At 64.1% G+C, this 56,563-nt stretch carries 53 protein-coding genes and 1 pseudogene (1 of these 54 cut by a window edge); 25 read left to right on the top strand and 29 right to left on the bottom strand.

The window, feature by feature from the left end:
* Positions 1–182 (bottom strand): transposase (locus AC1DT7_RS10465; RefSeq protein ID WP_478035884.1); only part of this gene is annotated, 182 nt, incomplete at its 3' end.
* A 290-nt stretch (positions 183–472) separates the two neighbouring features.
* Between AC1DT7_RS10465 and AC1DT7_RS10470 the strand changes: the two genes are divergently transcribed.
* From AC1DT7_RS10470 to AC1DT7_RS10500, 7 genes are all read left to right on the top strand, one after another.
* Complete coding sequence (locus AC1DT7_RS10470; protein WP_478035885.1) at positions 473–3,163, top strand: hypothetical protein; 2,691 nt, start codon at positions 473–475, stop codon at positions 3,161–3,163.
* A 472-nt stretch (positions 3,164–3,635) separates the two neighbouring features.
* A complete protein-coding gene (locus tag AC1DT7_RS10475) occupies positions 3,636–3,911 on the top strand; it encodes a hypothetical protein (RefSeq protein WP_478035886.1) in 276 nt (91 codons plus the stop codon).
* Positions 3,911–4,333 (top strand): hypothetical protein, encoded by a 423-nt coding sequence (locus AC1DT7_RS10480; protein ID WP_478035887.1) that lies wholly within the window; start codon positions 3,911–3,913, stop codon positions 4,331–4,333. The genes AC1DT7_RS10475 and AC1DT7_RS10480 overlap by 1 nt, the downstream gene beginning before the upstream one ends.
* Positions 4,330–4,686: a hypothetical protein gene (locus tag AC1DT7_RS10485; RefSeq protein ID WP_478035888.1), complete on the top strand. Its 357-nt coding sequence runs from the start codon at positions 4,330–4,332 to the stop codon at positions 4,684–4,686. The genes AC1DT7_RS10480 and AC1DT7_RS10485 overlap by 4 nt, the downstream gene beginning before the upstream one ends.
* On the top strand, positions 4,676–4,909 hold the full coding sequence (locus AC1DT7_RS10490) for a hypothetical protein (protein ID WP_478035889.1): 234 nt from the start codon (positions 4,676–4,678) through the stop codon (positions 4,907–4,909). Before AC1DT7_RS10485 ends, AC1DT7_RS10490 begins: the two co-directional genes overlap by 11 nt.
* 106 nt (positions 4,910–5,015) lie before the next feature.
* Entirely contained in the window at positions 5,016–6,110 is a 1,095-nt protein-coding gene (locus AC1DT7_RS10495) for an acyltransferase family protein (protein WP_478035890.1), read from the top strand.
* 260 nt (positions 6,111–6,370) lie between these two features.
* On the top strand, positions 6,371–6,658 hold the full coding sequence (locus tag AC1DT7_RS10500; protein WP_478035891.1) for a hypothetical protein: 288 nt from the start codon (positions 6,371–6,373) through the stop codon (positions 6,656–6,658).
* A 128-nt stretch (positions 6,659–6,786) separates the two neighbouring features.
* Here the strand turns inward: AC1DT7_RS10500 and AC1DT7_RS10505 are convergent, their stop codons facing one another.
* From AC1DT7_RS10505 to AC1DT7_RS10520, 4 genes are all read right to left on the bottom strand, one after another.
* The gene (locus AC1DT7_RS10505) at positions 6,787–7,284 is read right to left on the bottom strand and encodes a JAB domain-containing protein (RefSeq protein ID WP_478035892.1); all 498 of its coding nucleotides are present in this window, start codon (positions 7,282–7,284) and stop codon (positions 6,787–6,789) included.
* Between the two features lie 62 nt (positions 7,285–7,346).
* Entirely contained in the window at positions 7,347–7,802 is a 456-nt protein-coding gene (locus AC1DT7_RS10510; protein WP_478035893.1) for a hypothetical protein, read from the bottom strand.
* Between the two features lie 43 nt (positions 7,803–7,845).
* Positions 7,846–8,202, bottom strand: coding sequence for a hypothetical protein (locus tag AC1DT7_RS10515; protein WP_478035894.1), 357 nt, complete (start codon positions 8,200–8,202; stop codon positions 7,846–7,848).
* A 50-nt stretch (positions 8,203–8,252) separates the two neighbouring features.
* The gene (locus AC1DT7_RS10520; RefSeq protein WP_478035895.1) at positions 8,253–8,795 is read right to left on the bottom strand and encodes a response regulator transcription factor; all 543 of its coding nucleotides are present in this window, start codon (positions 8,793–8,795) and stop codon (positions 8,253–8,255) included.
* Between the two features lie 194 nt (positions 8,796–8,989).
* On the opposite strand from AC1DT7_RS10520, the gene AC1DT7_RS10525 reads away from it, so the two are divergent.
* The 4 genes from AC1DT7_RS10525 (at position 8,990) to AC1DT7_RS10540 (ending at position 12,243) form a co-directional block, all read left to right on the top strand.
* Positions 8,990–10,141 (top strand): aldose epimerase family protein, encoded by a 1,152-nt coding sequence (locus AC1DT7_RS10525; RefSeq protein WP_478035896.1) that lies wholly within the window; start codon positions 8,990–8,992, stop codon positions 10,139–10,141.
* A 50-nt stretch (positions 10,142–10,191) separates the two neighbouring features.
* Entirely contained in the window at positions 10,192–11,064 is an 873-nt protein-coding gene (locus AC1DT7_RS10530) for an NAD(P)-dependent oxidoreductase (protein WP_478035897.1), read from the top strand.
* Between the two features lie 120 nt (positions 11,065–11,184).
* Positions 11,185–11,331, top strand: a complete 147-nt coding sequence (locus AC1DT7_RS10535; RefSeq protein ID WP_478035898.1) for a hypothetical protein — start codon at positions 11,185–11,187, stop codon at positions 11,329–11,331.
* 54 nt (positions 11,332–11,385) lie between these two features.
* Positions 11,386–12,243, top strand: coding sequence for a pirin family protein (locus AC1DT7_RS10540; protein ID WP_478035899.1), 858 nt, complete (start codon positions 11,386–11,388; stop codon positions 12,241–12,243).
* A gap of 252 nt (positions 12,244–12,495) precedes the next feature.
* Here AC1DT7_RS10540 and AC1DT7_RS10545 read toward each other — a convergent pair whose 3' ends face one another.
* On the bottom strand, positions 12,496–12,669 hold the full coding sequence (locus AC1DT7_RS10545) for a Trm112 family protein (RefSeq protein ID WP_478035900.1): 174 nt from the start codon (positions 12,667–12,669) through the stop codon (positions 12,496–12,498).
* Positions 12,670–12,925: 256 nt separating this feature from the next.
* On the opposite strand from AC1DT7_RS10545, the gene AC1DT7_RS10550 reads away from it, so the two are divergent.
* Positions 12,926–14,866 carry a CocE/NonD family hydrolase gene (locus AC1DT7_RS10550; protein ID WP_478035901.1) on the top strand — a complete coding sequence of 647 codons (1,941 nt, stop codon included), beginning with the start codon at positions 12,926–12,928 and terminating at the stop codon, positions 14,864–14,866.
* 106 nt (positions 14,867–14,972) lie between these two features.
* On the opposite strand, the gene AC1DT7_RS10555 is transcribed toward AC1DT7_RS10550, so the two are convergent.
* Together AC1DT7_RS10555 and AC1DT7_RS10560 are read right to left on the bottom strand one after the other, a co-directional pair.
* Positions 14,973–17,960 (bottom strand): TonB-dependent receptor plug domain-containing protein, encoded by a 2,988-nt coding sequence (locus tag AC1DT7_RS10555; protein ID WP_478035902.1) that lies wholly within the window; start codon positions 17,958–17,960, stop codon positions 14,973–14,975.
* 133 nt (positions 17,961–18,093) lie between these two features.
* Positions 18,094–21,162: a glycosyl hydrolase family 28-related protein gene (locus AC1DT7_RS10560; protein WP_478035903.1), complete on the bottom strand. Its 3,069-nt coding sequence runs from the start codon at positions 21,160–21,162 to the stop codon at positions 18,094–18,096.
* Between the two features lie 86 nt (positions 21,163–21,248).
* Here AC1DT7_RS10560 and AC1DT7_RS10565 point away from each other — a divergent pair, with 86 nt between their 5' ends.
* Positions 21,249–21,899, top strand: coding sequence for a gluconokinase (locus tag AC1DT7_RS10565; protein WP_478035904.1), 651 nt, complete (start codon positions 21,249–21,251; stop codon positions 21,897–21,899).
* A 2-nt stretch (positions 21,900–21,901) separates the two neighbouring features.
* On the opposite strand, the gene AC1DT7_RS10570 is transcribed toward AC1DT7_RS10565, so the two are convergent.
* Both AC1DT7_RS10570 and AC1DT7_RS10575 read right to left on the bottom strand, forming a co-directional pair.
* On the bottom strand, positions 21,902–22,609 hold the full coding sequence (locus tag AC1DT7_RS10570) for a FadR/GntR family transcriptional regulator (protein WP_478035905.1): 708 nt from the start codon (positions 22,607–22,609) through the stop codon (positions 21,902–21,904).
* Positions 22,606–23,949 carry a GntP family permease gene (locus AC1DT7_RS10575; RefSeq protein ID WP_478035906.1) on the bottom strand — a complete coding sequence of 448 codons (1,344 nt, stop codon included), beginning with the start codon at positions 23,947–23,949 and terminating at the stop codon, positions 22,606–22,608. Before AC1DT7_RS10575 ends, AC1DT7_RS10570 begins: the two co-directional genes overlap by 4 nt.
* A 333-nt stretch (positions 23,950–24,282) precedes the next feature.
* On the opposite strand from AC1DT7_RS10575, the gene AC1DT7_RS10580 reads away from it, so the two are divergent.
* The 3 genes from AC1DT7_RS10580 (at position 24,283) to AC1DT7_RS10590 (ending at position 27,173) form a co-directional block, all read left to right on the top strand.
* Positions 24,283–24,501 carry a response regulator transcription factor gene (locus tag AC1DT7_RS10580; protein ID WP_478036021.1) on the top strand — a complete coding sequence of 73 codons (219 nt, stop codon included), beginning with the start codon at positions 24,283–24,285 and terminating at the stop codon, positions 24,499–24,501.
* Between the two features lie 98 nt (positions 24,502–24,599).
* Positions 24,600–24,887: a hypothetical protein gene (locus AC1DT7_RS10585; protein ID WP_478035907.1), complete on the top strand. Its 288-nt coding sequence runs from the start codon at positions 24,600–24,602 to the stop codon at positions 24,885–24,887.
* Between the two features lie 381 nt (positions 24,888–25,268).
* Positions 25,269–27,173 carry a TIR domain-containing protein gene (locus AC1DT7_RS10590; RefSeq protein WP_478035908.1) on the top strand — a complete coding sequence of 635 codons (1,905 nt, stop codon included), beginning with the start codon at positions 25,269–25,271 and terminating at the stop codon, positions 27,171–27,173.
* An 889-nt stretch (positions 27,174–28,062) separates the two neighbouring features.
* Here the strand turns inward: AC1DT7_RS10590 and AC1DT7_RS10595 are convergent.
* From AC1DT7_RS10595 to AC1DT7_RS10625, 7 genes and pseudogenes are all read right to left on the bottom strand, one after another.
* Complete coding sequence (locus AC1DT7_RS10595) at positions 28,063–29,019, bottom strand: hypothetical protein (RefSeq protein WP_478035909.1); 957 nt, start codon at positions 29,017–29,019, stop codon at positions 28,063–28,065.
* The gene (locus AC1DT7_RS10600) at positions 29,016–29,372 is read right to left on the bottom strand and encodes a hypothetical protein (protein WP_478035910.1); all 357 of its coding nucleotides are present in this window, start codon (positions 29,370–29,372) and stop codon (positions 29,016–29,018) included. Before AC1DT7_RS10600 ends, AC1DT7_RS10595 begins: the two co-directional genes overlap by 4 nt.
* 260 nt (positions 29,373–29,632) lie before the next feature.
* Positions 29,633–30,074: pseudogene (locus AC1DT7_RS10605) on the bottom strand (transposase); the annotation flags it as partial.
* A gap of 136 nt (positions 30,075–30,210) precedes the next feature.
* Entirely contained in the window at positions 30,211–31,908 is a 1,698-nt protein-coding gene (locus tag AC1DT7_RS10610; RefSeq protein ID WP_478035911.1) for an HNH endonuclease, read from the bottom strand.
* A gap of 309 nt (positions 31,909–32,217) precedes the next feature.
* Entirely contained in the window at positions 32,218–33,210 is a 993-nt protein-coding gene (locus tag AC1DT7_RS10615; RefSeq protein ID WP_478035912.1) for a hypothetical protein, read from the bottom strand.
* Positions 33,211–33,834: 624 nt separating this feature from the next.
* The gene (locus AC1DT7_RS10620; protein ID WP_478035913.1) at positions 33,835–35,730 is read right to left on the bottom strand and encodes a CocE/NonD family hydrolase; all 1,896 of its coding nucleotides are present in this window, start codon (positions 35,728–35,730) and stop codon (positions 33,835–33,837) included.
* 112 nt (positions 35,731–35,842) lie between these two features.
* The gene (locus tag AC1DT7_RS10625; RefSeq protein WP_478035914.1) at positions 35,843–36,412 is read right to left on the bottom strand and encodes a septal ring lytic transglycosylase RlpA family protein; all 570 of its coding nucleotides are present in this window, start codon (positions 36,410–36,412) and stop codon (positions 35,843–35,845) included.
* Between the two features lie 170 nt (positions 36,413–36,582).
* Here AC1DT7_RS10625 and AC1DT7_RS10630 point away from each other — a divergent pair, with 170 nt between their 5' ends.
* Positions 36,583–37,647, top strand: coding sequence for a tetratricopeptide repeat protein (locus AC1DT7_RS10630; protein WP_478035915.1), 1,065 nt, complete (start codon positions 36,583–36,585; stop codon positions 37,645–37,647).
* Between the two features lie 2 nt (positions 37,648–37,649).
* On the opposite strand, the gene AC1DT7_RS10635 is transcribed toward AC1DT7_RS10630, so the two are convergent.
* From AC1DT7_RS10635 to rsgA, 3 genes are all read right to left on the bottom strand, one after another.
* Entirely contained in the window at positions 37,650–38,606 is a 957-nt protein-coding gene (locus AC1DT7_RS10635) for a surface-adhesin E family protein (protein WP_478035916.1), read from the bottom strand.
* A gap of 103 nt (positions 38,607–38,709) precedes the next feature.
* Positions 38,710–39,099, bottom strand: coding sequence for a ribose-phosphate pyrophosphokinase (locus AC1DT7_RS10640; protein ID WP_478036022.1), 390 nt, complete (start codon positions 39,097–39,099; stop codon positions 38,710–38,712).
* A gap of 194 nt (positions 39,100–39,293) precedes the next feature.
* Positions 39,294–40,328 (bottom strand): ribosome small subunit-dependent GTPase A, encoded by a 1,035-nt coding sequence (rsgA, locus tag AC1DT7_RS10645; RefSeq protein WP_478035917.1) that lies wholly within the window; start codon positions 40,326–40,328, stop codon positions 39,294–39,296.
* Between the two features lie 365 nt (positions 40,329–40,693).
* On the opposite strand from rsgA, the gene AC1DT7_RS10650 reads away from it, so the two are divergent.
* From AC1DT7_RS10650 to AC1DT7_RS10660, 3 genes are all read left to right on the top strand, one after another.
* Positions 40,694–40,960: a hypothetical protein gene (locus AC1DT7_RS10650; protein WP_478035918.1), complete on the top strand. Its 267-nt coding sequence runs from the start codon at positions 40,694–40,696 to the stop codon at positions 40,958–40,960.
* A gap of 141 nt (positions 40,961–41,101) precedes the next feature.
* Positions 41,102–41,728, top strand: a complete 627-nt coding sequence (locus AC1DT7_RS10655) for a Slp family lipoprotein (RefSeq protein WP_478035919.1) — start codon at positions 41,102–41,104, stop codon at positions 41,726–41,728.
* 49 nt (positions 41,729–41,777) lie between these two features.
* Complete coding sequence (locus tag AC1DT7_RS10660; RefSeq protein ID WP_478035920.1) at positions 41,778–42,065, top strand: hypothetical protein; 288 nt, start codon at positions 41,778–41,780, stop codon at positions 42,063–42,065.
* A 94-nt stretch (positions 42,066–42,159) separates the two neighbouring features.
* Here the strand turns inward: AC1DT7_RS10660 and AC1DT7_RS10665 are convergent, their stop codons facing one another.
* Both AC1DT7_RS10665 and AC1DT7_RS10670 read right to left on the bottom strand, forming a co-directional pair.
* Entirely contained in the window at positions 42,160–42,663 is a 504-nt protein-coding gene (locus tag AC1DT7_RS10665) for an SRPBCC domain-containing protein (protein ID WP_478035921.1), read from the bottom strand.
* Positions 42,650–42,994 carry an ArsR/SmtB family transcription factor gene (locus tag AC1DT7_RS10670; protein ID WP_478035922.1) on the bottom strand — a complete coding sequence of 115 codons (345 nt, stop codon included), beginning with the start codon at positions 42,992–42,994 and terminating at the stop codon, positions 42,650–42,652. Before AC1DT7_RS10670 ends, AC1DT7_RS10665 begins: the two co-directional genes overlap by 14 nt.
* A 211-nt stretch (positions 42,995–43,205) precedes the next feature.
* On the opposite strand from AC1DT7_RS10670, the gene AC1DT7_RS10675 reads away from it, so the two are divergent.
* Both AC1DT7_RS10675 and AC1DT7_RS10680 read left to right on the top strand, forming a co-directional pair.
* A complete protein-coding gene (locus tag AC1DT7_RS10675; RefSeq protein WP_478035923.1) occupies positions 43,206–43,766 on the top strand; it encodes a DUF1993 domain-containing protein in 561 nt (186 codons plus the stop codon).
* Positions 43,767–43,952: 186 nt separating this feature from the next.
* Positions 43,953–44,270 carry a hypothetical protein gene (locus tag AC1DT7_RS10680; protein WP_478035924.1) on the top strand — a complete coding sequence of 106 codons (318 nt, stop codon included), beginning with the start codon at positions 43,953–43,955 and terminating at the stop codon, positions 44,268–44,270.
* 57 nt (positions 44,271–44,327) lie between these two features.
* Here the strand turns inward: AC1DT7_RS10680 and AC1DT7_RS10685 are convergent, their stop codons facing one another.
* Positions 44,328–45,254 (bottom strand): LysR family transcriptional regulator, encoded by a 927-nt coding sequence (locus AC1DT7_RS10685; protein WP_478035925.1) that lies wholly within the window; start codon positions 45,252–45,254, stop codon positions 44,328–44,330.
* Positions 45,255–45,363: 109 nt separating this feature from the next.
* On the opposite strand from AC1DT7_RS10685, the gene AC1DT7_RS10690 reads away from it, so the two are divergent.
* Complete coding sequence (locus AC1DT7_RS10690) at positions 45,364–46,065, top strand: alpha/beta fold hydrolase (RefSeq protein ID WP_478035926.1); 702 nt, start codon at positions 45,364–45,366, stop codon at positions 46,063–46,065.
* A gap of 320 nt (positions 46,066–46,385) precedes the next feature.
* Here AC1DT7_RS10690 and AC1DT7_RS10695 read toward each other — a convergent pair whose 3' ends face one another.
* Positions 46,386–47,219: a LytTR family DNA-binding domain-containing protein gene (locus tag AC1DT7_RS10695; RefSeq protein ID WP_478035927.1), complete on the bottom strand. Its 834-nt coding sequence runs from the start codon at positions 47,217–47,219 to the stop codon at positions 46,386–46,388.
* A gap of 145 nt (positions 47,220–47,364) precedes the next feature.
* On the opposite strand from AC1DT7_RS10695, the gene AC1DT7_RS10700 reads away from it, so the two are divergent.
* Positions 47,365–49,296: a TonB-dependent receptor domain-containing protein gene (locus AC1DT7_RS10700; RefSeq protein ID WP_478035928.1), complete on the top strand. Its 1,932-nt coding sequence runs from the start codon at positions 47,365–47,367 to the stop codon at positions 49,294–49,296.
* Positions 49,297–49,383: 87 nt separating this feature from the next.
* On the opposite strand, the gene arsH is transcribed toward AC1DT7_RS10700, so the two are convergent.
* Genes arsH through AC1DT7_RS10725 form a run of 5 tightly spaced genes read right to left on the bottom strand, consistent with a single transcriptional unit; the run spans position 49,384 to position 52,596 of the window.
* On the bottom strand, positions 49,384–50,124 hold the full coding sequence (gene arsH / locus AC1DT7_RS10705) for an arsenical resistance protein ArsH (protein WP_478035929.1): 741 nt from the start codon (positions 50,122–50,124) through the stop codon (positions 49,384–49,386).
* Positions 50,121–51,146 carry an ACR3 family arsenite efflux transporter gene (arsB, locus tag AC1DT7_RS10710; RefSeq protein ID WP_478036023.1) on the bottom strand — a complete coding sequence of 342 codons (1,026 nt, stop codon included), beginning with the start codon at positions 51,144–51,146 and terminating at the stop codon, positions 50,121–50,123. The genes arsH and arsB overlap by 4 nt, the downstream gene beginning before the upstream one ends.
* A gap of 32 nt (positions 51,147–51,178) precedes the next feature.
* Positions 51,179–51,610: an arsenate reductase (glutaredoxin) gene (gene arsC, locus AC1DT7_RS10715; protein WP_478035930.1), complete on the bottom strand. Its 432-nt coding sequence runs from the start codon at positions 51,608–51,610 to the stop codon at positions 51,179–51,181.
* An 8-nt stretch (positions 51,611–51,618) separates the two neighbouring features.
* A complete protein-coding gene (locus AC1DT7_RS10720; RefSeq protein WP_478035931.1) occupies positions 51,619–51,951 on the bottom strand; it encodes an ArsR/SmtB family transcription factor in 333 nt (110 codons plus the stop codon).
* A 57-nt stretch (positions 51,952–52,008) separates the two neighbouring features.
* Complete coding sequence (locus tag AC1DT7_RS10725) at positions 52,009–52,596, bottom strand: SOS response-associated peptidase family protein (RefSeq protein WP_478035932.1); 588 nt, start codon at positions 52,594–52,596, stop codon at positions 52,009–52,011.
* Positions 52,597–52,835: 239 nt separating this feature from the next.
* Here AC1DT7_RS10725 and AC1DT7_RS10730 point away from each other — a divergent pair, with 239 nt between their 5' ends.
* Positions 52,836–56,563: the 5' portion of a HAMP domain-containing protein gene (locus AC1DT7_RS10730; RefSeq protein WP_478035933.1), read on the top strand. Its footprint extends 1,657 nt past the window's final position; 3,728 of the gene's 5,385 nt are visible here — the first part of the coding sequence; the start codon lies at positions 52,836–52,838; the stop codon falls past the right edge of the window.

The raw sequence follows: 56,563 nt of genomic DNA on the forward strand, positions 1-56,563 counted from the left end.
TCCTCGAGCGTGCGTAGCCGCTTGGTCTCCGACACCTCCAGCCCGCCGAACTTCGATTTCCAGTTGTAAAACGTCGCTGGGCTGATCCCGTGGCGCCGGCATACATCCGCCGTCGCCATCCCCGCTTCCTGCTCCTTCAATATCCCGATGATCTGCTCTTCGCTGAACCTGCTCCGCTTCATCCCGTCCGACTCCCTTCGCGTGTCGGACTCTACTTATCCGCGGTCACATTTCAGGGGAGCACGTCACCGGCGGCCGCCCGTTCTCGGAGGAAGAGCGGCGTGAAGCCCTCGGCCCCAACTGGAAGTCCCGCCTGCCGCAGTAGCGCCCGCCCAAATCCCGGCCCTCGCGCCCTGCGCCAGATGCCTGCCGCGAATCCATAGATATCTCCCGCAGATTGCTTTCGACCCGGCCGATCGATTCAAACCTTCTCCGCCACCGCTTAATCCGCCTCCATCACAGGAGGTGCCGCGTGGCCGCAATCAGCGACAAAGTTTCAACCCCGATCCAGAATGGCGATGGCACGAACAAGGCATTCGCGTTCGATTTCTCGATCATCGCGCCGGGGGACATCGGCGTCTATGTCGATGGGGTCGAGAAGGCCTATCCCGGCGACTATGGCGTCGTGTTCGGCGATACGTCGGGCACGGTGACGTTCCACGAGGCACCGGCCGCCGGCGCGCAGATCCTGCTCGTTTCCCAGCCGGACTACCGCCAGACCAGCGAATTCGCCAACCAGGGCGCTTATAATCTTTCGACCGTCAACACGATCAACCGCCGGGCCGCGATCCGCGACCTGGTGACCGAGGACAAGGCCAGCCGTGCCCTGAAGGTGCCGCTGGGCGAAACCCCGCCGGAGATGGAAGGCCTTTCCGGTGCAGAGGGCATGGTGCTCGGCATGGTCGACGGGAGGATACGCGGCGTTGCCTATGATGCAGTGGCGATCGCGAGCGACGTCGCACGAGCCGAGCATGCGGCTGATCAGACGGCGCTTGATCGCACCGTGACGGGCGCCGATCGCCACGCTGTCGAGGATATCGCGGACGAGTTCGCCGATGTGCGCTCCGCTATAGCATCGGGCACCGTCGCCGCGCTGATCGGCGAGCGCGTTTATACGAGCAAGGCGGCGCTACTCGCCGATCCGGCCCCGGCCAATAATCTCTACGCACTGGTCGTTGGCGATGCGACGGCCGGCAATAACGACCTCTACAAAAAGAACGGCGCGAGCGGCGCAGGGGGCTGGATCGGGCCGCTTGGCATATTCGCAGCTGCATCGGCTAAGGCGCAGATTCTCCGAGACGAAACCGAGAATCTGAAGAACGAGGCTGAGGTTGCGCGTGACGGCGCGGCGGCGTCGATGGTCAGCCTGTATTCCGTCACCTCCACGCAGACGATTGGGCGTCCGGCCAACCCCATCACTGGCACCGCTGCGACCAACAACAGCTATGGTTGGAACAATCCGGTCACCACTTCAGGAAACCTGACACAGGTCAGTATCTTTGCGATGGCCACGGGCACGTTGCAGGTGGCCCGATACACTAAGTCGGGCACCGAGCTGTCGCGCGTAGCGATTAGCGCCGCGGTAAGCATCGCGTCGGTCGGACTTAAGATCCTTACGCCCGCCGACTTCGGAGTGTTCCCCGTCGTCGCGGGAGAATACCTAGTGATCTACTGCAATGGTGTACTGGCGTTCACCACCGCGGCCGCAGATGGAGCGGGATGGTTCAATTTTGCTCCGAGCCTTCCTTCGAGTGGCACGGCGACTGGGCTCACGCCGTCGCTTCGCCTTGAAGCAAGCTTCACGGTTTCCGTCGTTACTCAGACCGTAACCGCGGTTACGTTCGCGGCGGTCCAGGATATTGTCGCCGCAAACTCGGCGTCGATCGACAACAACGAAGCCGCGCTTGCGTTGCTGAACGCTCCGGCGACGCAGACTATCGGTCGGCCCTCGGGTGCTCTGTTAACAGGGCCCAGCGCCGTCGGCGGTGCCGGGTATATCTCCGCCGATCCGGTCGCCAGCGCCGGCGTGCTGAATGCACTCGATTATTTCGCTTATGCGACTGGCACGGTAACAATCTCCGCGTTCACCCTGTCGGGCGGTGTGTTCACTCGAACACGCTTTGCAACCTACACCGCGGCGTCGGCGGGCGTGAAAAATTTGACCCCGGCAGACTTCGGGGCTTTCCCCGTCATGGCCGGGGAGTATGTCGGCATGTCGGGTAACGGGCTCATAGGGTACACCAATCAATCCGCAGACGTTGGGTACTATTTTGCAGCCGGCCCGACCGGTGGCGCCGCTGGGTCGTTGCAAACCGGGGTGCGGTTCCAATACCGGTTTTCGGTCCTCGGGTCGGAGCAGGTTGTCACCGCCGCCGCCTTTGAGGCCTTGCAGGCCGGTGGGTCAGGAAACCATCTCCGGGGTAAGAAGTTCGGTGTCCTCGGCGACAGCCTTTCGGGAACCTATAACCAGCTTTGGCAGGATGCGTTCGTCGCAAGGACCGGAGCTGTGCTTTGGCGTCAGGATGCTCGGGGGGGTAGAACATTCTCGGCCGCGTTAGAAGCGTATGGAGCTTCGGCCCCGTTGGCGACTTTGGAGGCGCTCGGTACCTATAGCAACTCGGCGCCGCTTACTGGGGCGCTCACTTCGTCCGGAACCATCGGCCAGAAGAACATCTATGGGCAGGTTCCGGCGGACGGCACGACGCTAGCACAGTGGCTCGCGGATCTTGATTTCCTGATCCTTTGGCTGGGGACAAACGACGCGGCCGCGATCTCCGCCGGCAACGTCCCGACATATGCCGGGGCGACCGTCGCGGCTCGTGTTGGGGCGCTTACGGACGGATATACGGCAAATACGCTGCATGGCGCGATGAACTTCTTGCTCGATGCACTGCTAACCGCAAAGCCCAACCTCCGCATCATCGCGGTAAACCTTTACCGGAACTCGCTCGCGCCTGTCGCCACGCAGGAGGCCGTCGCAGATGCGATACTCGCGAATTTCGAATCCCGAGCGATACCGATGCTGAACGCCCGCAAAACGTGGGGTATCAACGCACTCTCGGCAGCGACTTTGCTTCGGGTGGATGGTGTGCACCTCACGGACGATTCGTTCACGCGCCTCGCTGGGCCGACGATCGCTCAGTTCGCGGCGGGGCAGCTGTGATTTATCAGATCACCACTGCGACTCTTCGTAGCAAGATGAGCATTCGCGCTCGCCTTCCTGCGCTATCGCTCCGCAAATTTTGCATGAGCCGTCCTTGCGAGCCTGGCGCAAAGCGGCGCGTAGCGCCTGCCCTAACCATATCCGAGGGGCGTGTAAAATTGTGGCGGCAGCTTGTCTCATCGGCTCCGATTGTACGCTCGAAGCGCCCGTCACTCAAGTCAGGGTTCGATGCCGCGACGACTGGCCCGCAAGGCTTCGTCTCGCTTCTGCTGACGCCGCGCGCGGCGAGCAGGGCTATTGCGACGAGACCACGCGATCGCACAACCCGTTCCGACGATGCTCACCGCGATCAAAACCAAACCAGTGATTACTCTCATTTCGATGCGGGGCCGGATACTCGCTTGAGCGCGGCTAATCTAGCCGCTGCACATCAGGTCTTTTTATGAGCGATTCACTCGACTCTACAGGGATAATGCTCGGCGAGATGAAGGGCCAGATGCGCGAGCTGATCCACAACGTGAACACGCTCTCGGCGAAGATGGACAGCCTGACGGAGCGGGTGGTGGGTGCGGCAGGCCTGCCCGCCAGGGTCAAGGAACTGGAAGACCGCGTGGCCGTGCTCGAGGCCGACAAGAACAAGCGCGACGGCGCCATGAGCATCGGCGGCTGGCTGCTCAAGTCGCCTTTGCTCGGCTGGCTGGCAACGGCCGCCGTCGCGCTCTGGGCTTTGTTGAAAGGAAGGATGTGATGGGCGAGCAAGGATCACGCCATCAAGATCGTCGCACGACCTTCGGCCAGGGCACGCGGCGTGCGTTTGGGGTGCCCTGGCGCGCGCTGAAGGCGCTGCGCGATCCCGAGGCGCGACGTGGTGCGGCCCTGCTTCTGCTCGCCGGTAGCGGGGTCTCCAATACCGGTATCGCGGTCTATGCGCTGGTGCTCGTCCAGCAGCACGCCCGATATGCCTTCTATATCGGCATCGGCGCCCTGTTGCTGATCGCGGTGGTGCAGACTGGCATCGCGGCCCTTCTGGTCAAGCGCAACATCAGGGGCAGTATGTTCGGCAACAGCTTCGAGATTTCCGACGAGCAGGTCGAGCAGATCGCGAGGGTGAGCGCGGCGGCCGGTGTCGCCGCAGCCGCCGCTACCCACGTGGGCGGGGCTGCGCAATGACCCTGGATCGGCGCAAGTTCGTCGCGGGGGCGATCCTCGCCGCCGCCGCGATCGCGATGACCCTGTTCGCCTGGCAACAATGGCAACGCGCGCGATCAGCCAGCGCCGAGGCCGGCCTCGTCACAAGGCAACGCGGTGCCGCAATCGAGAGCGGGGCCGACGCCGTCCGGACGATCGGCAACACCATGTGGAACGAAACAATGGTCCGTGCGACCGTGAAGGAGGGAATCGATGCGATCGATCAGGCACCTGGCGGTGACAGCAACGATGCTGCCGATCGCGCTGCTTGCAGGCTGCGCTCATACCGTCATTCAGGCAAATGCGTCGCCCTGCTCGGCCCTGTTGCCGACTAGCTGGCGGGACGGGGTTCAGCCGGCGGCACTGCCTGACAGTGCAAAGCTGCCCGATGGCCATGACGATGCCCGGCCGTGGCAATCGGGCTTCGTCGAACAGACCGGCCAGCTCGAAGTGGCGAACGATCGATATGGCGCGGCGATGGGCATCGTAGGCCGATGCGAGGCCAGGGATGCGGCGGCGGTGAAGAAGGCACGGCCGAAATTCATGGGGATATTCTGACCAACAGTACCGGGTCGCCGCGAAGGGATACACGCACTGTCCCGGCCCGATCATTGCGGGCTGTCACCGATGTGATATGGCGCCGAACGCGGAAGCGGGGTGACATGTGAGCGAGCGGTACAATTTCCTCCAGATTGGCCGCGCATTCGCAGCGATGGCGGTGGTTCTCGGCCATTCGGTCAACATCACCAACAACATCGCCCCGCAGGGGCTCGGCCTGCCGGAATGGGTCAGTTTCGGGTATTCCGGCGTCGATATCTTCTTCGTCATCAGTGGCTTCATCATCGGCGTCGTCGCCAGCTCCAACACCGTGACAGCGTCGAATTTCCTGTGGCGCCGCGCGATCCGGATTCTGCCATTCTATTGGGCATTCACGATCATCTGGATTCTGCTCAATCGTGCCGGTGGCCACGCTTTTCCGTCGGCACTCGCGCTGGTCCAGTCACTGCTCGTACTGCCTCAGTCGGGGCTTCCGCTTCTAGCCCCCGGATGGACGCTGGAACATGAGTTCATATTCTACGGATTCGTGGCATCGCTGCTTGCGATAGGGCGCCTCCAATGGCTTCCAATCGTACTGGCGGTGGTGGCGATTTTCGGGATAGTCCTGCATGTCCTGGTGCCGGCGATATGGGGTGGCGACGTCTGGGACTTCCATGTGGCGTCACTTTACCAGGTAGAATTCCTAGCCGGCGTCCTGCTGTTCAAGCATCGAAACAAAGTGCGTCATTGGGATTGGCGCGCGTGTCTCGTCATTGGTGCGTGCTTGTTCGTCGGAACCACATTCCTCGTTGCCGAGATGAACGGCAACCCGCACATCTCCACCACGCCGACCGGTTTGGTCGGCCTTCTGCGCGTCATCGGCTTCGGCGCTGCAGGCTTCGCGCTTCTGGCCGGTGGTCTGGCCTTCGAATTCAGACGCCCATCCTATGCCTCCAATCGCGGCATCGCCTTCCTAATCCTCGTGGGCGACGCCTCCTACGCATTGTATCTGTCCCACCCGATCGTCTTCGGCGTGATTGGTGTCGGCCTGTCGCGGCTCCACGCCCCCGTGACTGCCATATGGCCGGCTTTCCTCATGGGCATCGCCTTGGCCGTGATCCTGGCCGTCCTGTGGTATCAGGCCATCGAGAACCCGACCTTGAGCTATATCCTGCGGAAACGCCGGCGCGCGGTGCTGATCCCCGCGGAAACCGGCGTGTAGGCAGCATGGGCGATCTGCCTGAGCGATCAAACGCCACCTCGCACGCTGCCCGGGATTTTGTAAGTGGTCGTGAAAAGCCCGGAGCGGTTAAGAGCCCCTATCCATCCACGACAGACGCACGTTGACAGATTCGTTCCAGCGCCTGATCTCGTGGCACGCCGGTATCCGGGCTCCCCTGAGCGATACGCCTACCGTTTCAGCTGGCGCTTCATCATGACGTGGAGCAACATCGAAAACCGTCTCGATGCCAATGGCGAAAAATGGGTTCTCCGGAAAAAATCCTCGACCGGCGGACGGAAGCTCGCGTCGTCTTCGCCGCCCCGCCCCCCGCTGGCCTTTTGGGCAAACTGGCCCGCTATCGACAACGCTACGGCACCATCCACGCGCTGGCGCGGTTCGCCGCAACCAAGGTGCCCGGGATCTGGCCGGTCGTCGGCCCTGTGGTCACCCGGCGGTACCGGGAACGGTGGAAGCTGAAAGAGGGGGTGAAGCTGCTCAACCTGGGCAGTGGCAGCCGGTTTCACCGAGGCGCGGCATTCGACCTATAAGGACCCGGCATCGGAACTGGGTTTCCTCGACAGCCATGCCGATCGGTTCAGCCACGATCCACTATTGTCGCAATATGTGGAAGCCAGGCGATAGGTACCCTCGTCCTGAGCTTATCGCCGCCTCGTCGCTAGAGCAGCCCCATCTCCCGCATGCTCGCATGGCCGGTGGTCGACATGATCAGGTGATCATGCACTGCTATTCCCAGCGGCTGCCCCGCCCGCGCGATGCGGCGGGTGAGGTCGATATCGGCGCGGCTTGGCGTCGGATCGCCGCTCGGGTGGTTGTGCACCAGCAGGATCGATGCCGTGTGGAGTTCTACCGCGCGGCGGATCACCTCACGCACATGGATCGTCGCCTCGTCGATCGTCCCGCGGGAGATCTCCTCGTCGAGGATCAGCCGGCCCCGGCCGTCCAGATGAAGCACCCGCGCGATCTCGACCGCGCTGAACGCATGGGCGAGCCGCAGATAATCGAGCAGTGCCGGCCAGCTGTCGACCACGGGCCCGCGTACGAACCGCAGCGTGGCGATATGGGTCAGCGCCGCACCGAGCCCGCCGATAAGCGCTTCGAGATCGGGCCGGTCCCGCAGCACACGCTGCCGCGCCTGGCCGCTCGCCGCCAGCACGCCGGGCAGCGAGCCGAACTCCTCTACCAGCCGGTCGGACAGTCCCTCCGCCCCTTCCCCGGCTAAGGGTCGGAGGAATCCCTCCAGGATCTGTCGACACCGTAGAGTCGAAGCCGCCTCCGGTGGCGCCAGGCGCCAAACGCCACGAGCAGCAACATCGGATAGGCCTCGAACGCGATCAGGAACTGGTAGCCCCTGGGCAGAATCGTCTGGTCGAGCGCGCGGATGAGGTGCGCGAAGACCGCCAATAGCTGCAAACCGGCGAGCCACAGCGGCCAGAAACGCGTCGAGGCGATGGCGAGGACGAACAGCCCCAGCAACAGCAGCAGGTCGATCAGGAAAATCCAGACCTGCACCTTCATGTAGGAGGCGCCGAAGGGATGGGAATAGGACGCGAAGCTGGCGACGGAGGCCGCGAGCATCATGCCCGCGGCACTCCGTTCCGGCGCGCCGCCCCGCGCCAGAGCATAGGCACAACAGATGATGAGAATCATCTCGTACAGGATCACGCGCAGCATCGCTTGAGCGGAGCATTCAACCAGCCCTCTCGTCAACAGCCGATCAGGCGGCCGTCGCGATCGAGACGACGGTCGCGGGTGCGATCGACCCTTCCTCGCAGGGCGTCTGATCACCGAACCAGGCCTTGAAGCCGTCGAGCCCGATGTCATGCTGCGCGGTGCGGAGCGCCCCGTGGACGAGCGCGATGCTCGACCAGGCCTGGGCGAGCGCCACATTCGCATTGGCATTATGGCGCAACGCATCGCTGGCGATCGAAAAGGGCAGCCGCGCTTCCTCGCGCGCGGCGAGCATGGCCAGCGTCAGCTCCGCGTTGCTGCGCAGCGAGGCGTCGAGATTGCGTTCGGCAGGAATAAGGGTTTGCGCGACCTTGCGGGCCGCGGACAGACGGTCGTTAAGCATGGATACCCCCGGGCGCCGGCGCGGCGCGCGGGCGCATCAGAAAAATGGTGTCAGAAACCGTGGTTCAGGACGGTGCCGATGAACTTGCCGGCCCCGTTGACCACGCCGAATCCCAGAAACAAAAGGGCCATCACCGATGTCGCGATCGCGAACGGCCAGGCCAGTCTTTGCATCGTGCTCAGGTCATTGCGTTGCCCTTCCCGTGTTGGGATGGGCCAGCGCGCTTCCGGCCCGATCGGCGCCAGTCTTTCGCCCGTCATGGGCCAACTGTCGCGAACCGAAGCCGAAGCGGGAACCGGCCCCTCCTCGTCTGGGAAAAGGATTGCACCGGAATCGGGGGCATCCGGCAGATGGGATGGACCATAGTATGGTTCGACCGAACCCTCCCAGCCCTCGCGCGCGGCGACGATCAGCACCGCAGCGCGGGTAGAGGCGACGTCGAGCTTCTCCCGCGCGCCGCGCAGATGCCCCTCGACCGCGCGCTGGGAAATGCCAAGCTCGTACGCGATCTCCTTGTCCATCTTCCGATCCCATTTGCCGCGAAGACATTGCAGCTGGCGGGCGGTCAGGCCGTTGAGTCGAGTCAGTCCCATTTGGAGCAATCTACTTTATGGTAAGCGCTTGGAAAGCATTCGCATGCCCGGATCGTGCCTCACAGGGACGATCGCCCAAATCCGGCCTTGCCACGGCGTGGGAATCGCAGCGATGCATGGAGATCGGGCTGGCGCGGCCCACGCAATCCTATAGGATATACGCATAATAAGCGCCGATGAGGAGAGAACCGATCGTGCCACGCCTTCGTCCGGTGGCTTTTGCCGCATCGATCTTCGCCTTGACCATCGCTGCCAGCCCCTGCTCAGCCGATGTCGGCCGCCACGCCTTCGGGCAATTGCAGGACGGCACGGCGGTCGAGGCGATCACGCTGACCAACCGGCACGGCGTCAGCGCGACGGTGATCACCCTGGGCGCGACGCTTCAGTCGCTGATCGCGCCGGACCGGCGGGGCAAGCTGGCCGACGTCGTGCTCGGCTATCCCGACCTCGCATCCTATGAACGGAACAGTTCGTTCTTCGGCGTGACCGCCGGCCGCGTTGCGAACCGCATCGCCAAGGGCAGCTTCGTGCTGGACGGCAAGACCTATACGATGCCCGTCGTGAACGGGCGCGTCGCGAACCTGCATGGCGGAGCGCGCGGCTTCGACAAGGTCGTATGGAAGGTTGAGTCGGTGACGAACRGGCCGGTGTCCAGCGTCACGCTACTGCATGTCAGCCCGGACGGGGACCAGGGCTTTCCCGGCGCGCTCACCGTCCGCGCGACCTATTCGCTCGACGAGCAGGACCGGCTTCAGATCGATTATCGTGCGACCACCGACAAACCCACCATGGTCTCGATCACCAATCACAGCTATTTCACCATGGGCGGCGAAGGTGTCGGGCATGGATCCGACAATCTGCTGACCGTGTTCGCCGATGGCTATACCCCGGTCGATGCCGATCTGATCCCGACCGGACAGATCGTGCCGGTCGCCGGCACGCCGTTCGACTTCCGCACGCCGCAGCGAGTCGATGCGCGGGTACGCGACGTGCGGGATCCGCAGATCAAGCAGGGTCGTGGATATGATCATAATTTCGTGCTGCGCGACGGGCACGGCGCGGTGCGGCTCGCCGCGCGGCTCAGCGACCCGGTGTCGGGGCGGGTGCTCGAACTGTCGACCAACCAGCCGGGTATCCAGGTCTATAGCGGCAACGGGCTGAACGGCGCGCAGATCGGCAAGTCCGGGCGCGCCTATCGCCAGGGCGACGGCGTCGCGCTCGAGGCGGAGAATTTCCCCGATGCGGTCAATCATCCCGATTTCCCGTCAGCGCGGCTCGATCCGGGCAGCGAATATCGCAATGTCATTGTCCTGAAGCTGTCAACGGAGCCCGCGGGCAAGCATTGAGCGCCGCATGGGAGCGGCTTTTTTTCACATAAGACGGGAAGAGGTATTTCATGGACGTCGGTTTCATCGGGCTGGGCCTGATGGGTAGCGAGATCGCCGCCAATCTGCTCAAGGCTGGTCACAAGGTCACGGTGTGGAACCGCAGCGCCGACAAGGCCGCGCCGCTGATCGCGGCAGGCGCGACGCTCGCCGCGACGCCCGCCGAGGCAGCGCGCAATCCGGTGGTGATGAGCATGCTCGCCGACGACAAGGCGCTCGAAGCGGTCGTGTTCGGCGAGAACGGCATCCTCGCATCCGGCGGGCCGACCATCCATGTGTCGATGAGCACGATCAGCGTGGCCATCGCGGACCGGCTGACCGAGGCGCATGAGAAGGCCGGCCAGACCTATGTTTCCGCGCCGGTCTTCGGCCGGCCGATCGCCGCCGCCGCGCAGAAGCTGTTCGTGGTCGCAGCTGGCCAGGCCGATGCGGTCGCGACCTGCCAGCCGCTGTTCGACGCGGTCGGCCAGCGCAGTTTCAACATGGGCGAGACGCCGCACAAGGCGAACATCGTCAAGCTCAGTGGCAATTTCCTGATCATGACGGTGATCGAATCCCTGGCCGAGGCAATGACGCTCGCCGGTAGATATGGCGTCGACAAGGGTACCCTGCTCGACACGCTGACCGGATCGGTGTTCGGCGGCATTATCTACGAGGTTTACGGCAAGGTGCTGGTGGAGGAGAATTTCGAGCCGGCCGGCTTTACCCTGCCGCTCGGCTTCAAGGACATGACCCTGGTGGCCGAGGCAGCCGTCGCCGCCGGCGTGCCGATGCCGATGCTGTCGCTCGGCCGCGACCGGCTGATCGCGACGATGGCGCGGGAGCGGCCTGAGCTCGACTGGGCGTCGATGGCAAAAACCGTCGAGGCGAACGCCGGGCTCTGACGTCCCCATCCCAGGCGACCGCACCTCTGAACGAAGCAACTGCAAGCGGACACTCCTGAGCCGAATATTTAGGCTTGGGTAACCGTCGGCCAGCACGATGGGCCGACAAGGGCCCAGCCGTTGCCGACGATTGAAGACCCTGACGGCAAGGCCGCGGATGCCGAACGAAGGCGCCTCGACTGCCTCCGGCGCCATGGCCTTGACGGCACGCCCGGCGAGCCGGACCTCGACCGTATCGTGCGCTTTGCCGCCGAATTGCCCCCTTGACTTGCAACAGCCGCGCCGACGCGTGAAAGAGCGGGCAGGCAAAGCGGAACGACCATGACCCAGCGCACCATCTACCGCATCCACGCGGCCGCCCGCGACGACATTCGCGACCTGGTGACCCGCCGGCCGGTGCCCGCCCCGGGGCTGGACCAGCTCGATCCGTTCCTGTTCCTCAACCATCACGGGCCGCAGACCTATGCGCCCGGCAATCACGGCCTGCCCTTCGGCCCGCACCCGCATCGCGGATTCGAGACGGTGACCTTCATCCTCGACGGAAGCCTCGCCCATTCCGACAGCGGCGGGCATGAAAGCATCATCGAGGCGGGCGGCGTTCAGTGGATGACAGCCGGTTCCGGCCTGATCCATGCCGAGCTGTCGCCCGAGGCGTTCAGGCGCGAGGGCGGGCCGATGGAGATTCTCCAGCTCTGGCTCAACCTGCCCGGGCGGCTCAAGATGACCGCGCCGCGCTACACCGGCCTGCAACAGGATGCGATCCCGGCGGCCGATCTCGATGGCGCAAGGCTGAACCTCATCTCCGGGAAATTTGCCGGCCTGACCGGCCCAATCGCCTCGCTGACCGGCGTGTTCATGGCGACCGCCTCGATACCCGCCGGCGGGGAGATCGAACTGCCCGCACCGAAGGGTCGACAGATCTTCCTCTATATCGTGCGCGGCCGGGTGCGGATCGCCGGCGCCGAGATCGATCGCTGGCACCTAGCCGAGCTGAACGACGATGGCGACACGGTCGGGATCGAGGCGGTGACGGACAGCCTGATCCTCTATGGCCATGCCGATCCGATCGGCGAGCCGGTCGTTGCCCATGGCCCGTTCGTGATGAACACGCAGCAGGAAATCGTGGACGCGGTGCGCGATTATCAGGCGGGCAGGTTCAATGTCGCTGCGGCGGGGTAATGGGTCGGTCAGCGGACTACCGCGAAAGAACCCATATCAATGCCGGGCTCGCTTACCCATCGTAGCGTGGCAGAGGCTGTTTCATATAAAAGCGTACCTCTCGTGAATGCCGCTCGCTGGCTCGGGCGGGTGCTGGTTTCGCCAGCTTCAATGAAGCGGTTCGATCGAGCTGCCACACCGAGTTTGAGAGGGAGACCAATTTGGAGGCGCAGCCGTCCAGGTGCGATGTGCATCGGCGATGAAAGGGCAATCCTAGATTTTTCGTGCCGCCTCGATCAGCAATACGGGGACGCCGTCCCGGATCGGATAGGCGAGGCCAGCTTCGTCCGAAACAAGCTCTGCCGCGGCGGCATCGTACCGAAGCGCGCTGCGCGTGACGGGACAGACCAGCTTGGCGAGCAATGCCGGGTTGAAATCAGGCCGCATCCATATGCCCTTCAGTCATCTACCAATGGCAACATAACGAGCCATGGCGCCACCTCCGCCACCGCATCACGGACGACCGGCCACGGCTAGGCATAGCAGGCCCCATCAGTAGTCACCACGCCTTGTGCCGTGCATCGCGACGCAAGTCACGAGTCCAGGCCGCAGATTGCAGTCGCCGCCGCCACACCGGGTTGACACGGCGGAGCCGCCTTAGCCATGCCGTGTGTCCGGGACATATATAATAGGGATATCGCTCATGCGGTTAGGGTTCGCGCTTCTCGCCACCACGCTCCTCTCGTCGATGGCCGTCGCGCAGTCGACGTCAGGCGCCCCCAAGGCGCCCGCCAAGGACGCGTCCGCGCCGGGCGGTGACATTCCCGCCAAGTTCACGCCGCCGACGGCAAACTATGATTACGAGAAGCGCGAGGTGATGATCCCGATGCGCGACGGGGTGAAGCTGCACACCGTCATCATCGTCGCCAAGGGCGCGAAGAACGCGCCGATCCTGCTCACCCGCACGCCGTATAACGCTTCCGGCCGGGTCGTGCGGATGGAAAGCCCGAACATGATCTCGACCCTGCCCGAGGGCGACGAGCTGTTCGTCAAGGACGGCTATATCCGCGTGTTCCAGGACGTCCGCGGCAAATACGGGTCCGAAGGCGATTATATCGTCACTCGCCCGGTGATCGGCCCGCTGAACAAGACCAAGGTCGATCACGTCACCGACGCGTACGACACGATCGACTGGCTGGTAAACAAGGCCAACCTGCCCGAGTCCAACGGCAAGGTCGGCATGCTCGGGTCGAGCTATGAGGGCTTCACCGTCGTCATGGCGCTGCTCAACCCGCACCCTGCGCTGAAGGTCGCCGCACCGGAAAGCCCGATGATCGACGGCTGGATGGGCGACGACTGGTTCCATTACGGCGCGTTCCGCCTGACCAATATCGGCTGGCTGGCCGGACAGACCGGCTACAAGGGCGCGGGCAAATCCGCCGGTTCGCCGGCCTGGGACGATTACGATACCTTCCGCAAGGTCGGATCGGCGGGCGAATGGGCCAAGCAGTCGGGCTTCGATCAGCTCCCTTACTGGAACCGCATGTCGCAGCACCCGGCTTATGACGAGTTCTGGTCGGGCCAGGCACTCGACAAGCTGCTCGCCGCCGCCCCGTCCAAGGTGCCGACCCTGTGGGAGCAAGGCATCTGGGACCAGGAGGATATGTACGGTGCGATCCATAGCTGGGAGGAGCTCAACAAGGTCGGGCACGGCGGCAACAACTTCCTGCTGATGGGCCCGTGGCGGCACAGCGGCTTCAACTATAACGGATCGTCGCTCGGCGTGCTCAAGTTCGACGGCGACACCGCGCTCCAGGCGCGGCGCGATATCCTGGTGCCGTTCTTCAACGCCTATCTGAAGGACGGCGCACCGGCCTTCACCCCGCCGTCGGTCACCTTCTACAACACCGGCGAGAACAGGTGGAACAGGTTCGACAAGTGGCCGCTCGCCTGCGACACCGGCTGCGCCGCGCCGATGAAGCCGATCTATATGGGCGGTGACGAAAGCCTGGGCTTCGACAAGCCGGCGGTCGGCGAAGACAGCTATATCTCCGATCCCGCCAAGCCGGTGCCTCATCTGCCGCGGCCGGTGAATTTCGGCGACGGACGCTGGCAGAGCTGGCTGGTCAGCGACCAGCGCCATGCCGATGGCCGCCCCGACGTCCTGACCTATGAAACGCCGGTGCTGACCAAGGCAGTCACCGTCTCCGGCGTGCCGATGGCGGACATCTATGCCAAGACGACTGGCACCGACGGCGATTTCGTGGTGAAGGTAATCGACGTCTATCCGGACGAGGTCGCGAGCGACAAGACGATGGGCGGCTATCAGCTCCCCATCAGCCTCGACATCTTCCGCGGCCGGTATCGCGACAGCTTCGCCAAGCCGAGCGCGATCCCGACGGGCAAGGTGCAGCGGTACAAGTTCCGCCTGCCGGCGATGAACCATGTGTTCCAGCCGGGCCACAAGATCATGGTGCAGATCCAGTCGAGCCTGTTCCCGCTCTACGACCGCAACCCGCAGACCTATGTGCCGAACATCTTCTACGCGAAGAAGAGCGACTACAAGAAAGCGACCGTGACGATCGAACGCGGCGGCGCCACGCCGAGCGCGGTGTGGCTGCCCGTGGTGTCCGGCGCCGAGTGATGGACGCGACGATGGCGGCCGGGCCCAAGCCCGTCCGCCATCGTCGATCCGGCAATAGCATTGCGGCGGAGCCGGACCGGCTCCGCCGCAGACAGATAGGGCCTGATCAGAATTTCGCGCGGACGCCGACGCGGTAGATCCTGCCCAGGGTGTCATAAAGCGCCGGGTTCACGTCGAGACCGGTGTTGGTCTGCGGCGCTGGCTCCGGATCGCGATCGAAGAGATTATCGACCTTGAAGAAGGTCTCGATCCCCTTGGTCAGCTTCACCGAACCGCCGATGTCGATATAGAAGGCGCCTTTCATTTTGTTATAGTCGATCGTCGGATGATTGGTGGTCGAGGCTGGGCAAGCGGTCGAGCAGACGACATATTGATTGCCGAACACGCCATTGCTGAACCAGCGCTGCTGGAGGTTGAGGCTGAACCGGTCGTTGCTGTAGGTCTGCGTCGCCAGCCATTTCCAACGGGGCGTGTTGCCGGTGTTGGCACCGGCCTGATCGACGACATCCACCCCGGCGATACCGGCATCGACGAGGAACTCGCGAATGTGCGTTCCCAGGGCGCGGACGGTGAAGCTACCCGGCAGGCCGAGCGGCCTTTGCCATTGGTAGCTCGCCTCGATGTCGAACCCGCTGGTCTTCCACGACGCCAGGTTGAACGGCTGGACGTTGATGAAGTTGTCGGCCTGATTCACATTGTCCAGTTTGAAGGCGCTGCAGAAGTTCTTGAGACCGTCGGCGCAGAACTGCACGATCTGCGCTGCCGACAGGGTCGAGATCACGCCCTTCAGCTTGATATTGTAATAGTCGAACGACAGGCTCAGCCCCGGCAGCCAGGACGGACGCGACAGGACGATGCCAAGTTCGGTGTTGCGCGCGATTTCCGGTTTCAGGTCGGGATTGCCGACCGTGTTCTGGAACGCCTGGACCGGGGGGCCGAACGGGTTGGTGAAGCTCGGCTGCGTCGTGACGGTCGGCGCCGCGAACAGCTCCGACAGGTTCGGCGCGCGGACGTCGCGCGACGTCACGGCGCGCAGCCGGATGCCGTCGATCGGGGTTTCCCAGGTGCCGCCGATCTTCCATGCCCAGACCGTGCCCGACGTGCTGTAATGCGTCACGCGGCCAGCACCGTTCAGGTTCGCCTTGCCGATCCCGTCACCGTCGAACAACGGCACGTCTAGTTCGAGGAACCCTTCATAGACATCGTACTTACCGCTGCCGTTCTTGTAGTTGCCGGCCGCCCAGTTGCTCCCCTGACCGGCGTTAAGCAGCGGATCCGCCGGATAGGCGGCACTGCTCGGGCTGATGCTCGAAACGCCGGCGCCATAGGGATCGGCGTTCACGCGATAGAATTCGTGCCGATATTCCCCACCGAAAGCCACCGATAGCGGCCCTGCCCACAGGTCAAACGGCTGTCCCGAGAAGTTGAGGCTGACGACATCCTGGGTCAGCTTGGTATGCTGGAACGGCCCATTGGCGGGCGTGATATAGGCAAGCGCCGCCGATGACGGGACGCCGCCGAAGATGTTGATCGGCTGGCAACCGGCGGCCCGCGCAGCCGCGTCGGCGCACACGATGGCGCCGTTCAGCGTGATCGCATTGGCTGCTGCCACATAGCGGTTCTGAATGACGATGTCGTGGACCGCGATGTCGGAAATGGTCGTGCCGTGCTCGTAATAGGCATCATATTTCCATTCGGAACCGCCCAGGCCGAACGCGCCCTTCACGCCACCGACGAAGCGATATTGACGGCGGTCGGTGAAGACCTTGGGATCCGGGAAATAGCCGTTGCTCGACCCGAAGTTGAACTTGGTGATGCCCGCGGTGACGCACCGATCCTTCACCAGCTGCGGCAGGAAGGCGTTGGAGCATTGGACGTCCGCCAGATTTTGTCGATTATAGCCGGGGCTCGGCTGATTGCTGGTCTTCACCTGGGCGACGTTGACGGTCAGATAGACTTCATTGTTTTCGGCGAAGTCGAAGCCGATCCGGCCAAAGCCGTTGAGGCGCTCCAGCGCCGACTTCAGTGACGCGCCGGAACCCGGCGCACCCGTCAGGTCGCCGCCCACGCAGAAGCCATTGCCGGGGAAGCAGCCCGTGACGGTGCCGGTGCCAGTCGGTTTGCCACCCGACCCATAGTTGAAATTATACGGCGCGCCGTTCTGGTCGAACGCGATTCCCTGCAGCGGACCGTTGTTGATCAGGCCGTAGCGCGCATATTGATAGGGCTGCGCATAGTCGCGATAGTTGAAGCGTGGCAGGCCGTTGTTGGACTGTCCGGTGTCGACCAGCGTGGTGGCGCGATACCAGTCACGCCCGCCCGCGAGATCAGTACCGAAATCGCCCGGGCCGACGCCGTCCTCGTGGTCATATTCGCCGCTGACGATCAGGTGAAGCCGATTATCGAGCAGTGCCGTGCCCCACGCCGCCTGGGCAAGCACCTGCTGGTCATCGCCATAGTTGGTGATGCCGCCCTGGACATTGGCCTTGAAGCCGGTGAACCGCGTGTCGGTGATGAAATTGACCACGCCGCCGACCGCGTCGGAGCCATAGGACGCCGACGCACCGCCATTCACCACGTCCACCCGCTTCACCAGCAGCTGCGGGAACATGCTGATGTCGGGAACGCCGGTCACATTGGCGCCGACGACACGCTGGCCGTCGAGCAGGGTCAGCGTGCGGATCGTACCGAGACCGCGCAGCGAGAAGGAGCTAAGGCCCTGCTGGCCGCTCGAGGTGCTGAACGTGCCCGTAGCCGCACCGGTCGACCCCTGCAGCGAGGGCAGCTGGGCGATGGTGTTGAAGAGGTTGGGCTGCGCATTGCGGGCAATTGCATCCTCGCCGATCACGGTCGTCGGCGTCGGCGCGTTGAAGCCACTCGACATGATGCGGCTGCCGGTGACGATGATATCGCTGTCCGGCTTGTTTGCTTCCGGTGTCGATTCGAGCGGTGCCGGTGCAACTGCATCCGCTTGAGCGGGTACGGTTTGCGCGAAGGCCGGCGCGACCCCCAGCGCCGTCGCGAGCGCGGCGAGGCTGGTAACGGTACCACGAAAGCCCGTCAGAGCGCGGCGATCAAATGACTGTTTCCCCATGATCCATCCCCTGTTTTGTGTTTTTGGTGGCGCGACGATTCGTTGAAGAATCACGCCGCTGCCCGACATGCTTACCGGATCGCGCTCCGCCCATCATCTACGACCATGGTCGCATAGGGATCGGTGGGAGCGCTCACGGCTTCGCCGAATAGAGTGTGTGGTGGGTGAGAATGAACAGCGTCTTCCCCTCCGGGCCGCCGAACAGCAGTTGCAGCGGCCGTTCCGGCACATCTATCCGTCCCTGGTCGCGACCATCGGCGCCGTAGACGAACACCTGACCGTTCGCGACATAGACGCGGCCGTCGGGCCCCACCGCCACGCTCTCCCCGCCGCGCGGCGCGAAGGGCTTGAGATCGGTCACCGCGCCGCCCGGTCCGATCAGGCCGGAATAGGTCCGGTCCTCCGAGCCGTTGGCGACAAAGACCCGCTCGCCGACCTTGCCGGTGACCCAGCCATAGGTGTCGAGCGTATCGGAGAAGCGCCAGCCGAGATGATTGGCCGGCCCCTGCTGCCAGACGCGAAAGGCGGGCAGGACCAGGCTGCCGTCGGGCGAGACATATTCCCGCGATTTGGGCGCCGCCATGTCCCGCGCGAACATCTCGGCAAGCGTGGTGAAGCGGTCATTGGCGGGATCATATTGATCGCGGAACTCGCCGTTGTTCCAGAAGCTGCCGGGCAGCGCGACGCGTGCACCGGACCGGCGGCCGGCGGCCGTCGGGGCGATCACCTGCACCGCCTGGGGATCGCCGGGCTTGACGCTGTAGACGGTCGCTTCAGGACCGTCCGAGGACAGCACCAGAAGATTGCCCGATCGATCGACCGCCAGGTTGATCGGATCGAGCGGTGCGTCGGCGACGATCGAAAGCCCCTCCTTGTCCGACCAGCCATGGATGCGGTGGAACTGGCGATCGACGAAATAGAGTTTGCCGCCTGTATCCACCGCACCGCCGCCGAGCGCATAGAAATCACCGGCGAGCTTCTGCACCGGGGCAAGCGCTGGAGATGCGGCTGGCGCCGGCGCATCGGTCACGTCGAGCACCGCGAATTCGCGCTCCCGCACCTCGGCACCGCGCGTCAGATCCTGGATCGCGTTCGCATAGGGATATTTGCTCGCCCGCAAATAGGTGCCGCAGCCATTGGCATCGCAGGTCGAGAAGCCGCTCTCCGCGTTGACATGGACGTTGCGGAACCGGATGTCGGTCGAGCCATAGAGCCTGACCGCGGCCGGCGCCGGCTGGAGCGAGCGGGTGACGCGGTAGCCGTGGAAATTGGCGAAGAGGATGTCGCGCGAATTGCGCACTTCCAGCGCGACGGTGGTGCGGCCCTCGCCTGCCTCCTCCTCCGTCTGCGGCGCCAGGAATTCCCAGTTGCGCACGCGATCGAGCACGATCTCGGCGCGGACATGATGCTCGGCCGACATCTGATAGACATGCCCCGGCGTGGCGGTATCCGACACGTAGAGCCCGGCCTGGGCATAGGTATTGGGCGTCCACAGGCCGTTGAAGGTGCCGCCCCCGCCATCCGTCACCCAGAGGCTAGCATATTGCCCGTCCCAGCGCATCTTCGGATCGGCATCGGAAGTGTGGTTGGCGTTATAGGGATCGAACCGGCTGCCATCGGCGAGATTGGTACCGTGCCCGCCCTGGAACTTGACGTCATCGACCAGCGATCCCTCGCCCGCGCGCCACAACAGCGCCGTCGCGCGCGGATTGATGCCGCCGGTGGCGAGACCGAGGCCGGAGACGATTGCATCGCCACCCCTGGCGCTCTCGACCAACGCCCTGGCCGGGCCGACGCCGCGATAGGCGGCGGTGTCATCGGCAAGGACTATCTGGGTCAGGCTGGGGTGCAGCCCGATCAGCACGCTGTCGGCGCGCAGCTTCAGCGTATCGGTGACGCGGTAGAAGCCGGCGGGTAAATAGAGCACGCGGTGCGTATCTATCGCGCGCTGGAGCGCGGCGGTATCGTCGGTCTTGTTGTCGCCCTTTACACCGAGATCGCGGACATTGGTCCAGGTCGGGCTGGCCGGGAAGGCGCGGATCGCCGGATCGCGGCGGCGCCGCAGGGCCGACAAGGGCGCTGCGTCCATGCGCGTCGCGAAGCTGCCCGTCTGGCCCAATGCCGGCAGGGTAAGCCCATAGCTGAACGCCTTGACCCGGTATCGCGACGCCGGCCCCGCCACAGTCTTGCCGCTGTCGCGGAAGAGCGCGAACACCGGCGTGCCGCTGGCCACCGCGTTGTCGAAGCCGACCTGGGTATAGGCATTGCCTTCGTTGCTGATGATCACGCCGGCCTTCGAGACATTCTCGAAGCGGACATCCTTGCCCCACAGCCAGTCGCCATAGCCGCGGTCGATCTCGATTCCGACGGGCACGTTGCGCAGCACTGTGTTGACCAGGGTCAGCCCCGCCTCATGCTCGCGGATCGCGGCATCGCGCTGGCCGTCGAACACCGAATCGAGCAGCGTATATTGCCAGGCCGGCGAGGTCTTTTCCGTGAGGATGCCGTAGCGCCCGCCAAAGAAGCGCAGGTCCATGCCGAGATTGCCGACCTGGTAGATGCCGGCCAGCGCCGAGCCGAGATGAAAGTCGATATGGCTGAGATAGGTGTGCTGCGCGGTGTGGAATCGCACCGCCGTCGCCGCCGGATTGCCGGCGCCGATCTCGAAATTCACATTGGCCATCGCCGAATAGAAAGTGCCCGAATTCGCGTCGGCGATATCCGGATCGAACGGCACGCTGGTCGGCGGCGGTACCGGCACCGTGCCGCGCAGCGGGACGCCGCCAGGCCCGGGCGCGGCGCCGCTCGGCTGGTTGCCGGTGAAAAAGACCATGCTGCCGACGCCGCGCTGAAAGCCGGGCGTGGTCGGGGCGAGCAGCAGGACCGGTCGCGTCCTGCCCACGCCGAACAGGCGAACACCGGGCCACATATAGAGGGTCCGGGTGATTCGGTGACGACCGGAGGGCAGGAACACGATGCCGCCGCCGGGCCTGGCCGCCGCCGCGTCGATCGCCGCCTGGATCGGGGCGCTATCGTCGGTCACGCCGTCGCCCCGCGCCTTGACGGTGACCGCGGCGGGATCGTTCGGCGCGACGGAGAAGGCCGAAACCGAAGGGCCCGACTGCGCGCTGGCGGTCGAGCCGACCGACAGGGCCACCCCGATCAGACATCCCGCGATCAGGTTCGCTGCGCTGGCCGTCATGCCTGTCCACCTTTCGTGAAATCATATCCGGATATCGTGCCGGATAGCCGCGCCCGGGCGGGCCGACGACCGCGACAAAGGTCGCAATGGTAAAAGCCCGCCACCCGCCCAATAGGGTCGCCTGTGGCTGCGCGGTCGTACCGCGCCTGCCCGATGACGAAAGCTGGGGATACGTGGTGACAGCACAGGCGAACGGGACCGGATTGCCGCCCTGCGCGATCGTCGCGATGGGGGTGAGCGGCTGCGGCAAATCGACGCTGGTCGCGCATCTTGCCGCGTCTCTTTCCTGTCCGGGCCTCGAAGGCGATGATTTCCATGCAGCCGAAAGCATCGCCAAGATGCGGGCCGGGCAGCCGCTCGACGATGCCGATCGCTGGCCCTGGCTCGACCGGCTGGGCGCCGCCATCGGGGCCGCCGTGCGCGAGGGGGAGGAGGGCATTGCGCTCGCCGCCTGCTCGGCGCTCAAGCGACGCTATCGCGAGCGGCTGGCGGCGGCGGCCGGCGTGCCGCTGCTGTTCGTGCTGCTCGACGGCGCGCCCGACGAGATCGCCGCGCACCTCGCCGCCCGCACGAGCCACTATATGCCGCCGAGCCTGCTCGACAGCCAGTTCGCCGCGCTGGAACGGCCCATGGCCGACGAGCGCGCGCTGATCCTGCATTGCTACGCGCCGATCGAGGATCTTTGCCGGGACGTCCTGGCATGGGCGCACACCGGCGTCGTCGCGAGCGCCCGCTAACCTCACGGCATCAGCCGCTTGCGGCCCTGTGTCAGATGCCAGCGCATCGCCAGCGCCGCGCCGTCGGCATCCTGCGCGCGGACCGCATCGACGATCGCGTCATGCTCCTCCATCATCGTCGCGATCACCTGGGGCGGCCGGGAGCGCGAGATATCGACGCCGGCGCGCAGGATCAGCATCACGTCTTCCTGGAGACGATCGAGCGTGTCGACAAAGGCGCTGTTGCCGGTCGCCTCGGCGATCGCCCGGTGCAGCACCCAATCCTCGGCATGGGCCGGGCCGCTCGACAGCAGCGCGCCGCGCAGCCCCTCCAGCGCCGCGTCGATCGCCTCCATCTGCTGGTGCGAGCGCCGCTGCGCGGCAAGGCGGGCAGCCTCGGCCTCCAGCACGAAACGCACTTCATAGGTGCCGAGCGTCGCCGCCAGGCCGTGCATCGGCATGTGCGAGCCGAGCCGTTCCGACGGACGGCGCTTCACGTAGGAGCCCGCCCCCCGCCGCGCCTCGGTGATGCCGTCGGCGGCGAGGCGGACCAGCGCCTCCCGCACGATCGAGCGCGACATGCCGAAGACCTCGGCGAGCCGCGCCTCGGACGGCAGCCGGTCGCCGGCCACCAGGCCCTCGTCGTTGATGATCTGAACGATGCCGGTATAGGCGCGCGCCGCCAGCGTCCCTTCCCGGACGACCGGGCCTTCATGGGCGGCCCGCATCATACGACGTAACTGAGCGCCACGACCGCGGCGAGGCCGGCCACGGAGATGACCGTCTCCAGCATCGACCAAGTGCGGAACGTGTCGGCCGTGCTGGTGCCGACATAGCCCTTGACGAGCCAGAAGCCGGGATCGTTGACATGGCTGAAGAACACCGAGCCCGCGCCGATCGCCAGCACCACCAGTTCGGGCGATACGCCGGACGCGGCGACCACGCCGGGCATGACGCCGACCGCGGTGATCGTCGCGACCGTGGCCGATCCGGCGGCAAGCCGGATGCCCACCGCGACCAGCCAGCCGAGCAGCAGCGGCGAAATGGCGTACATCATCACGACGCGCGCCAGCAGATCCGACAGGCCGGCGCTGACCAGCACCTGCTTCAGCGCGCCGCCGGCACCGATCGCCAGCAGGATCGCGCCCGCCGCGCCCATCGTCTCATACCAGATCGCATCCTGGATCGCCGCCTCGGCCAGGCGCCGCCCGAACAGCAAGGGCAGCGCCAGCAGGTTGGTGACGAGCAGCGCGAGCACCGGGTTGCTGGCGGCGGCCAGCCAGACGGCATCCTTCAGCCCCGGCACGAGCTTGCCGAGCTCCCCCGCCGCGATCAGCAGGATCGGCAGGAGCACGATGAGCAGCGACACGGGGCGGGGCGGCGGCGACAGGTTCAGGGCGCGATCGTCGCTCAGGACGGGTTCGACGAGCTTCACGCCGCGCGTCGTGAACCTGGCCAGCACCGGGCCGGCGAGAATGGCGATCGGGATCGCGATGATGATGCCGTACAGCATGGTGAGGCCGAGGCTGGCGCCGAGTGCCTCGACCGCGAGCAGCGGCCCCGGGTGCGGCGGCACCAGCGCATGGACCACGCCCAGGCCGGCCAGCGCCGGCATGATCAGCCGCAGCTTGGCGGCATCGCGGTCGCCGTCGTCGGGCAGCGCCTTTGCCGCCGCCACCACGATCGGCAGCAGCAGCACCAGCCCGGTTTCGAAGAAGAGCGGCAGGCCGACGATGATGGCGATGCCCAGCGTCGCCCAGGGCGCCGCCTTCGGCCCGGTCAGCCGCAGCGCGCCGGTGGCGAGCGAGGCCGCCGAGCCCGAGAGATGCAGCATGGCCCCCAGCGAAAGGCCCAGCGCGACCACCAGCCCGGTGCCGCCGACGATGTCGCCGACGCCCTTCTGCACGGCCTTGGCCGTATCGGCGAGCGGCAGGCCGGCCAGCATCCCGACCGCGAAGGCGCCGCACAACAGCCCGATGAACGGATGGAGACGGCCACGGACGATCAGCAGGATCGCGAGCACGATGCCCGCAATGGCGGCCATCACCAGCCTGATATCGCCGCCGGTCATCGGCGCTGCCCGTGAAGCAGCACACAGCCTCTGATCGCCCTGGACATCGCCCTCTCCCTCTCCCCGGCGGCGTTTTCGCCTGCGGGCTTCCCATATGATATCTGTAGGACAGGTTTCCGCATCTCAGCAACGAAAAAAGACTTGATCCTCGGTACGGTTGAAGAACATAAATAAAGCTGTCCAACTGATTCTGGCAAAACGGGGTGGTGGACAGGGTTGCATGAGCAAGCCGGTCCATGACGCGGCAGGCCGAAGAGCCAAGGGAGCGAGGATGATATGAAAGGAAATCGCCAGGAAGCCCGGCAGATCGAAGCGGCTGCGATCCCGCGCGCCATGGATGGCATCGCCGCGCCGGTGCGGCTCACGCCGACTCAGGTCAAGGTCATGCGCGGCGTCCGGTCGGGGCAGCTCAACAAGCAGATCGCGTTCGAGCTGGGCATCGCCGAAGCAACGGTCAAGGCGCACATGACGGCGCTGATGCGCAAGCTCAACGTGAGCAATCGCACCCAGGTCGCCATCGCGGCACAGGCACTCACGCTCTCTGCGTCCTGACCTGCCGGCAGGAAGGCGTCCATCGGACCCCGTCAGGCGATCAGGGGTCTGGCGAACGCCGAATAGCGCCCCCACATCGCGCGAGAAAGGGGACGAACATGGTCAGCACCTCGAACGACGGCATCATGACCGAGTATCTCGTGAAATACGGCGCGCTCCGGATGAGCCCGAAGGACAGGTCGGCCGACCTGCTCGAGACGCTGTACATCACCGACTGCTATCGCGCCGGGCAGGATCTGGCCACAGCGCGCCGGGACTATGACAAGACGGTGTGGAACGGCATCTCTTCGGACGAGTTGCGGCCCCGGCTCGAGGATCTGGCGACCTTCATGGCAGGCCTGGCCCGCGACCGCGCCGTCCTGTGGGGCGTCGAGCTTCCTGCCTAGAGGTGAAAATCACACGCTTGGGACCCGCTCGGGAATGGCATGAATCGACCAGAGCCCGTCGTTCCGCTGTTAACGCTTGAACGTCCGCTCACGCGAGAACTGGTCACTTATATGTAATTCAGCAGTAGAGTGGCTGTGCACCAACATCGTTCATTCCAGGCCTTCCGTGCTGCTCCTGATTGCTGTTGGTCCGGTTCTGCGCGAGAGAGGGTCGATGGCTGGAGCTGCATGGACTCCCAAGCCGGGCCACCAATGTGATATGATCTGGTGCGATTTCCGGCTACCCCGGTTCCTATTTTACGGTTTATGAAACCGAGCTCAACTTTATCAGCTGGGGCCGATCGATTATCACCCTTCGCCGGCCGGGACTAGCAATCAATTATGGTATATGATGTATTTATTTCTTATAGCTGGGCTGACGAGCCGTTTGTAGACTGGCTCTGCAAGGTTTTTTCAGACAGTGGAATCACATATTTTCGCGATACTAACAATTTCGCTTTGTACGATAAATTCGATGTATCGATTAAGCATCATATATCTGAATCGCGATTTGTTGTGGCACTCATATCCCAGTCCTATCTTTCCTCGTACTGGTGTATGTTTGAAGCGCTTGAAACGATGCAGGGCGAGGATCGCGCGCAGCGCCTCCTGCCGGTGGTCCTCAAATATAACTCCGCGGATCAGTCACTCGACGAAGATTTCGTATTTGCCTCACTGGGGGATCTTGCAGAGAAGAGTGCCGAGTTTGAGCAGCGGATGATCCGTTTTCAAGCTTATGATTTGAGCGGTAAATTAGACAAGCTAGCCTTTCTTAAAGCCAATCTCCCCAAGATCTACGCCAAGATCCAGCAGCGCCTTTATCCCGAGATGAAGCTATGGTCGGAGGCGGAGGTTCACCGGGCGACGCTCGGGTTGCTACGCTGGATCAATCCAGCGATCGACCCAGATTTGGTGCTGCCCTCGTTCGCCGTCGGCCCTGCGGCTCAGGAGGGGGCGCTGACATCACCGGTTTTCGCGTCCATCCCCCGAATTCTCTGGCGAAGCCGTATCGGAATCTGTGCTTCACGGAACAGGCCAGTGATTGTCGGCAATGATGTAATCGTCGGATCGGGAGGGCGGGACTGGAATATTCCGGACGAGCAAGACGGCATTTATTGCCTTGATGCGACGGATGGTGCGCTGAAATGGTTTACCGCGACGCCGACTGACGCGAACAGCGTAACTGTTATGAAGGGCATGGCCATAGCAGGCTGCGACGATGGTTCTGCCGTCGCGGTATCGGCCGTATCTGGCAAACCGATCTGGCGCCAGCGACTTAGTGGTGGAGTGACTGGAGGCCCCTTAAAGCTTACAAGCCGCGCGCCTGGGCGGGGATCGCGCGATACCAAGGAGGACGAAGACCGGATCCTGTGCATAACCTATGAGGGTGACTTATGCACATTGTCGGCAGAAACCGGCGATATACGGCAGGTTTCGTGCATTGGGCGTAAAGTTCTGGCCCAGCCGCTTCTCGTCCAAGTCAATCCAGGCGATTTTTATGCTCAGCGCGCTTCGCTGGCTGAAGAACTTTTGATTGTTGGATGCGTGGACGGAACTGTGCTGCAGGTCCCGATATATTCGGGATCCCTTGGCGAGCCGATTTCGCAGCTGCTGCAGTACACGATGAATGGCTCTCCTTCGGCCAAAGAGGAAGCCGTTCAACTGACTGCCGCGCCGATCCGCTTCGGAAACAGTCTCATTTTTCCATTTGCTCGACAGACATATGATCAGCAGCCGCCGCTCGTGAGGGTGGATCTATATACGCTAGCGCCGATCTGGTTCTCTAAGTCCGAAGACCCTCAAAATTCATTTGGCAATTTGCGCGCCACGCCCTACGTTTTTGGAGAAAATGCCTTCTTTGTAACGGCCTATTCCCGCGATCTTACCGGTATCAGCCTCAAGACCGGCGAGGTTGTAAGCGCCACACGGCTCGGGCCAGAGATGTTTGAACAGTGGCCTGGCGTCGTGGGCGTTGATAATTCGGCGTTTGTCGCGCGCCACGACGGATATGTCCACCACGTCGATATAAGCAGCGGTGAGCGTCGCTGGAGCCTGTTTCTCGGAGCCGCTGATCGCGCCGGGTTTGCTGTGACGGGCACGCAAGCCCTCCCAGAGTTTAACGATACGGCAAGCTGGATGTCTCCGGGAAGCTCCCCCATCCTCGCGACGCCGACGCTCGACAGAGGACGACTTTATGTGAGTACTGCCGAGGGGTGGCTCTATTGTGTTGAAGGTCTCGGACTCTAGCCGCTTCGAAACTGCTCAGGCGGCAAGCAACCAGCCATTCTCAAATCGGGCCACAGATAAGACCGAGCTGGAATGTCCAGTTCCGACGAACTCTGCCGTTGATGGGCGCCGCATGGAATGACCGCGAAGTCCCACCTTTGGTCATTTGGCGCAGCACGTAATCGGACACCAAGCATCAGGCGAGAACCACTAAGTCGTTCGCGAGAATGTTCGGTAACGCGGTGCGACCACGGCCACCGCGGTTGCCCAGACGCTGACCAGAGCGAATTTCGCACAGGCAACGCCAAGACGGGCGGCCGAGACGACTTTGTCAGTTACAATGCTAACATGCTCAACTTGACCAAGAGGTGGATGCAATGCTCAAAATAGCTTTTTTCGCAGCAGGTCGTAGGGCAGGTGTCAGCTGGATTTGCGCCGATCTCGCTGGCGACATCTGAGGCGATAGGCATCGCTCCAGGCGCGGCGATCGAGCTCGAGAAGAGTCGGGAGACCATTGCGCGCGGTACGTTCGACGGGGTGGACTCGAAGATCGATCAGCTTCCTGGCTATATCTCATATACAATCTCCAGAACCGGCCCATCCTCGACATCAACATCGACCTGCGAACAGGGCAGGTGGTTGAGCGAAACCGGTGTCTTTACTTTGCCGGCGGACCGTTCGCGACGCTGAGCAAGCGTGTCCAAGCCGTCACGGGAGCGAGCGCGATCCCTTTGACGCAACTGCCTACGAACCTCGGTTGCGACCGATTGAGCAAGGTTACGTATTTAAACAGGCGACAATGAGAGGCAATATCTGATAAAACGGACATACGAACCGCTGATCCTCGTGCTCGCAGAGTCGAGGGGCTAGGTCAGTGCGATGTGGCCGTCTCACCCAAGGCTAGCGATCGCTATTTTGTGGCGCTCTCCGATACTTGAAGCCCGCAGCCCTTGAGCACGGACAAGACCAGCTTCGGCTTATCGGCATCATCCGCTAAGGCCACCATCTTCTCGCCCATTTGCATGCATGCTGCCTTGTTGGCGGGATTGGTGCTGTCTTTCACACCCTGCGCCATTTGCTGCGCGGCAACTCCTGTCGCGAAAACCTTGCCCAGCCCAAGCGTCGCCCCGTCACTCTTACCACCTGCGCTGCCGTTGAAACTGCCGTAGAGCGACAAAGCATCCAGTTTGGCGTCACCGGAACTCAAGTTCTTCTCTTCGATGAGGCGCCTACGGTCGGCTAGCGCTGTTTCGATGCGCTGATTGGCAGTTTCGATTTCACCTGATAGCGTCTTGCTGCGGGCGTTGAGCACGGTGGGATCGAGCGCGTTGAGCGCTGCTAGTTCAGTCATCAAAACAGTTTTGCGGCTCTTGTCATCCTCCGAGAGAACCCGAGGGCTGCCTGTGACTGGGTCGTTTGCCGGATTCTTCAAAGCTTCCAGCTCTGCTTCCTTATCTTTCTTCGACTTCAGCTGGTCGATCGAGGCATTCACGCCGGCCAACTCGGCTTGCTTGCCGTTACGCTCAAGCTTGGCTGTTTCGATGCTTTTTTCGAGTTCGTCGATTTGCCGCTCGCTGGCCTGAGACTTGCCCGTGATGTTGTTCTGGCCCGTGATGACTTGAACCTCGTGCAGCTTTGCGGCGCAGTGGCCCGTTTTGGGGCAACGCTTGGCGACAGCCACGGGCACGAATGCGGAGTCCAACGCTTTGAAGCCAATGTTGACGTCGAGGCCTGGACTGTCGGGGGTTCCTGCGGCGACGGTGACGCCAAACTGGTTTTTCGAAGCATAAACAAGTGGTGCCTGCTCCATGGGATAGCAGCCCGCCAACAAAAAACACATGGCGATAGGCATTACCTTGATATTCATTTAGCCCCTCCGCTTACAGCGCAAATACTGGAATTTCCCGCCAACAATCTGTTCCAGAAGTCCTTGTCGCGTTGGCCGCTAGGTGGGTTGAACAGCACGACGCGACAGTCGTCAGCACCGCGTACGATGGCGACTTGTTCGGAGCGGTACCCCAAGGTAGCGCCGCCTTGGCCGGGCACTAATCCAAAGCCTTTGAGCCTGTATGCGACGATTCGGGCGTCGGGCCGAGCATTGATTGACAAGATGCCAATGCGGCTCACTGTCACGCCCTCCGCGCCTTCAACGTGAATCATCGTGCAACCGCTGCAAAGCAGCGACAGCGCAGTCGCGAAGCGAATAGTCAAACTTGTCATTTGGCCCCCACCATCCCGCAACCATAAGCAACGAGACGCATAAGGCAAATACGTACCCTTATAAATATCGAAAGGGCAATCGATTTTCACGATGAAAAAGATGATCCGGGTGCGCAAAATGCTTTACGTAAATTCGGCGTACAGAACTGACAACTCGGTAGTTGGGAGTACGCAATGCCGCTAGTTGAACGGCAGGTTTTGGCATTGCGCCGCCGCTCACCCCACGTTTGGTTCTAGGGCGCGTAATTGCCCGGCCGCTATCAGCGTTGCGAATGGCCGGTTCCGGCATGAGCGGACATTCCCGCTACCGCATCGGAACGGCCCGTGTTGGTCGACTGCTGCCGGAGAGCCAGCGGCTTCTCATGGGAAAGGATGTGGAGGGTGGCCTCCGTCCTGACGTGCTTCAGTGTTTTCGTCTGGAAGTGCGTCGAGCCCATCCAGGCTTTCAGCGTGCCGAACGGATGCTCGACAGTCTGTTGGCGGATCCGCACGCCTCTGGCGCACGATCGAGGCGCCGCTCCATCGCCTCGACGACTGCCTCATGTCCCATCTTTTGACCCGGCGCTCCTTGCCGGTCGTGCATTGGTCATGGAGCGCGCATGTCTGGCAGTTCGAGCTCCAGCAGCTATGAAGCGTCATGCCGTCCTCGACCGAGGTGTAACGATAGATCAGATCTTCGCCAGCGGGGCATCGATAGACATTTTCCTGCTCCAGATAGCGGTTCGCTGCCTATCTCGGGCAGGAAGCGCGTCACTTCGAACGCTACCGTGCCTGCTATGCGGTGATCGCCGACGACGGAGAGGTCGTCACCGCCTGCTGGCGGCGGTGAGCCCGAACCTCACCCCTTGCCACCTCGCTCGCGATATTCAGCGCGGTGCCATTCCAGATAGGGAGAATGCCCGGCGGACACTGCGATGCCCCGGTGAGGATCACAACCCAGCGCGATCAGATCATCCCGGTCTATATCAGGTCCGATCAGCATCTCGCCTCTATCGCTGAACGAGATCAGGAAGCGGTCGAACAGCGCATCGACATTGGCAACCAGCAGCAGTCCATTGAAGCGATCGAGCCGTTCGCTGTTCGACGATGCCCGCCACGGCTTGATATGCGACGCGCGGAGCACCGGGCGGATCGCGCAGTCCGTGACGCAGCACCGGCTCTGCCAATGGTCGAGCAGCGCGTCCCGGAATGCCCCCTGTCCGATGCGCGCCTGGATCAGCTGCTCCTTCTGGGTGGCTGTGAGCGTTGGGTCTTCGACTACCTTCTGCTCGGCCAGGAGGTCGAGGCGGTCACGCATATCGGCGGTGAGCCAGTATTTGCGGGCGACGCCGAACGCCCCGGTCTGGGACGGGGCAAAGCCGAGCCGCAAGCAAAACTGCTGATACTGGTCTTCCAGAGCCGGTTCGAGCACCGGCGCGTGACCAAGGACCGTATTGATCGCACCATTGGTCAGACGCCCGTCGCGGGCCTCGTTGGCGGCATGTCTGGCGAAGCTATTGCCGGCATAGCCGATGAAGCGCGACGGGGCGAAGGCGATCCCGTCCGGCGTTGCATAGGGTAGAAAGCAGGTGCCGCGCTTGATGAGATTGAGATAGGCCGCATTGTCTGACGACGCCGGGTCGGTACGCACCGCGTCGAGCATCGCGACGTTGACGAACAGCTGATCGAGATCGGTGACGAATGCGATCTTGTCGTCGCTGCCGCCAGCGGCCTTCCCGGTGCGCGCCCTTTCGCAGAGTTTGACGAACCGCGCAGTGGTGCGGCGAATTCGTTCGGGCGGGTCGTCGAGACTTGCAACGAGAAACCAGCGGCGCGCTGCGGCCTTTCCGGCGGCTGCGACCGATATCGCCGCAAGCCCAGTCTTCTCTGCGAATTCCTGCTCGCGGATATCGGGCGCTGACCGTCGGCCACGCAGCCAGCCCTGGCGCAGCAGATGCAATCCACCGCTCGCATCGCGCGCAATCCCGGACAGGCGATTATGATCGCCCGCCACCGGGGGTGCGTTGATCTCGACCGACCATTCGCCGCCATTCGCATCGAGACCGAGCTTTGCATCGATCCCGGCTTGGCTGTCCCTCGCCTGCAGCCAGACATTGTGGCTGGTGATGCTGCGGGTTGCGCCATCGGCGGGGCCGGCGCCGAGCGCCTCATGCCAATGCGCAAATGCGTTGCGGGATATTTCAGGTTCGGTGACAAGGCGCATCTGCGGTGCGATCAGTCCGAGTTCCTGCGAGAGCGCATCATAGCCGGGCTCGAAGGTGCCGATCTGATCGCACGACCAGTCGACCAGATCCTCGAACGACATTGCGAGACCTGTCTCAGCGGGAATGATCTCAGCGAAAGGCGAGAGATGATTGTCGTGATGGCGCAGCTCGTCATACCGGCGCCGGGTCTCGGTCCCGTTGATCTGGACGGTATCGATCTTGACGCAGAACTCGCCCGACGCATCGATGCCGACCGTATAGGCCAGCTCCTTCGGTGCGCCTTTGCGCGGATAAATTCGCACCCAGGTATAGGGCTTGAACTTCTGCGCCATATCGGTCGGTCGCGAGAGCTTGCGGACGCAACCTTCCGGGAAGAGACGGTCCTGTACAGCGCGTGCCCAACGGGCGGTTGCCTCATACGCCTCCACCAGCGTTTCGTAGTCTCTATCCTGCGCCGGATCACCGCTAGTCCTCGCAACGCCATCAAGCGCGTTGAGTAGGGTAAAATGTTCAGCGCGAATCCCGTGATCCATAATATCCGCCCCCATTCAGATATTTGGCCGCCCGACATGCAATTGTCGACATTAACGGCTGGGTCATCGTGACCGATCAACGATTTCTCAACTATCTGCCGCCGCGCGTCAGTGCGCTCGAGACAGTTCCCACATGTAGGCCATGGGATGCTTCGCGAGAACGGTGCGCTGCTTTTCGTTGAAGCCCATACGATCCTTGACAAACCCCGCGACCGTCTTCGCGACCTCCTCGACCTTTGTTCCTACTGCGGCTGTCAGCCCGATAGTCGCAGCGGTCTGGAGATCGTGCGTGAGGCCCGAGAGAAGCGCACCTCCGGTCGCAACTGCGGCGACGACGACCGGCGTGAGGACGATCTGACCTAGGTTGCCATTCAATTCGCGCCGCAGGTCGGAGAGATCCGTCTCCATTCGGTAGCGGAATTCCTCGGTCAGTCGATTTCTCTCGGTTTGGTCGAGCGCTGCGCCGAGCGCCTTGATCTGCTCCTGCACCATGTCGGCATAGGCATGGCGCAACCGGGTGTAATCGCGCCCGCGCCGTTCGGTCGCCTCGCGTTTCCGGAATGCGATCAGGGAGTCGAGCGGAATGGATGTGGCATCGATCAGGTCGAGGGTAACGGGGATCACGTCCGACACGTCTCCGGCACGCTGATCTCCAGTGCCGATCATTCCGTAAGCCATCAGACGATCGGTGACGCGGGCCAGCGTGGTACCGGCACAGGCGTCGGCCAGCTTGGCCATGACCAGCAGACCGCCTTCCTGGGTGAACGGATAATCGCCATTCGGAAGCGGCAGGTCAGTAAGCCTGTGCCTGCGAAGGAGCTCGAACGTCTGCTCAGTGAACTTCTGCGGCCAGACCTCATAGTATTCCGTGGCCTGCTCCACCTGCGCGATCTCGTATAGGTGGGGTGGCAGGTTTCCCGCTTCGAGGGTCGTCTCGATGGCAGTGTACGCCCGCTGCTGCTGCCGAGGCGTGGGGGTGATCTTCCGTCCGAAAAGCTCCCAGGCCTCAGCCATATCGGAATCGGCGCGGTAATTCGGTGCGTAGGCCGGCATGGGCACGATGGTATGCAGTTGGTCCCAAAGCAGCAGCGAGCTGTGCATGACCTTGCGACTACGGACCTGCGTGCTTGGATAGTATATTGCAGAGCGCATTGTTCCGTTCCCCGACACTGCCAAACGAATGCACTCCCCATTGCGCGTTCCAGCTAAGGCTAACAGAAATCTACGACGTCTACCACTTGCATTACAGTTCAACTTTGTGGACGATCCGGCACTTATGGAGAGCGAAGCACTGCTCGCGCGCTTTCGACTGATTAGGGCTCATCAAGACGATGTCTTGCGGTGTACCACGACTTAGGCTTCCGTTTTGCAGCATTCCTTGAACCTCGGCGAACCGGACGACTGAGATGGGGCGCGTAGCCGATCGACGGCCTTAATCAGGCCGAACGGCAGCTTCCGTCAGGACCGGACGTCCCTCGCCGCGGATGTGAAGGACCGACTTTGGTCGATTCATGCCATTCCCGAGCGGGTCCCAAGCGTGTGATTTTCACCACTCTAGAGCCTGAACCGTCCGATCTGAAACGTCTCCCCGGACTTGTTCCGGGGGCCACTGCGCCGCGTACGACAGGCTTCGGCTCCTGCGGCCCGGTCGATGCCGGAACAAGTCCGGCATGACGGTAGGATCGGGCGCTTCCGTCAGCTTGGGCCAGACTCCAGGGCCCTTTCCTATTGCCGGACGGGCAGCTCGATATAGCTCTGGTCCGCCCCGGCATGGTGGACCGCGTTATCGGCGACGACGCCGTGCTTCTCGCTCTCGTTCGGGCCGCCGGTGTTCAGGTTGCGCACGAATTTCGGGAAGTTGGACGAGGTCACCTCGACCCGGATACGGTGGCCCACGCCGAACTGGATGGCGGTCGTGATCGGCGTCGGGTGGATCGTATAGACCTGGCCCGGGGCCATCATCACCGGTTTGTCGAAGCCATCGCGGTAACGGGCGCGCAGGATCGTGTCGCCGATGATCCAGGCGGTGCCGTCCGGTGCTACATCGACCAGCTTGACCGCGAAGTCGGTATCCTTCGCGCTCGACGAGACCTTCAGCACGGCGTCGACGAACCCGACCACGTCGATCGGCCTGGTGAGCGGATCGCTGGTGTAGACGAGCACGTCGCCGCGCGCCTCGACCGGCCTTTGGTCGGCCGCGCCGGGTGTGACGATCCCGCCATTGCAGCAATCGCCGCCGCCGACCGTCTGCACCGGGTTCATCGGATCATAGCGATACCGATCGGCCGCCTCGGTCGCCGGCGGCGCGTCGGTGGTGAGCCGGCCGTCGCCATTCAGCGTGTTGGCGTTGCCGCCCGAGCGCAGGTAGAAGCGTATCGGCTTCACGTCCCTGGGCGGCCATTGGGTCGCGGTCTGCCACTTGTTTGCGCCCATCATGTAATAGCGCACATAAGGCGTAGTGGCGGGAAACGCCTTGGCATCACCCTTCAGCCAGCGGTCGAACCAGCCATAGATCGCGCCATCGACGTCGAAGCTGGTGTCGCCCATGTCGCGATCGCCGACCGTCGTGTGCGGGCCGAGGCGGGCATATTGGCAATGCGGCACAGGCGCGATCACCGCATATTGATTGGCGCTCGCTTCCTTGTCGGTGTTCGCGGCACGCGCGCTGTTGAACAGTTCCAGGTTCGGCCCGATCGACACGTCGTACCAGGTGTTGAACCACAGGGCCGGCACGCCCCAGCCCATATCCTCGTGATAGAGCCCGCCCTGGCGCCAGCCCGGATCGGCCGGGGTGCGGCCGATGAACTGCTCGAAGGTCGCGGGCGGCTCGCCCAGGTCGCTGAGCAGCTGGTTCACCGGCAGGTGCCTGATCTGCTTGTTCCAGTCGACCTTCGGCTTGGTTGCGTCGAGATCATTATAGGCCTCGACGCGGGCACGCATCTTCTCGTCGGTCAGCGATACCGGCAATTCGGCGCGGAGCGGATTGTCGACGCCGTAGAGCCAGATGAAGAACAGGTTGCGCGGTACGCCGCCGGTGTACCAATTGCCCTGTTCCTGGAAGCGGCCGACCTTGCCGATGCCCGCGCCGGCCGACATCGGCACCATCGCCGCATGGGCCGGGTGGTTCATGCCGGCAAGCGCAAGCTGCCATTCGGCCGAGGACGAACAGCCGAGCGTGCCGACCTTGCCGTTCGACCAGGGCTGCTTCGCGATCCAGGTCAGCGTGTCGTACCCGTCGGTCTGCGGCTTGCCGAGGATTTCCCATTTGCCTTGCGAGAAATACCGGCCGCGCTCGTTCTGGACGATGAAGGCATAACCGCGCTTCACCGATTCGAGCACGTAGCGGAAGGTGCTGCCGCGCAGCTTGTGCTCGTTATACGGCGTTTTCCACAGGATGGTCGGCAGCGGCCCCCTGGCACCCTTTGGCGTGTAGATGTCGGTCGACAGGCCGATGCCGTCACGCATCGGCACCATCACGCCGAGCCGCGCGGTGGCGCTCTGAGCCAGTTCCTTCTCCAGCGCCTCCGGGCTGTATTTGGCATAGTCCTGCGCGGCGACGGCGGCCGTCGCGTTGGACAGCACGAGCGCGGTGGCGGCGAGGCTGGCGATGATCCGCTTCACAGGCGATCTTTCTTGTCGAGTACGGCTTTCGGCCAGGGCGACGGTGTCCGTCACTGGTTTCTACCGAATCCGTAAATCTCCGCAATTGGGCAGCGTCGCGGCCGGTACCGGCTCAATATCCCGCCACGGAAAGCTGGCTGCGCAGGTTCCGCAACACCGAGTCCGGCACCGGCGGGAGCTCCCGCGCCGGCTTGCCCTTGCGCAGGCGTTCGCGGTCCTGCTCGGACGGTTCGACCCGGCGGACGCGCACCGGGGCGACACCCTTTGCCCTGGTGCCGAGCTGTTCCGCCGCGCCGCTCGACAGATCGATGATGCGCGGGCCCCGCACGAACGGGCCGCGATCGTTGATGCGCACGATGATCCTGCGTCCGGTATCGAGCGAGGTCACCTCGACATAGGTCGGCAGGGGCAGCGTGGTATGTGCAGCGGTGATCCAGCCCGGCCTGAACTGCTCGCCATTGGAGGTGCGGTTGCCGGATTCATTGCCATACCAGCTGGCATAACCGAGCACGTCATAGGCCGGATCGGCGGCCGGCACGAACGTCGTGCCCCTGACCTGATAGGGATTGCCGATCTTGACCGGCGTGTCGCTGACCGGGCGGTAATTGCCCCCGGCACAGGCAGCGAGCGCCAGGAACGCGCCCGCCAAACATCCCGCCCGCGCCGTCCGAAGCACCCGCATCGCCTGACCCTAGACGCAAGAGAACAGGGCATAAACCCGAAATGCCACCACCGGGACACAACTCGGCGCCGATCCACGTCCCGTCACCCCGCGACGCCATTGCCTTGTCGGCAATGGTCAGCCAACCCGGTCGATCACGCCGTCCGATGACGGTGCCGCAAGGAGGACCGATGCCGCGTCGCCACCATAACCGATACCCGATAGGCCTGGCCCTGATGCTGACACCATGGCCGCTGATGGCCGGCCAGGCGCAGATCGAGACCGTGAAGCCCCGGCACGACCCGGACCCGCCCGTCGTCCGGCTGCTCGACCCGACGGCGGTCGAGGCGGAGACGCCGCCGGCGACCGCAACGCCGACCGATGCCTCGCAGTCTTCGGCCGAAGACGTGACGGAAGTCCAGCGGCTGGGCACGGCGTGCGATTTAGGCGAGGTCGGCGACTGCGCGAAGCTCGGTATGCGCTACGCCGAGGGCGACGGCGTCGCGAAGGACGCGGCCAGGGCAGCGACCCTGCACGACAAGGCCTGTACCGGCGGCAAGGCGGACAGCTGCACGCTGCTCGGCATCGCCTATAACGACGGCGTCGGCGTCCCGCGCGACGCAACACGGGCGGCCGCCCTGTTCGCGCAGGCCTGCGACCTTGGCGGGCCCTCCAGATGCGGCAATATCGGGCTTGCCTATGTCATGGGCGACGGGGTCGAGAAGGATGTGCAGCGTGCGTTCCGCTACTTCACCATGGCGTGCAAGGAGGACAATGCCGCGAGCTGTTCGAGCCTTGGCGCCGCTTATTCCCTGGGCGTCGCGGTCAAGGTCGATCACCGGCGGGCGCGGCAATTGTTCAAAAAGGCGTGCGATGGCGGGGATGCCGGCGGCTGCTACAATCTCGGCGTGGTCTATGACCAGGGCCTGGGTGTGAAGAAGGACGCAGAGCGCGCCGCCGCGCTCTATATCGGCGCGTGCGACGAGGATGACGGTGCTGCCTGCGGCAATCTCGGGTCGCTGGTGCGGGACGGCCGGGGCATCGCCCAGGATCCGGTCCGCGCTGCCGAGCTGTTCGGCAAGGGGTGCGACCTCGACGATGCCGATGGGTGCCTCAATCTCGGCAAGGCCTATCAGTCGGGCACTGGCGTTGCCCGCGACCCGGCGCTGGCCGCCAAATCCTTCCGCCGGGCGCTGGCGATCGAGCCGGACAAGGCCGAAGCCCGCACCGCACTCGACGCGCTGCCGCCCGGCTGAGCTTATTGCGGCGTGACGGGCACCGGACTCGAGACGGTCTCGTCGCTGCAGCCGCCAGGAGGGCAGACAAAATCGTCGGGCGGGCGTTTTTCGATCATCACGCTATAGGTGATCTGGTCGGGCGACGCCTTTCTGATGGTGATGGCGAGGTCGCGAATGTTGACCTTTTTCTCGTTCAGATAGGCTGGCTGGGTCTGGCCGCTGCCGGGATGGACGAGATCGTCGATCGAATAGCCGCGGATCTCGAACTGGATCTTGCCGCCCTTGATGCCCTGATACGCGATATCGTAAATCTGCCCGACCTCGTTCGACGGATAAGCGGCGGGATCGGGGACCTGCGCCCCCTTTTCGTAATCGCGCGGCGGCACCAGCGGCTGGCCGGTCTTGACCGTCTGGACCGTGCCGAACGTGTCGGTGCCCGGCGCGGTGGAGCGAATGACGGGCGTGGCCGGGTTCGCCGCCAGGCGATCCTGCACGTCGCGTGGCGAAACGGCCTTGTCAGTCTCGGCCAGCAGCGCCTCGGTGAAGGCGGCATCGTCGACGGTCAGCCGGAAGAACCGGCCTTCATGGTCGCCCGCGCCGGAGCAGACGAAGCCGAGTTCGTCATCGGCGAGCGCGTCCGGCGGCACATCCTCCATCTCCGCCTTGGCGACGGTCGAGGTGTCGATTACCGCCTCGTCATAGCCGAATTGCTGGACGCCGAGCCAGCCAAGGCGGCGTCCGGCGCAATCGGCCTGCATGAAATTGCTGGTCATCGCCACCGGATCGCCCTGCTTGCGGATGACCGTCTTCGACGCGTAGCTGACCACGCCGCCCTCGCGCTGGATCGAGCCTGAATCGACGAACACCGCGCGGTCGGCGCCGTGGCCGACATACCACCAGGGCGCCGCCGCTGCGGGGGTGGCGATGGCGGCGAGCAACGGGCATGCGACCAGGATCAGGAAACGGCGTTCGCGCATCGATGGGGGTCCTGTGAAAACGGTGACGGGCCAAGCGTAACGCGCGGCGATGGCGTTCGGCCTCCCATACGGGCAGGCCCGGGAAATATTTCCGGAAAACGCCCTAACCGGCGCGCCACCAGGCGAACACCTCTTCCTGCAGCCCGCGCACGAACGCCAGCGCTTCCGCCCCGGTCCAGGGCCCGTCATAGCCATGCCGCATGGCGATGCCGCCGACCCACCAGCCCTGTCCGGGCAGGCCATCCGATTCCCGCACGACGAGCACCGCCAGCCCCGGCTCGCCCGCCGCCGCGCCGGCGGTGTCGATCGCGTCGAGCGTCTTGCACACCGCGCGCATCTTGGGCCGGGTGAAGCGGTGGCCGAGTTCGGCCAGCAGGTGCGAATAGCTGATCGGCTCACCCGCTTTGGCCGAGGCGATGAGGATGGCGCGGACACGCGCGACGTCGCCGATCGCAGTGTCGGCGGGAGCGGCCGGATCGACCGGGCCGTCCATCGCGGTGCGCGGCTTGCTCATCGCCGCCGACCATGGCGCATCCCGGCGTCCGCCGCGAGCCCGAAGACGCGGGCGGGATCGCGGTGCCGCTGAAATTGCTGGCGGGCGAGCAGGTGCCGAGCTTCCCCAGCACCACTACCGTGTTCGGCACGGTGCCCGGACGTGACCCTGGCGGAACTGACGCTACCCGATCGTCATCGCCTGTTTCCGGGCTTGCCGGGGCGGGAGCGGCGAACCGCCGCCGCGCCGCTATTTGCCGCATCCTCCTGCGCGAGCTTGCGCCACCGGTCGACGCGAGCTGGATCGAGCGTTCCTTCCGCCATCGCGGCGTTGATGGCGCATCCGGGCTCGTCGCCATGGGCGCAGTTCGAGAACCGGCACTCGAGCGCTACGGCCGTGACGTCGTCGAACACCTCCGTCACGCCGGTGGCCACGTCCGCCATCTGGAGCTCGCGCATGCCCGGCGTGTCCACCAGCCAGCCGCCCTCGCCCGCGCCGCCCGCTAGGCGATGCATCTCGCGGACGGTCGTCGTATGCCGGCCCTTGCCGTCATCCTCCCGAACGGCCTGGGTCGCGATGCTGTCCGATCCCCGCAGCGTGTTAACCAGGGTCGATTTGCCGACGCCCGACGACCCGACCAGCGCGACGGTCTCGCCCAGGCCGCAATAGCCCGAAAGCCGGGCGACGCTCGCCGGATCGCGCCCGTCGACCAGTTCCACCCGCAAGCCCGCCTGGAGTGCCCGCGCCGCCTCGACCAAATGGCCGGGATCGGGCGCCAGGTCGGCCTTGGTGAGGACGACCACCGGACGCACGCCGACCTCGCGCGCGAGCACGAGATAGCGTTCGATACGCGCGACGTTGAAGTCCTGGTTGCAGGACGTGACGATGAAAAGCGTGTCGACATTCGCGGCGATGAGCTGGACCCGGCGGTCATCGCCGGGGGCGGGCCTCTTGAACAGGCTCGTCCGATCGAGAAGGCGCACGATGCTCCCGGTGTCCCGGTCGATCAGCAACCAGTCGCCGACGGTGGGCCGGTCCTCCGCGCCTCCTGGCACAGGCAGGCTGGACGAGATCGAGTCCTCGAACCCTTCGCCCGAGACGGTCACCCGTCCGCGATGAACCGACATGACGCGGACAGGCCGGCAATGGCCGCGCTGCTCGGCGGAGAGCTGTTCGCTGAAGAAGGGCTTCCAGCCGAGCTGCGCCAGGGTGGGACCGGACGTTTCCATCGTCGCCTCAGCCGGTCTGCGGATCGCCCGATTCACCCGCGTCCGGCGTTTCCGGCTCGGCGGCCCGCTTGTCCGCCTTGGCCTGCGCCTTCTTCGCGGATTCCGCCGCCTTGGCCCTTTCGCGCTCGCGGCGCTCGAAATCATAATTCGGTTTGCGTGGTATGTCGGTCGCTCCGGAACTCGGGGCTCGGCCAGAGCAAAGCGCTCGACCTGCGGACCCTTGCCTCCCGGCTACACTGATCCGGCGGTCGCGACTAGGCCCAGGCGGGGGGTTACGAGGGGGCTGGCTCGGGTCAAGATTCTTCTTCGACCATCGAACGCAAGCTGACTTGGCACGTCGTTGATGACGGCTTACACCTTCCAATATGGCTGAAATTCAGCAGACCTTCCTGAACGGGAAGGACGGCCCGATCTACGTGTCGGTTGAACCTTGGCCGGAGTGTTTCGAACTGGAACCCGGCGAAAAGCTCACCCTCGTCTGGAACGGTCCAGCGACTGGCGATACAGTTCAAATCGACTTCATCAATGAGCGCGAGCTCGTCGTGTGGCCCAATGGCGAAGTCGATACCATCAAGTATCTGATCAACGGCGAGGACGCTGAAGCTCGAAGCTGGACCTTCAAGCATAAATGACCCGTTGACCACGGAGCTGCAGCTTTCGGGAATCGTCTATCGTAGTTTTAAAGGCCCCAGTTGGAGCGCCTGCCGATAGACCGCATTTATGAGCCTACGATGCAGTTGCGCGTCACGGCAGGACTACATAGTGAGTCCACCATGACCGCCTATATAGCTGCGCAAATGAGAAATCTTCCGTTCAAGCGGGTGATCGGTCTCCTCTACGGCCCTCTTTTTTGCTGTGCGGTCTTGTCCGGATGCGTCGATTCCCGGATTGCGCCCGGCCCGAAAGAAATCGGCGCGACCGGCGCGCAGCCCGTGCCAGCCCATGGTGCCTCCAAAGCGACGGAAACCGAGACGCTGAGGAATATCTCCGCCGCTCCGCTAAGTCCGGATCAGGGCGTCGACGAGCGGAACATCGGCAAGCGCATCCGTTGGGCGGGCGCCGTTCAGTACATAACGGAATCGGACAAGGGCGTTTGCCTGACGATACTATATGCCCTCAGCGGCGACCATGGCGAGCCGCGCTGGACCAACGAACCGACCTATCAGACCTTCAATGCCTGCACTGCCGGCTCGTACGACCCGGCGCTCGTTCAGCAGTCTACCAATGTCACGGTGGTCGGCAGTATCTCGGGCAAAACCACGATAGGGATGGGAGGGGGCGGCTCGACCGGCCCGGTGGTCGAGATCGAAAAACTCTTTCGCTGGTCGGATTGTCTTGAAGGCGACACCAGCGCCGTCTGCAAATACGGGTTTCTGAGCCCGAAAGCGCGTGCCGACTAAKGTCGATCGGTCGACGAGAGAGGGCGTCACCCTTTCGCGTACAGGCTTCATGATCGCCGTCGGGGTGTTCGCCACAGCCTGTCTGTGGGTGGCGGCGCTGATCGGCCATTGGGGCGTGGAGCGATCGGCCCCGACCGGCGGCGGCTCCTACAGCCTCGACACGTTTGTCTATTCGGCCCTGATCCTCCTTCTCGCCGGCTCCTCATCCTTCTGCGCGCTGGTGCTGGGGCTGGCGCGTCAGGATCAGGCCCTCGCCCGCCGCGCTTTCATTTTTTCCGGTATCGCCCTGGTCGCGTTCCTCGCGTCCTGTTTCATCTATGGCCATAGTCTCCGCTAGTCCGAGACGGGCATCACGGCGTGACCCATCGATGCGCGCCCTGCAAGGCGACCGGCAACCTGTCGAGCGCCCTGTCCGCCCCTCCCGCCGAGCCTCACGCGCCCGCGATACCGGCGCCTGGATCGGAGAGGATCGCGTCAAGCTGCCTGAGCTGCTCACCCCAACCGCTGGTGCTGCCGGAAGCGATCGCCTCGTCGAGCGATTCCTTCGAGGGGTAGCGGTCGTGGACAGTTACGAGCGTATCGCCGTCGCTCTCCTCGAAGGTCACCGTCGTGACGGGGCCGTCCTGGTCGCCCTCGTCGTTGGTCCAGACGATGCGGGCATTCGGGACCACGTCGAGGTACCGGCCATAGAATGCCATGGTCTGTTCCGACGACGGATGGCCCATCTCCAGGCGGTAGGTGCCGCCGGTGCGGACGTCGGCCTCATAGGAGACGATGGTCACCCCGAAGGATGCCGGCGCCCACCACCGCCTGAACAGGTCGGGCCGGGCCCAGGCCTCGTACACGAGCCGCGCAGGGCCCCTGACGATCCGCGTGACGACGAGCTCGCGGTCGGATGTTCGCTCAACGGTGGCGTCGGCATCAATCGGGCGCATCTTCATTCTCCTTCGCTCTCAGTTCCTCGACAATCCTGTCCAGCGCATCGAAGCGCGCCGCCCAGAGCCGGCGCTGCTGGTCCATCCACGCGATCTCGGTCTCGAAATCGAGGCGACCCAGCTTGCACGTCCGTACCCGCCCGACCTTTTCCGTCGTGACGAGGCCCGCCTGTTCCAGAATGCTGACATGCTTCTTCATGCCCGTGAGGGTCATGTCGAAACTTCCCGCCAGAGCGGAGATCGATGCGTCCGCGCGCGCCAGCTGCTCCAGCACGCCGCGCCGCGTCGCGTCCGACAGCGCCGCGAAGGAAGCATCAAGGCTGGCCGGCATAAACTGAACCATATGGTTCAGTGTCTAGCCCAAAAGACCTGACGGCGCAAGCGGCACGGGCGACCGGCAGCTTTCGCCGTCTCCCGTCCCGATAGCTGCCGGTCGCCGATATCGTCGTGCGGCGGGCATCACCCGGGATTCAGATCGCTTGACCGCCGTGCCGGTACCAGCTTGGATCAAACCCCGGACCCTTCACCGAAAGCAAACGCCCATGACGCCGTCAGACCTTCTCGTCCCGACTTACGTGCAGATGTTGGGCACCCTGTCGGCATGGCTTGCCAAGGCCGAGGCACAGCGGCCGGGCGACGACGCGGAGGCGCTGCTGACCGCGCGGCTCGCGCCGGACATGTTCCCCCTGGCGACACAGGTTCGCTTCGCCTGCCGACAGGCGCAGGAGGGCGTGTTCCGGCTACGCAAGCAAGATTTCCCGGCGTCGCTCCAGACGCTGCTCGACGAGGGGCGCAACGCTGGTGAGCGGCCTGGCACGCTTGCCGACGCGCGAGCCCGGATCGCCGAGACCCTGACGGTGGTAGAATCCTCGGCGGCGGCAGGCATCGCCATCGATCCTGCAACGATGATCGCGCACGCGTTGCCGAACGGCATGACGCTCGACCTGACGGCGGAGCAGTACGCCCGCGACTGGGCGCTTCCACAATTCTATTTCCACGTGGTGACCGCCTATTCGATCCTTCGCGCCCAGGGCATCGAGCTCGGCAAGGCGGATTATGTCGCGCACATGGTCGCCTATTTTCGGCCGCCTGCCATGCCCTGACATAGGGCAACGTGAGCGCGGGTTATTTCGGGAGGCGCGTAGTTCTTTGTGCGGGAGGCCCAAAGGCAGACATTCGGGTCAGACGAAGCGCTTCCCAACCACTGACGCCCGCTTCCGGAACGCACGATCGTCGATCGGACCGGCATACCCTGATGGAAAGACGCCGCATAGCTGGTACGGCGGGCCATGGTTCATGTACGTAGTCTGGCTGGCATCGTCGATATCGATGGCCTGAAATATGAGTGGCAGCTTCAGCGGGAGCCGCAATTCACGGCCGACGGCTGGAAGGGCATGACGGTCTCCCTTCGGCAGGTGGACAGCCAGCGCGAGGCGCTACTGGAATTTCCCACGCCCAAACGCCTGTTGAAAGGGTTGCCCAAGGGTCGTTCCCAAATCAACGACGTAATTGCCGCCCGGGGGGTCCGCGCAGCGTTATCGGCGGGGTGGGAGCCGGCATCCCGCGGCAAGACGATGGTCTTCATGGTCGATGCGAACGGCGAGTGATCGTCGGCGCGATGATGTGCCTTGATGGACTGCCAGCGCACACGATTGGCCCGCCCCTTACAATGGAGCTTCGGCATATCGGATGATGCTCTGATTTTGAACGCTTTCGATCAATTCGTCGGCACGCGACAAGAGTCGGCGAAGCAAGGGTGACGCATTTGCCTCAGCATATCCCAGCGTGAGATCAACGGTCGGGCTCTCGCCCTCGAGCCCTCTGGCAACGACGTTCGGCGTCAACATATTCTGCGCATAATGTGGGACAAGAGTCACGCCGCCCGTGGATGCGACAAGTGACATTGCCGATGAAATATTCTCGCCTTCGTATTTCGGCCTTAGCGCAATCCCGACGCTCGATGCGTAATCCTGGATCACGGATTGCAGGACGGGAGACGTTCTCGCCGAACTGACATAAATCTCGCGCGCAAGATCCTGCGGCCGAATCCGCCTGTGCGATGCCAGGCGATGACCAGCGGGCAGCACGACGATCAGCGGCTCCTTCGCCAGCAATTTGAAGGATAGCCCCAGGCTCTGTTTCTCGGGGCGAAGAAAGGCCATGTCCAGCTTCCCGCGCATCAATGCCAGAGCGAGTTCCGGGGAAGACAGACTGCACAGCGTCACTTCGATCTCCGGCGCTTCCTCTCGGATGATACGCAACAAGTGCGGTAGCCAGGTGACCTCCAGCCCAACCAGAAACCCCATCGACAGTACGGGCCTTTTGGGCTGTGCCGCCCGTTGGGCGCCATCAATCGCGGCCTCGACCTGCAAAAGCGCCAGCCGGGCATGGTCGAGAAAGACGCGCCCCGCGGTCGTCAGCACGACGCCCCGCGCCTGCCGTTCGAACAACGTCACGCCGATTTCGAGTTCCAGATCGCGAATCTGCCTGCTCAACGACGGCTGCGACGTGTTCAATCGGCGCTGGGCGGCGTTCAGCAGGCTGCCCTCCTCCGCAACCGCAACGAAATAGCGCAGATGGCGAAGCTCCATCGAGATTCCCTCCTATACCTTCAAGGCATAGATCGAACCTACAAAGTCTTTGTCGTCAATAGAAGCCGAATTTACTCGTCACGCCTTCGATCAACGAGGGAGATGCAAGATGTCAGCAAAGTCCAACCCCACTATCGTCTTCTGTCACGGCTTGTGGGCGGACGGCTCCTGCTTCAGCAAGGTCATCCCGACACTGCAAGCGGACGGGCATGAGGTCATCGCCGTCCAGTACGGCCTCGATTCCTATGAAGAGGATCTGGCGACGATCAAGCGCACGATGAACCGCGTGGGCAGCCCGGTTATCCTGGTCGGCCATTCCTATGGCGGCGCGACCATCACCGGCGCGGGCATGGACGATCGCGTCGTCGGCCTGGTCTATATTTCCGCCGTCGCGCCCGATGTGGGCGAGACCGTGCAGGGACAGCTCGACCAATATCCCTCCGACATCTTCGGCCATGTCGAGATCGCGGACGGCCGAGCGTGGCTGAAGCCGGAAGGCACGCGCTTCTTTTGCGGCGATCTTCCCGAGGCGGAGCAGAAGCTTGTGTGGGCGACCCACTTCGCCCCCGACGCGGACGTGCTCAATCAGCAGAAGCTGACCGCGGAGCAGGTCGCCTGGCGGCACAAGCCGAGCTGGTATGTGCTCGCGACCGAGGACCACACAGTGAATCCCGACCTACAGCGCTGGGTCTCGGGCCGCATGGGCGCTCAGGTCACCGAGGTCGCGAGCAGTCACGTGCCAATGCTGTCACAACCCGATGTCGTGATCGACGTCATCCGCAAGGCCGCCGCCGCGGTCCATGATAGCTGACGGACGTTATTGGCGGAAAGATTGGGGAGACTGCCACCAGGTCGTCTCCCCTTGCCCGTGCACGCGAGTGCCGAACGCCAGGGTTGTCGGCAACCTTATGATCGAAGCTGAAGAAGGGCAGCATGAGCCCGAACGCCGTTTCGACGTTGGTTGACAGAAGGCCGATCGACACTGGACGACGAAAATGACTGTATGGCAACTTCCAGGATCGACAATTCGTCGCCTACACGAATCCGCTGCGCGGGAGTGGTGCTGGTGGTGAGGCAACAGCAAGGCCGCGGGCGCGCGGCCTGGATCGAGCTTCGACCTGCAACCGGCGATCACTCCCGCGAAAGAACGGATTGTGCGTAACTCCGGCCGAGCGTGACCGAGACGCCGCACAGCAACTCGACGATCCGGTGGCCGCCCGCTCCCTTTCGAATCTCGCGTACCTGGCGCCCGTTGACCACGGTCTGGCGATGCACACGGATGAAACCCATCGGTGCGAGCCGGTGGGCAAGGTCGGTCAGGGGGACACGGACGAGATGTGCGCGACCGTTAGCGACGACCTCGCTATAATTTCCGGCCGACCGGATCAGCACGATATCGGCGATACGCAACCGCAGGAGYGGTGCCTCCGGCAGCGCCAGCCATTCGCCGTCCCGTAAGGGCTTTTCGCCAGGTTCCGGGTAGGCGACGATCGGCTCGAGTTCCGCAGCCTCAGCGGCGGCGCGGCGTGCCAGGTGCTGGCCCCAGGCAAGCAGCGATAGCAGCACCGCCGTGCCCAGGATCGCGCCGCGCGGCAGGAAGCTGACAAGGGCGGGTAACGGTACCGCGCCGGGCGCGCAGGTCGGGTATCCCGAAATCCCGATCGCGAAACGCGAGGCAAGCAGATCGGCGATCATCACCGGGGCGAACGCCAGCGCCAGCAGCAGCAGCGGCGACCCCCGCCGCGCAAGCAGGTTCGCCACCGGCTCGCGGCATCCACAGCCGATGGCCAGTGCCAGGCTCCACACGATCATCTTGATGAACGGCGCCTCGGCGGGGTGCTCGGGCGCGAACGGGTTGAGCTGCAGCGCCGCGCCGCCCATTCCATAGCCAAGCACGAACCCGAACAAGGCGAGCAACGCTCCCGCCGCCAGCGGGATCTGCTGGTCCCAGACCCATCGATGCACGTTCGTTTTCATACCCCTTGGTAGCGCGCGTTCCCGCGCGCGCGAAGCGCCGTTCGTCCCGCAGACGCGCCGTTCGTACCAAGCCTATCGATCCACGGTCCCTCAGCCGCGCACCGCAATTGCTCCACCGCCGGAGACTGCCAGAATGCGTTGCCTCGTCTTGTCCCTGACATTGTTCCTCGCGCCCGCCGCCTACGCCCAGAGCGCTTCGCCACGGCCCGCCGAAGCCCGGGACGTGGTGCGCGAATCGGACGACGCGTTCGGCCGACGGATCGGCATAGAGGATGTCGGACTGTACAGCGAAAGCGAGGTACGCGGCTTCGACCTGCAGAGCGCCGGCAACTACCGCATCGAGGATCACTATTTCGTTCGTGCCGCCGGGCTGCTTCAGCCGGTCACCCAAGGCACTGCGATCAGGGTCGGCGTCAGCGCCCTGCGAACCGATTTCGCCGCACCGTCGGGGGTGGTGCAATATGCGCTGACCGACGGCGTGCCAGGCGTACATGCCACGATCGAGGCCGGGTGGTGGGGCGGATCGGGCCCGGTGGCGCTGCCGCGTGTCGCTGCCATGACGGCGGGGGGCGGTCTTAGCGCGGCGGGTGGCGTTCAGCTCAGCCTGGCCCAGCGATATACGGATGGTACCCGCGGCGATTTCGTAGCCTTCGGTATCGTTCCCCGCTGGCGGCCATCGCCCGGCATCCGCCTGACCGGCATCTGGAGCCGGAACCTTTTCACGCGCGGCGCAAGCATTTCCTATTCGAGCACCGGGGTTCCACCGGCCCGGATCCGCCGAGGCACCGATCGCACCCAGGCGTGGATGGAGGTGAGCAACACAAGCGACCTCGCCGGGGTCATGGCCGATATCGATGCCGGTGCAGGATGGACCTTCGGCGCGTCCGCTTTCCGATCTTCGCTTCCCTATCAGCGCAACGTCTTCAGCCTGATCAGCTTGCCGCGGGGCGGCGCGCCCGCCGAAGCCAGCGGACTATTGTATGGCGCCGAGACGCGCAGCTCGATCTCCGCTGAAATCACCGCTGCCAAACGCTTCGCGACGGGTTCGCTCCAGCACCGTTTGCTGGTCATGGTTCGTCGCCGGGACAGCATGGCCTCGAGCGACCCGGGCACAGCGTTTCAGCTCGGCCAATATCCCGACATGGACAACCCGCCGGAACGGGATCGTCCGGCGGTGACGCTCGACCCGCGGCGACTGCGCGACGATGTGGGCCAATGGACCGCCGGCTTGGGCTACCGGCTGTCGATCGGTGATGGGGCGGAGGTACGTGCCGACGTTCAGCGCGTCGACTATGTGAAGCAGGCGCGTGCGCTTGACGGCTCGTTGACGCACAATGCGAGCCGTCCCTGGCTCTATGGCGGAGCACTCTCCGTCGCTATCACTCCGGCACTGACCGGCTATGCCAGCTTCACGCGCGGGTTGGAGGAATCCGGCATAGCGCCGGCGAACGCCGTCAATCGCGGCGCCATCCTGCCGGCCGCGATCTCGCGCCAGTCCGAGCTGGGGCTCAAATATCCGATCCCCGGCGGGCCGACGTTCATCGCGGGATTGTTCGACCTCTCCAAACCACTGCTTGGCATCGATGCGCGCGGCGCCTTCAGCTTCGTTGGGGCGGTGCGGCATCGGGGTGCGGAACTGTCGCTGGCAGGCCCGCTCACGCCGCGCCTCAGCGTCGTGATGGGTGCGACCTATCTCGACGCCCGTGCCAGCGGCGAGTTGGTCGATCTGGGGCTATACGGCGTCCATCCGATCAACCGCCCGTCCGCGGTGGCGCTCGCCAATGCGACCTGGCGCGTGCCGTGGATCGACCGGCTGACGATCGACGGCGGAATGACTTTCCGCTCGCAGCGTTACGGCGACCGGGCGAACAGCTTCACGCTGCCGTCATACGTAATTCTCAACCTCGGCCTGCGACAGGCCATCACGCTCGACGGCAAGCCCTTCACCCTTCGTGCGCGCGTGACCAATGTTACGGACCGCTTCGCCTGGAATGTCGGCAACTCGGGATTGCTCAACCCGATCGCGCCGCGCGCGATGACACTGACGCTTAGTGGGGGGCTATAGGGCGCGTGGCAGCCGTTCCGGTGTCCGGCAGCCCTTCTTCAACCGGCTGCCCGGCATCGCTCTACACCGACCTGCCGCACCGCAAGGCTAGGCGACCGCCTGCGACGCAAGGTCAGCGGCGGCGTCGCGCGTCGCCTGCGCCGCCTTTCGCTCGGAATAGCGATCGACCAGTTGCCCGGCATGCCCGCGCGTGAGGACGGTGAACCGGACCAGTTCCTCCATCACGTCGACGATCCGGTCATAATAGCTGGACGGGCGCATGCGCCCGGCGTCGTCGAACTCCCTGAACGCCATCGCGACGCTCGACTGGTTGGGGATCGCGATCATCCGCATCCACCGGCCGAGCAGGCGCAGCGTGTTCACCGCGTTGAACGACTGCGACCCGCCCGACACCTGCATGACGGCCAGGGTGCGGCCCTGGGTCGGCCGCATGCCGCCGAACTCGAGCGGCAGGTGATCGATCTGCGCCTTCATGATGCCGGTGATCTGGCCATGCCGTTCCGGGCTGCACCAGACCATGCCCTCCGACCAGAGCGCGTGCTCGCGAAGTTCGTGCACGGCGGGATGATCGTCGCCCTTCACCTGATCCGGGAGCGGCAGATCAGTGGGATCGAATATCCGCACCTCGGCGCCGAAGAAGATCAGCAGGCGGGCCGCCTCCTCCACGGCAAGGCGGCTGAACGAGCGGTCGCGGAGCGAGCCGTATAGCAGCAGGATGCGTGGCGGCGGCTGGTCGTCGCCCAGGCCGGCGGCGGGCCGGTGCGTGGCGCACCCGGTATCGAGGGCGGGTAGCACCGCCGCGTCGGACAGCGTTCGCAGGCGGCTCATGCGCGTATTCCTCCTTCATACCAGGGCCGCGTCCGCTTCACGATCATGACGACCGAGAGCATCACCGGCACCTCGACCAGCACGCCCACGACCGTGGCGAGCGCGGCGCCGGAGTCGAGCCCGAACAGGCTGATCGCCGCGGCCACCGCCAGCTCGAAGAAGTTGGATGCCCCGATCAGCGCGGCAGGCGCGGCCACGCACCATGCGATCCCGAACCGGCGGCTCAACCAATAAGCGAGCCCTGCGTTGAAATAGACCTGGATCAGGATCGGCACCGCGATCAGGGCGATGACGAGCGGATGCGCGATGATCGCTTCGCCCTGGAAGCCGAACAGCAGCACAAGGGTGGTCAGCAGCGCCGTCAGGGAGATCGGCCCGAGCCTTCCCAGCAAGCGGTCAAGCCCGGCCTGCCCGCCCGATCCGATCACGACGCTCCGGACGATCTGCGCAACGATGACCGGCACGATGATGTAGAGCGTCACCGAGATCAGCAGCGTATCCCAGGGCACCGTGATCGAGGCCACCCCGAGCAGCAGGCCGACCAGCGGCGCGAAGGCGAAAACCATGATGATGTCGTTCAGCGCGACCTGGCTCAGCGTGTAGGTCGGGTCGCCCTCGCAGAGGTTCGACCACACGAACACCATCGCCGTGCAGGGTGCTGCGGCAAGCAGGATCAGACCGGCGATATAGGAACTGACCTCGGTTGCCGGCAGCAGCGGCCGAAACAGCCAGCCCAGGAACAAGGTGCCGAGCAAGGCCATCGAAAACGGCTTGACCGCCCAGTTGATGAACAGCGTAACGCCGACACCCTTCCAGTGCTGCCGGACCGACCCAAGCGCGCGCAGGTCGATCCTGAGCAACATGGGAATGATCATCAGCCAGATGAGGATGGCGACCACGAGGTTGACCCGCGCCACTTCGGCAGCCGCGATCGCGCCGAACAGGCCCGGCAAGACATAACCGAGAGCGATCCCGGCGACGATGCACAGCGCGACCCAGACGCTCAGATAGCGCTCGAACATGCTGATCGCGGGCCTCGCCGGCGTGAGGGTGGTCACGCGCCGATCCTGTTGCCTGCATCGTCCACAATCTGCTCGCCATCTTCCTTGACGAACGCGCCACGCTGCGCGGCCGGCAACAGATCGAGCACTTCCTCGGAAGGACGGCACAGCTTCACGCCGAGCGGCGAGACGGCGATCGGCCGGTTGATGAGGATCGGATGCGCGATCATTGCGTCGATCAGCAGGTCGTCGGTCAGCGCCGGATCGCCCAGGCCAAGCGCCGCATAGGGCGTGCCCTTCTCGCGCAGCAGGGCGCGCGGCGTGATGCCCATCCGCGCGATCAGCGACACGAGCATGGGCCGGTTCGGCGGCGTCTTCAGATACTCGACGACGTGCGGCTCGATGCCGGCGTTCCGGATCATCGCCAGCGTGTTGCGCGACGTGCCGCAGTCGGGATTGTGATAGATGATGAGGTCGACGGGCATGACAGCCTTCAGCAGCAGGGGTTGAGCTCGGCGATCAGCGGTTCGCAAAGCTCCGCCCTGCCCCCGCAGCAATCCTTCACGAGGAACAGGGTGAGCGCCTTCAGCTGGTCGAGATCGGCGCGATAGTTGATGACGCGGCTGCGCCGCTCGGAGCGGATCAGGCCCGCGCGTGCCAGTGTCGCGAGATGCACCGACATGGTGTTCTGCGGCACGTCGAGCGCCCTGGCGACCTCGCCCGCTGCGAGGCCGTCAGGCTCGTGCCGGACGAGAAGGCGGAAGGCGTCGAGACGCGTGCCCTGGGCGAGAGCTGAGAGTACCGCGATGGATGAGTCTTTGTCCATATATCCACGATAATAGATATATGGATTTAGGCAAGGGAGGATCGGGTGGACGCTTCGCTAACCGACCTGCTCCACCGCGAGGGTGCCCGCCGGGAGCGCGTGCAGCACCGCGCGCGCCGGCACCGTCGGATCGAGCCAGTCGGCCCAGCGCGAGCGGTCGAGGATGGCGATCTGGCGGTCGTGATAGGGCGTGATGTCAGGGCCCGGCTCCATCGTCAGCAGGGTGAAGGCTTCCCCCACATCGCTCGTCCGCCACAGGCCGGCGATGCAGAACCAGGGCTGGTCCTTCACGGTGAACAGCCATTTGTCCTTGCGCTTCTTCTTCGGGTCATCCGGCGTGGTGAATTCGTAGAAGCCGTCGGCCGGGATCAGGCACCGGCCATTTGCGAACTCTCGCCCGTCGGAGCGGAAATTATAGACCGGCTTGCGGTTCGGCCCGGGCCAGCTCCAGCGGCGCTGGACCAGCTCGCCCGCGGCACGCTGCCCCGTCACCGACCGAACCATCGGCGCCGTATCGGTGATCCTGATGTCGGCGCGCGGCTCGATATTGGGCAGGCCTTCCGGGAAGCGGATGTCGATGTCGAGGTCGGCAAAGCCGTCGATCAGGGTCGCGCCGGGGAGTTCGAGCCGATAGTCGTTGCACATCCCCTCTCCATAAACCCGACGGCGGCAACATAAAGGGCCGCCTCGATAGTCTGATCTGCATCAAGGATCATCGGCCTTCTTCTGATTTCCTGCCGCCATCTTGTTTGCGGCGGGCAGAATCAGGTGCCCGCCACGTCGAAAAATCCTGTGGCCGTTACGCGAGCGTTCGGTATGTTATGCGGTGCGAGGCCGGGGGGCCGGACGAAAACCTTGGGCGGGGATGTGCCAGGGAGCTGAGCTTGAACGTCGAATCTCCTCGTGAATCGCTCGATCGCCGCCAAATCGTGACCGCCCTGCGCGCGCTCCGCCGCGGCGATTTCACCACGCGCCTGCCCGAAGACCTGCACGGACCCGATGCCGAACTCGCCACCCTGTTCAACGAGGTCGTCGGGCTGAACCAGCAGATGACCGAGGAATTCGAGCGGCTGTCGCGCGTCGTCGGCAAGGAAGGCAAGATCACCCAGCGCGGCCGGGTAAAGTCTGCGACCGGCGGGTGGGAAAGCGCGATCCGGTCGGTCAACGAACTGATCGAGGACATGGTGCAGCCGACCGCCGAGGTCGCGCGCGTGATCGGTGCGGTGGCGAAGGGCGACCTGTCGCAATCCATGACGGTCGAGATCGACGGCCGCCCCCTGCGCGGCGAATTCCTGCGCATCGGCAAGGTGGTGAACACCATGGTCGAGCAGCTCGCCTCCTTCGCATCCGAGGTGACGCGCGTGGCGCGCGAAGTGGGCACCGAGGGCAAGCTGGGCGGACAGGCCACCGTGCGCGGCGTCGCCGGCACCTGGAAGGACCTGACCGACAACGTCAACGCCATGGCGACCAACCTGACCGGGCAGGTGCGCAACATCGCCGAGGTGACCACCGCGGTGGCATCGGGCGACCTTTCCAAGAAGATCACGGTGGAGGTGAAGGGCGAGATCCTGGAGCTGAAGAACACCATCAACACCATGGTCGACCAGCTCAACAGCTTCGCGTCCGAGGTGACGCGCGTGGCGCGCGAGGTGGGCACCGAAGGCAAGCTGGGCGGACAGGCGCGCGTGGAAGGCGTCGCCGGTACGTGGAAGGATCTGACCGACAACGTCAACCTGATGGCCGACAATTTGACCGGCCAGGTGCGCAACATCGCCGAGGTGACCACCGCGGTGGCATCGGGCGATCTTTCCAAGAAGATCACGGTCGATGTGAAGGGCGAGATCCTGGAGTTGAAGAACACCATCAACGTGATGGTGGACCAGTTGAACGGCTTCGCTTCCGAAGTGACGCGCGTGGCGCGCGAAGTGGGCACCGAGGGCAAGCTGGGTGGGCAGGCGCAGGTGCCGGGCGTCGGCGGCACGTGGAAGGATTTGACCGACAACGTCAACCTGATGGCCGACAATTTGACCGGCCAGGTGCGTAACATCGCCGAGGTGACGACGGCGGTGGCGCTGGGCGACCTTTCCAAGAAGATCACCGTCGATGTGAAGGGTGAGATCCTGGAGCTGAAGAACACCATCAACACGATGGTGGACCAGCTCAACGGCTTCGCCTCCGAAGTCACGCGGGTGGCGCGCGAGGTGGGTACCGAAGGCAAATTGGGCGGACAGGCGCAGGTGCCGGGCGTGGCGGGCACCTGGGCCGACCTGACCGACAATGTGAACCTGATGGCGGCCAACCTGACGGGCCAGGTGCGCAACATCGCCGAGGTGACCACCGCCGTGGCGCGCGGCGACCTGTCCAAGAAGATCACCGTCGATGTGAAGGGCGAGATCCTGGAGCTGAAGGACACCATCAACGTGATGGTCGATCAGCTCAACGGCTTCGCCTCCGAAGTGACGCGCGTGGCGCGCGAAGTGGGATCGGAAGGCAAGCTGGGCGGACAGGCGCAGGTCGAAGGCGTGGCCGGTACGTGGAAGGACCTGACCGACAACGTCAACCTGATGGCCGGCAACCTCACCGGGCAGGTACGTAACATCGCCGAGGTGACCACCGCCGTGGCGCGCGGCGACCTGTCCAAGAAGATCACCGTCGATGTGAAGGGTGAGATCCTGGAGCTGAAGGACACCATCAACGTGATGGTCGACCAGCTCAACTCCTTCGCGTCCGAAGTGACCCGCGTGGCGCGCGAGGTCGGCACCGAGGGCCGGCTTGGCGGACAGGCGCAGGTGCAGGGTGTCGGCGGTACCTGGAAGGATTTGACCGAGAATGTGAACGCGATGGCCGCAAACCTGACCGGCCAGGTGCGCAACATCGCCGAGGTGACGACGGCGGTGGCGCTGGGCGATCTGTCCAAGAAGATCACGGTGGACGTGAAGGGCGAGATCTTCGAGCTGAAGGACACCATCAATACCATGGTGGACCAGCTCAACAGCTTCGCCTCCGAAGTCACGCGAGTGGCGCGCGAGGTCGGCACCGAAGGCAAGCTCGGCGGCCAGGCGCAAGTGCGTGGCGTCGCCGGCACGTGGAAGGACCTCACCGATAACGTTAACCTGATGGCGGACAATCTAACCGGTCAGGTTCGCAACATCGCCGAGGTGACGACCGCGGTGGCGAAGGGCGATCTGTCCAAGAAGATCACCGTCGACGTGAAGGGCGAGATCCTGGAGTTGAAAAACACCATCAACGTGATGGTCGATCAGCTCAACGGCTTCGCCTCCGAAGTGACGCGCGTGGCGCGCGAGGTCGGCACAGAGGGCAAGCTGGGTGGACAGGCGCAGGTGCCGGGCGTCGGCGGCACGTGGAAGGACCTGACCGACAACGTCAACCTGATGGCGACCAACCTGACCAACCAGGTGCGCGGCATCGCGGACGTGGTCACCGCGGTGGCGCAGGGCAATCTCAAGCGCAAGCTGGCGGTGGATGCGAAGGGCGAGATCGCGGCGCTGGCCGACACGATCAACGGCATGATCGAGACGCTCTCCACCTTCGGCGACCAGGTGACCAACATGGCGCGCGAGGTCGGCATCGAGGGCCGGCTGGGCGGACAGGCGCGCGTGCCGGGCGCCGCCGGCCTGTGGCGCGACCTGACCGACAACGTCAACCAGCTCGCCGCCAACCTGACCAACCAGGTGCGGTCGATCGCCGATGTGGCGACGGCGGTGACCAAGGGCGACCTTACCCGGTCGATCGCGGTGGAGGCCTCGGGCGAGATGGCCTCGCTCAAGGACAATATCAACGAGATGATCCGCAACCTGAAGGAGCAGACGCTGAAGAATGCGGAGCAGGACTGGCTGAAGACCAACCTCGCCCGCTTCTCCCGCATGCTGCAGGGCGAGCGCGACCTGACCACCGTCTCCAACCTGATCATGACCGAGCTCGCGCCGCTGGTGAACGCGCAGTACGGCGTGTTCTACGTCACCAGCCGCGACAATGACGAAACCGTGCTCGAACTCGCCGCGAGCTATGGCGCGGAGAATCGCAGCGCGCTGAAGACCGAATTCAAGCTGCGCGAAGGGCTGGTCGGCCAGGCGGCCGCAGACAAACGCCCGATCCTGCTGCAGAACATGCCGGCCGATTTCATCAAGATCAGCTCCGGCCTCGGCCATGCGGCGCCGACCAACGTCAATATCCTGCCCGCCCTGTTCGAGGACGAGGTGAAGGCGGTGATCGAGCTCGCCTCGTTCAGCGAGTTCAACGAGACGCACCAGACCTTCCTCGACCAGCTGATGGAATCGGTCGGCATCGTGCTCAACACCATCGCCGCGACGATGCGCACCGAGGGCCTGCTGAAACAGTCGCAGCTGCTGACGCAGGAGCTTCAGGCGCGCCAGACCGAGCTGACCACCAAGCAGGAAGAGCTGCACGCCACCAACGAGGAGCTGCAGGAAAAGGCGCAGCTGCTGGAGAATGAGAAGAAGCAGGTCGAGGCGAAGAATCTCGAAATCGAAATGGCGCGGCGTGCGGTGGAGGAGAAGGCCGAGCAGCTTGCCCTCACCTCCAAATACAAGTCCGAATTCCTCGCCAACATGTCGCACGAACTGCGCACGCC

The sequence above is a fragment of the Sphingomonas sp. P3_C6 genome (assembly GCF_056402595.1).

Bases quoted from the DNA above. Each gene is read 5' to 3' on its own strand.
- AC1DT7_RS10635 (WP_478035916.1), bottom strand. From the start codon at position 38,606: ATGCGCGAACGCCGTTTCCTGATCCTGGTCGCATGCCCGTTGCTCGCC.
- AC1DT7_RS10660 (WP_478035920.1), top strand. From the start codon at position 41,778: ATGATCGCCGTCGGGGTGTTCGCCACAGCCTGTCTGTGGGTGGCGGCG.
- AC1DT7_RS10655 (WP_478035919.1), top strand. From the start codon at position 41,102: ATGACCGCCTATATAGCTGCGCAAATGAGAAATCTTCCGTTCAAGCGG.
- AC1DT7_RS10670 (WP_478035922.1), bottom strand. From the start codon at position 42,994: ATGCCGGCCAGCCTTGATGCTTCCTTCGCGGCGCTGTCGGACGCGACG.
- AC1DT7_RS10665 (WP_478035921.1), bottom strand. From the start codon at position 42,663: ATGCGCCCGATTGATGCCGACGCCACCGTTGAGCGAACATCCGACCGC.
- AC1DT7_RS10685 (WP_478035925.1), bottom strand. From the start codon at position 45,254: ATGGAGCTTCGCCATCTGCGCTATTTCGTTGCGGTTGCGGAGGAGGGC.
- arsB (WP_478036023.1), bottom strand. From the start codon at position 51,146: ATGTTCGAGCGCTATCTGAGCGTCTGGGTCGCGCTGTGCATCGTCGCC.
- AC1DT7_RS10625 (WP_478035914.1), bottom strand. From the start codon at position 36,412: ATGCGGGTGCTTCGGACGGCGCGGGCGGGATGTTTGGCGGGCGCGTTC.
- AC1DT7_RS10680 (WP_478035924.1), top strand. From the start codon at position 43,953: ATGGTTCATGTACGTAGTCTGGCTGGCATCGTCGATATCGATGGCCTG.
- AC1DT7_RS10550 (WP_478035901.1), top strand. From the start codon at position 12,926: ATGCGGTTAGGGTTCGCGCTTCTCGCCACCACGCTCCTCTCGTCGATG.
- AC1DT7_RS10610 (WP_478035911.1), bottom strand. From the start codon at position 31,908: ATGGCGCAGAAGTTCAAGCCCTATACCTGGGTGCGAATTTATCCGCGC.
- AC1DT7_RS10480 (WP_478035887.1), top strand. From the start codon at position 3,911: ATGGGCGAGCAAGGATCACGCCATCAAGATCGTCGCACGACCTTCGGC.
- AC1DT7_RS10725 (WP_478035932.1), bottom strand. From the start codon at position 52,596: ATGTGCAACGACTATCGGCTCGAACTCCCCGGCGCGACCCTGATCGAC.
- AC1DT7_RS10520 (WP_478035895.1), bottom strand. From the start codon at position 8,795: ATGGGACTGACTCGACTCAACGGCCTGACCGCCCGCCAGCTGCAATGT.
- AC1DT7_RS10530 (WP_478035897.1), top strand. From the start codon at position 10,192: ATGGACGTCGGTTTCATCGGGCTGGGCCTGATGGGTAGCGAGATCGCC.
- AC1DT7_RS10650 (WP_478035918.1), top strand. From the start codon at position 40,694: ATGGCTGAAATTCAGCAGACCTTCCTGAACGGGAAGGACGGCCCGATC.
- arsC (WP_478035930.1), bottom strand. From the start codon at position 51,610: ATGCCCGTCGACCTCATCATCTATCACAATCCCGACTGCGGCACGTCG.
- AC1DT7_RS10510 (WP_478035893.1), bottom strand. From the start codon at position 7,802: ATGCTGCGCGTGATCCTGTACGAGATGATTCTCATCATCTGTTGTGCC.
- AC1DT7_RS10700 (WP_478035928.1), top strand. From the start codon at position 47,365: ATGCGTTGCCTCGTCTTGTCCCTGACATTGTTCCTCGCGCCCGCCGCC.
- AC1DT7_RS10590 (WP_478035908.1), top strand. From the start codon at position 25,269: ATGGTATATGATGTATTTATTTCTTATAGCTGGGCTGACGAGCCGTTT.
- AC1DT7_RS10565 (WP_478035904.1), top strand. From the start codon at position 21,249: ATGGTAAAAGCCCGCCACCCGCCCAATAGGGTCGCCTGTGGCTGCGCG.
- AC1DT7_RS10690 (WP_478035926.1), top strand. From the start codon at position 45,364: ATGTCAGCAAAGTCCAACCCCACTATCGTCTTCTGTCACGGCTTGTGG.
- AC1DT7_RS10485 (WP_478035888.1), top strand. From the start codon at position 4,330: ATGACCCTGGATCGGCGCAAGTTCGTCGCGGGGGCGATCCTCGCCGCC.
- rsgA (WP_478035917.1), bottom strand. From the start codon at position 40,328: ATGGAAACGTCCGGTCCCACCCTGGCGCAGCTCGGCTGGAAGCCCTTC.
- AC1DT7_RS10570 (WP_478035905.1), bottom strand. From the start codon at position 22,609: ATGATGCGGGCCGCCCATGAAGGCCCGGTCGTCCGGGAAGGGACGCTG.
- AC1DT7_RS10515 (WP_478035894.1), bottom strand. From the start codon at position 8,202: ATGCTTAACGACCGTCTGTCCGCGGCCCGCAAGGTCGCGCAAACCCTT.
- arsH (WP_478035929.1), bottom strand. From the start codon at position 50,124: ATGAGCCGCCTGCGAACGCTGTCCGACGCGGCGGTGCTACCCGCCCTC.
- AC1DT7_RS10500 (WP_478035891.1), top strand. From the start codon at position 6,371: ATGGGTTCTCCGGAAAAAATCCTCGACCGGCGGACGGAAGCTCGCGTC.
- AC1DT7_RS10720 (WP_478035931.1), bottom strand. From the start codon at position 51,951: ATGGACAAAGACTCATCCATCGCGGTACTCTCAGCTCTCGCCCAGGGC.
- AC1DT7_RS10630 (WP_478035915.1), top strand. From the start codon at position 36,583: ATGCCGCGTCGCCACCATAACCGATACCCGATAGGCCTGGCCCTGATG.
- AC1DT7_RS10580 (WP_478036021.1), top strand. From the start codon at position 24,283: ATGGATGGCATCGCCGCGCCGGTGCGGCTCACGCCGACTCAGGTCAAG.
- AC1DT7_RS10545 (WP_478035900.1), bottom strand. From the start codon at position 12,669: ATGCGGCCTGATTTCAACCCGGCATTGCTCGCCAAGCTGGTCTGTCCC.
- AC1DT7_RS10560 (WP_478035903.1), bottom strand. From the start codon at position 21,162: ATGACGGCCAGCGCAGCGAACCTGATCGCGGGATGTCTGATCGGGGTG.
- AC1DT7_RS10585 (WP_478035907.1), top strand. From the start codon at position 24,600: ATGGTCAGCACCTCGAACGACGGCATCATGACCGAGTATCTCGTGAAA.
- AC1DT7_RS10595 (WP_478035909.1), bottom strand. From the start codon at position 29,019: ATGAATATCAAGGTAATGCCTATCGCCATGTGTTTTTTGTTGGCGGGC.
- AC1DT7_RS10615 (WP_478035912.1), bottom strand. From the start codon at position 33,210: ATGCACAGCTCGCTGCTGCTTTGGGACCAACTGCATACCATCGTGCCC.
- AC1DT7_RS10555 (WP_478035902.1), bottom strand. From the start codon at position 17,960: ATGGGGAAACAGTCATTTGATCGCCGCGCTCTGACGGGCTTTCGTGGT.
- AC1DT7_RS10540 (WP_478035899.1), top strand. From the start codon at position 11,386: ATGACCCAGCGCACCATCTACCGCATCCACGCGGCCGCCCGCGACGAC.
- AC1DT7_RS10675 (WP_478035923.1), top strand. From the start codon at position 43,206: ATGACGCCGTCAGACCTTCTCGTCCCGACTTACGTGCAGATGTTGGGC.
- AC1DT7_RS10640 (WP_478036022.1), bottom strand. From the start codon at position 39,099: ATGGACGGCCCGGTCGATCCGGCCGCTCCCGCCGACACTGCGATCGGC.
- AC1DT7_RS10475 (WP_478035886.1), top strand. From the start codon at position 3,636: ATGCTCGGCGAGATGAAGGGCCAGATGCGCGAGCTGATCCACAACGTG.
- AC1DT7_RS10575 (WP_478035906.1), bottom strand. From the start codon at position 23,949: ATGACCGGCGGCGATATCAGGCTGGTGATGGCCGCCATTGCGGGCATC.
- AC1DT7_RS10600 (WP_478035910.1), bottom strand. From the start codon at position 29,372: ATGACAAGTTTGACTATTCGCTTCGCGACTGCGCTGTCGCTGCTTTGC.